This window comes from Chishuiella sp. (genome assembly GCF_032109125.1).
Taxonomy (GTDB): Bacteria; Bacteroidota; Bacteroidia; order Flavobacteriales; family Weeksellaceae; genus Empedobacter.
In genome coordinates, this window is the sequence record NZ_DAMCLZ010000010.1 from 44,994 (window position 1) to 102,664 (window position 57,671).

Annotated in this window: 54 protein-coding genes (1 of these 54 only partly in view); 16 read left to right on the forward strand and 38 right to left on the reverse strand. The window is 27.9% G+C overall.

All coding sequences use genetic code 11. The features are described from left to right. A partial coding sequence (locus RT575_RS11010; protein WP_313580842.1) for a hypothetical protein occupies positions 1-937 on the reverse strand: 937 nt, incomplete at its 3' end. A gap of 322 nt (positions 938-1,259) precedes the next feature. Here RT575_RS11010 and RT575_RS11015 point away from each other — a divergent pair. After that, a complete protein-coding gene (locus tag RT575_RS11015; RefSeq protein ID WP_313580844.1) occupies positions 1,260-2,975 on the forward strand; it encodes a tetratricopeptide repeat protein in 1,716 nt (571 codons plus the stop codon). A 140-nt stretch (positions 2,976-3,115) separates the two neighbouring features. Here RT575_RS11015 and murB read toward each other — a convergent pair whose 3' ends face one another. Together murB and RT575_RS11025 are read right to left on the reverse strand one after the other, a co-directional pair. Then, a complete protein-coding gene (murB, locus tag RT575_RS11020) occupies positions 3,116-4,135 on the reverse strand; it encodes a UDP-N-acetylmuramate dehydrogenase (RefSeq protein WP_313580846.1) in 1,020 nt (339 codons plus the stop codon). Between the two features lie 19 nt (positions 4,136-4,154). Then, a complete protein-coding gene (locus tag RT575_RS11025; protein ID WP_313386653.1) occupies positions 4,155-5,357 on the reverse strand; it encodes a pyridoxal phosphate-dependent aminotransferase in 1,203 nt (400 codons plus the stop codon). Between the two features lie 100 nt (positions 5,358-5,457). Here RT575_RS11025 and RT575_RS11030 point away from each other — a divergent pair, with 100 nt between their 5' ends. The 3 genes from RT575_RS11030 to RT575_RS11040 all read left to right on the forward strand — a co-directional run bounded on the left by RT575_RS11030 (position 5,458) and on the right by RT575_RS11040 (position 6,558). Then, a complete protein-coding gene (locus tag RT575_RS11030; protein ID WP_313386652.1) occupies positions 5,458-5,817 on the forward strand; it encodes a YtxH domain-containing protein in 360 nt (119 codons plus the stop codon). A gap of 80 nt (positions 5,818-5,897) precedes the next feature. Continuing rightward, entirely contained in the window at positions 5,898-6,242 is a 345-nt protein-coding gene (locus tag RT575_RS11035) for a phage holin family protein (protein WP_313386651.1), read from the forward strand. Continuing rightward, complete coding sequence (locus RT575_RS11040; protein WP_313386650.1) at positions 6,232-6,558, forward strand: hypothetical protein; 327 nt, start codon at positions 6,232-6,234, stop codon at positions 6,556-6,558. Before RT575_RS11035 ends, RT575_RS11040 begins: the two co-directional genes overlap by 11 nt. 40 nt (positions 6,559-6,598) lie before the next feature. On the opposite strand, the gene RT575_RS11045 is transcribed toward RT575_RS11040, so the two are convergent. From RT575_RS11045 to RT575_RS11055, 3 genes are read right to left on the reverse strand one after another with little or no spacing between them, the layout of a single operon-like run. Next, positions 6,599-7,006 carry an SRPBCC domain-containing protein gene (locus RT575_RS11045; protein ID WP_313580849.1) on the reverse strand — a complete coding sequence of 136 codons (408 nt, stop codon included), beginning with the start codon at positions 7,004-7,006 and terminating at the stop codon, positions 6,599-6,601. Between the two features lie 20 nt (positions 7,007-7,026). Next, on the reverse strand, positions 7,027-7,782 hold the full coding sequence (yaaA, locus tag RT575_RS11050) for a peroxide stress protein YaaA (RefSeq protein WP_313580850.1): 756 nt from the start codon (positions 7,780-7,782) through the stop codon (positions 7,027-7,029). A gap of 17 nt (positions 7,783-7,799) precedes the next feature. Further along, the gene (locus tag RT575_RS11055; RefSeq protein ID WP_313580851.1) at positions 7,800-8,420 is read right to left on the reverse strand and encodes an L-threonylcarbamoyladenylate synthase; all 621 of its coding nucleotides are present in this window, start codon (positions 8,418-8,420) and stop codon (positions 7,800-7,802) included. Positions 8,421-8,618: 198 nt separating this feature from the next. Here RT575_RS11055 and RT575_RS11060 point away from each other — a divergent pair, with 198 nt between their 5' ends. Beyond that, positions 8,619-8,948 carry a hypothetical protein gene (locus RT575_RS11060; protein WP_313580853.1) on the forward strand — a complete coding sequence of 110 codons (330 nt, stop codon included), beginning with the start codon at positions 8,619-8,621 and terminating at the stop codon, positions 8,946-8,948. Positions 8,949-9,028: 80 nt separating this feature from the next. Here RT575_RS11060 and murC read toward each other — a convergent pair whose 3' ends face one another. The 7 genes from murC to RT575_RS11095 form a co-directional block, all read right to left on the reverse strand. Continuing rightward, positions 9,029-10,381: a Mur ligase family protein gene (murC, locus tag RT575_RS11065; RefSeq protein WP_313386645.1), complete on the reverse strand. Its 1,353-nt coding sequence runs from the start codon at positions 10,379-10,381 to the stop codon at positions 9,029-9,031. 21 nt (positions 10,382-10,402) lie between these two features. Next, positions 10,403-11,287, reverse strand: a complete 885-nt coding sequence (locus RT575_RS11070; RefSeq protein WP_313580855.1) for a lysophospholipid acyltransferase family protein — start codon at positions 11,285-11,287, stop codon at positions 10,403-10,405. Between the two features lie 18 nt (positions 11,288-11,305). Beyond that, on the reverse strand, positions 11,306-11,950 hold the full coding sequence (locus RT575_RS11075; protein ID WP_313386643.1) for a CoA pyrophosphatase: 645 nt from the start codon (positions 11,948-11,950) through the stop codon (positions 11,306-11,308). A gap of 284 nt (positions 11,951-12,234) precedes the next feature. Further along, on the reverse strand, positions 12,235-12,801 hold the full coding sequence (locus RT575_RS11080; protein ID WP_313386642.1) for a phosphatase PAP2 family protein: 567 nt from the start codon (positions 12,799-12,801) through the stop codon (positions 12,235-12,237). Between the two features lie 8 nt (positions 12,802-12,809). Then, positions 12,810-13,382, reverse strand: a complete 573-nt coding sequence (locus RT575_RS11085; RefSeq protein WP_313580857.1) for a twin-arginine translocase TatA/TatE family subunit — start codon at positions 13,380-13,382, stop codon at positions 12,810-12,812. A gap of 91 nt (positions 13,383-13,473) precedes the next feature. Next, the gene (secD, locus tag RT575_RS11090; RefSeq protein ID WP_313580859.1) at positions 13,474-16,392 is read right to left on the reverse strand and encodes a protein translocase subunit SecD; all 2,919 of its coding nucleotides are present in this window, start codon (positions 16,390-16,392) and stop codon (positions 13,474-13,476) included. A gap of 144 nt (positions 16,393-16,536) precedes the next feature. Then, positions 16,537-17,391, reverse strand: a complete 855-nt coding sequence (locus RT575_RS11095; RefSeq protein ID WP_313580861.1) for a DUF6929 family protein — start codon at positions 17,389-17,391, stop codon at positions 16,537-16,539. 124 nt (positions 17,392-17,515) lie between these two features. Here RT575_RS11095 and RT575_RS11100 point away from each other — a divergent pair, with 124 nt between their 5' ends. The 6 genes from RT575_RS11100 to RT575_RS11125 all read left to right on the forward strand — a co-directional run bounded on the left by RT575_RS11100 (position 17,516) and on the right by RT575_RS11125 (position 23,591). Then, positions 17,516-18,736, forward strand: a complete 1,221-nt coding sequence (locus RT575_RS11100; protein ID WP_313580863.1) for an MFS transporter — start codon at positions 17,516-17,518, stop codon at positions 18,734-18,736. A 39-nt stretch (positions 18,737-18,775) separates the two neighbouring features. After that, positions 18,776-19,342 (forward strand): cob(I)yrinic acid a,c-diamide adenosyltransferase, encoded by a 567-nt coding sequence (locus RT575_RS11105; RefSeq protein ID WP_313386637.1) that lies wholly within the window; start codon positions 18,776-18,778, stop codon positions 19,340-19,342. Continuing rightward, positions 19,335-19,970 carry a thiamine diphosphokinase gene (locus tag RT575_RS11110; RefSeq protein ID WP_313580865.1) on the forward strand — a complete coding sequence of 212 codons (636 nt, stop codon included), beginning with the start codon at positions 19,335-19,337 and terminating at the stop codon, positions 19,968-19,970. Before RT575_RS11105 ends, RT575_RS11110 begins: the two co-directional genes overlap by 8 nt. A 47-nt stretch (positions 19,971-20,017) precedes the next feature. Continuing rightward, a complete protein-coding gene (locus tag RT575_RS11115) occupies positions 20,018-20,752 on the forward strand; it encodes an SIMPL domain-containing protein (protein WP_313580867.1) in 735 nt (244 codons plus the stop codon). A 38-nt stretch (positions 20,753-20,790) separates the two neighbouring features. Further along, positions 20,791-21,657: a DUF808 domain-containing protein gene (locus tag RT575_RS11120; RefSeq protein WP_313386634.1), complete on the forward strand. Its 867-nt coding sequence runs from the start codon at positions 20,791-20,793 to the stop codon at positions 21,655-21,657. Between the two features lie 206 nt (positions 21,658-21,863). Then, complete coding sequence (locus tag RT575_RS11125; RefSeq protein WP_313580869.1) at positions 21,864-23,591, forward strand: T9SS type A sorting domain-containing protein; 1,728 nt, start codon at positions 21,864-21,866, stop codon at positions 23,589-23,591. Positions 23,592-23,745: 154 nt separating this feature from the next. Here the strand turns inward: RT575_RS11125 and efp are convergent, their stop codons facing one another. The 7 genes from efp to RT575_RS11160 all read right to left on the reverse strand — a co-directional run bounded on the left by efp (position 23,746) and on the right by RT575_RS11160 (position 31,095). Then, complete coding sequence (gene efp / locus RT575_RS11130; RefSeq protein ID WP_019973560.1) at positions 23,746-24,312, reverse strand: elongation factor P; 567 nt, start codon at positions 24,310-24,312, stop codon at positions 23,746-23,748. Positions 24,313-24,341: 29 nt separating this feature from the next. Then, entirely contained in the window at positions 24,342-25,127 is a 786-nt protein-coding gene (lpxA, locus tag RT575_RS11135) for an acyl-ACP--UDP-N-acetylglucosamine O-acyltransferase (RefSeq protein ID WP_313580943.1), read from the reverse strand. Between the two features lie 19 nt (positions 25,128-25,146). Then, a complete protein-coding gene (locus tag RT575_RS11140) occupies positions 25,147-26,535 on the reverse strand; it encodes a bifunctional UDP-3-O-[3-hydroxymyristoyl] N-acetylglucosamine deacetylase/3-hydroxyacyl-ACP dehydratase (RefSeq protein WP_313386632.1) in 1,389 nt (462 codons plus the stop codon). A 6-nt stretch (positions 26,536-26,541) separates the two neighbouring features. After that, a complete protein-coding gene (gene lpxD / locus RT575_RS11145; protein ID WP_313580871.1) occupies positions 26,542-27,567 on the reverse strand; it encodes a UDP-3-O-(3-hydroxymyristoyl)glucosamine N-acyltransferase in 1,026 nt (341 codons plus the stop codon). Between the two features lie 88 nt (positions 27,568-27,655). Then, the gene (locus RT575_RS11150; RefSeq protein WP_313580873.1) at positions 27,656-28,870 is read right to left on the reverse strand and encodes an HD domain-containing protein; all 1,215 of its coding nucleotides are present in this window, start codon (positions 28,868-28,870) and stop codon (positions 27,656-27,658) included. Positions 28,871-28,999: 129 nt separating this feature from the next. Then, on the reverse strand, positions 29,000-29,521 hold the full coding sequence (locus RT575_RS11155) for an ankyrin repeat domain-containing protein (protein WP_313580875.1): 522 nt from the start codon (positions 29,519-29,521) through the stop codon (positions 29,000-29,002). A gap of 62 nt (positions 29,522-29,583) precedes the next feature. Continuing rightward, a complete protein-coding gene (locus RT575_RS11160; RefSeq protein ID WP_313580876.1) occupies positions 29,584-31,095 on the reverse strand; it encodes a catalase in 1,512 nt (503 codons plus the stop codon). 398 nt (positions 31,096-31,493) lie between these two features. Here RT575_RS11160 and RT575_RS11165 point away from each other — a divergent pair, with 398 nt between their 5' ends. Genes RT575_RS11165 through RT575_RS11180 form a run of 4 tightly spaced genes read left to right on the forward strand, consistent with a single transcriptional unit; the run spans position 31,494 to position 35,039 of the window. After that, positions 31,494-33,047 carry a bifunctional response regulator/alkaline phosphatase family protein gene (locus RT575_RS11165; protein ID WP_313580878.1) on the forward strand — a complete coding sequence of 518 codons (1,554 nt, stop codon included), beginning with the start codon at positions 31,494-31,496 and terminating at the stop codon, positions 33,045-33,047. Next, the gene (gene tsaE, locus RT575_RS11170) at positions 33,048-33,452 is read left to right on the forward strand and encodes a tRNA (adenosine(37)-N6)-threonylcarbamoyltransferase complex ATPase subunit type 1 TsaE (protein ID WP_313374237.1); all 405 of its coding nucleotides are present in this window, start codon (positions 33,048-33,050) and stop codon (positions 33,450-33,452) included. A 4-nt stretch (positions 33,453-33,456) separates the two neighbouring features. After that, positions 33,457-34,662 (forward strand): alanine dehydrogenase, encoded by a 1,206-nt coding sequence (locus RT575_RS11175; protein ID WP_313580880.1) that lies wholly within the window; start codon positions 33,457-33,459, stop codon positions 34,660-34,662. 17 nt (positions 34,663-34,679) lie between these two features. Beyond that, entirely contained in the window at positions 34,680-35,039 is a 360-nt protein-coding gene (locus tag RT575_RS11180) for a hypothetical protein (RefSeq protein WP_313386625.1), read from the forward strand. 51 nt (positions 35,040-35,090) lie between these two features. Here the strand turns inward: RT575_RS11180 and RT575_RS11185 are convergent, their stop codons facing one another. The 8 genes from RT575_RS11185 to cas8a1 all read right to left on the reverse strand — a co-directional run bounded on the left by RT575_RS11185 (position 35,091) and on the right by cas8a1 (position 46,196). Next, positions 35,091-35,603 carry a hypothetical protein gene (locus tag RT575_RS11185; protein WP_313580882.1) on the reverse strand — a complete coding sequence of 171 codons (513 nt, stop codon included), beginning with the start codon at positions 35,601-35,603 and terminating at the stop codon, positions 35,091-35,093. A gap of 7 nt (positions 35,604-35,610) precedes the next feature. Next, on the reverse strand, positions 35,611-36,027 hold the full coding sequence (locus tag RT575_RS11190) for a hypothetical protein (protein WP_313386623.1): 417 nt from the start codon (positions 36,025-36,027) through the stop codon (positions 35,611-35,613). Positions 36,028-36,041: 14 nt separating this feature from the next. Then, positions 36,042-37,211 (reverse strand): sigma-54 dependent transcriptional regulator, encoded by a 1,170-nt coding sequence (locus RT575_RS11195; RefSeq protein ID WP_313386622.1) that lies wholly within the window; start codon positions 37,209-37,211, stop codon positions 36,042-36,044. Between the two features lie 95 nt (positions 37,212-37,306). After that, positions 37,307-38,947: an AMP-binding protein gene (locus RT575_RS11200; RefSeq protein WP_313386621.1), complete on the reverse strand. Its 1,641-nt coding sequence runs from the start codon at positions 38,945-38,947 to the stop codon at positions 37,307-37,309. 132 nt (positions 38,948-39,079) lie between these two features. Further along, on the reverse strand, positions 39,080-40,852 hold the full coding sequence (locus RT575_RS11205) for a long-chain fatty acid--CoA ligase (protein WP_313580885.1): 1,773 nt from the start codon (positions 40,850-40,852) through the stop codon (positions 39,080-39,082). A gap of 98 nt (positions 40,853-40,950) precedes the next feature. Continuing rightward, the gene (locus RT575_RS11210; RefSeq protein WP_313580886.1) at positions 40,951-42,717 is read right to left on the reverse strand and encodes a long-chain fatty acid--CoA ligase; all 1,767 of its coding nucleotides are present in this window, start codon (positions 42,715-42,717) and stop codon (positions 40,951-40,953) included. A 68-nt stretch (positions 42,718-42,785) separates the two neighbouring features. Beyond that, complete coding sequence (locus RT575_RS11215; protein WP_313580888.1) at positions 42,786-43,316, reverse strand: YqiA/YcfP family alpha/beta fold hydrolase; 531 nt, start codon at positions 43,314-43,316, stop codon at positions 42,786-42,788. A 12-nt stretch (positions 43,317-43,328) separates the two neighbouring features. After that, a complete protein-coding gene (gene cas8a1, locus RT575_RS11220; RefSeq protein ID WP_313580890.1) occupies positions 43,329-46,196 on the reverse strand; it encodes a type I-B CRISPR-associated protein Cas8b1/Cst1 in 2,868 nt (955 codons plus the stop codon). 119 nt (positions 46,197-46,315) lie between these two features. Between cas8a1 and RT575_RS11225 the strand changes: the two genes are divergently transcribed. Then, positions 46,316-47,260 (forward strand): 3',5'-cyclic-nucleotide phosphodiesterase, encoded by a 945-nt coding sequence (locus RT575_RS11225; RefSeq protein ID WP_313580892.1) that lies wholly within the window; start codon positions 46,316-46,318, stop codon positions 47,258-47,260. A 248-nt stretch (positions 47,261-47,508) separates the two neighbouring features. On the opposite strand, the gene RT575_RS11230 is transcribed toward RT575_RS11225, so the two are convergent. From RT575_RS11230 to RT575_RS11275, 10 genes are all read right to left on the reverse strand, one after another. Then, positions 47,509-48,321 carry a purine-nucleoside phosphorylase gene (locus RT575_RS11230; protein ID WP_313374225.1) on the reverse strand — a complete coding sequence of 271 codons (813 nt, stop codon included), beginning with the start codon at positions 48,319-48,321 and terminating at the stop codon, positions 47,509-47,511. After that, on the reverse strand, positions 48,305-49,345 hold the full coding sequence (gene lpxK / locus RT575_RS11235; protein WP_313580894.1) for a tetraacyldisaccharide 4'-kinase: 1,041 nt from the start codon (positions 49,343-49,345) through the stop codon (positions 48,305-48,307). The genes RT575_RS11230 and lpxK overlap by 17 nt, the downstream gene beginning before the upstream one ends. 123 nt (positions 49,346-49,468) lie before the next feature. Next, the gene (locus tag RT575_RS11240; RefSeq protein WP_313374220.1) at positions 49,469-50,164 is read right to left on the reverse strand and encodes an ABC transporter ATP-binding protein; all 696 of its coding nucleotides are present in this window, start codon (positions 50,162-50,164) and stop codon (positions 49,469-49,471) included. Continuing rightward, a complete protein-coding gene (locus RT575_RS11245) occupies positions 50,158-51,504 on the reverse strand; it encodes a DUF3526 domain-containing protein (RefSeq protein ID WP_313580896.1) in 1,347 nt (448 codons plus the stop codon). The genes RT575_RS11240 and RT575_RS11245 overlap by 7 nt, the downstream gene beginning before the upstream one ends. A gap of 1 nt (position 51,505) precedes the next feature. After that, complete coding sequence (locus tag RT575_RS11250) at positions 51,506-52,945, reverse strand: DUF3526 domain-containing protein (RefSeq protein WP_313580898.1); 1,440 nt, start codon at positions 52,943-52,945, stop codon at positions 51,506-51,508. A gap of 3 nt (positions 52,946-52,948) precedes the next feature. Next, positions 52,949-55,204, reverse strand: coding sequence for a TonB-dependent siderophore receptor (locus tag RT575_RS11255; RefSeq protein ID WP_313580900.1), 2,256 nt, complete (start codon positions 55,202-55,204; stop codon positions 52,949-52,951). Between the two features lie 199 nt (positions 55,205-55,403). Next, a complete protein-coding gene (locus RT575_RS11260; protein WP_313580902.1) occupies positions 55,404-55,751 on the reverse strand; it encodes a hypothetical protein in 348 nt (115 codons plus the stop codon). A 273-nt stretch (positions 55,752-56,024) separates the two neighbouring features. Further along, positions 56,025-56,648: a DUF4230 domain-containing protein gene (locus RT575_RS11265; protein WP_313580903.1), complete on the reverse strand. Its 624-nt coding sequence runs from the start codon at positions 56,646-56,648 to the stop codon at positions 56,025-56,027. After that, on the reverse strand, positions 56,641-57,192 hold the full coding sequence (locus RT575_RS11270; protein WP_313580905.1) for a thioredoxin family protein: 552 nt from the start codon (positions 57,190-57,192) through the stop codon (positions 56,641-56,643). Before RT575_RS11270 ends, RT575_RS11265 begins: the two co-directional genes overlap by 8 nt. A gap of 35 nt (positions 57,193-57,227) precedes the next feature. After that, on the reverse strand, positions 57,228-57,671 hold the end of the coding sequence (locus tag RT575_RS11275; protein ID WP_313580907.1) for a M14 family zinc carboxypeptidase. The gene runs 714 nt beyond the window's last position; 444 of the gene's 1,158 nt are visible here — the last part of the coding sequence; the start codon falls outside the window, past its right edge; the stop codon is at positions 57,228-57,230.

The window sequence follows — 57,671 nt, forward strand, 5'->3', positions numbered from 1 at the left end:
AATAAGAAGAACTATTTCCACTCACACTAGAATTGACTAAACTTACTGAAGAAGATGAAGATGAAGAAGAATAAATTCCGCCTCCATTACTAGAAGATCTATTTCCACTCACACTAGAATTGACTAAACTTACTGAAGAAGAAGAAGAAGAAGAAAAAATTCCGCCTCCAGAATAAGAAGAACTATTTCCACTCACACTAGAATTGACTAAACTTACTGAAGAAGAAGAAGAAGAAAAAATTCCGCCTCCATTACTAGAAGAAGAAATTCCATTAATTAAAATTTTAGAATCTCTTGCATTTCCTCCTTTTATTGTAAACCCATCTATACTAAGCTCTATTTTAGAACTACTAACAGCTACAATTACGTGGTAAGCATTTTCCGTATTATTTTTTATTTCTAGTGTTTTTCCACTACCACTTATTATATCATCTCCGTTAAAATCGCCACTTAATATCGTTCCATTAGGTGCTTCATTTTTTCCATCTGGTATTATTCGCTTATCATCTAATGTTTTTATGTTATTATCGGGATCAAAACCTCCGTATAATTTTACATTATTTACCATCAGAAATGTATTATCTTTATCTTTATCTTTCCCATAATTTACTCCATCTTCTGGTGAGTATAAAGGATGATAAGTTCCTTTGGATACATATATTTTCAGTGGATTACTACTAGTCCAAGCATTTTTCTTGTTTTCATCGTTTGCCCATAAAAGTGCATCTGCCAATTCGCCTATGGCATTGTCCCAAGATGATCCATCTTGTTTTCCTGAACCTCCTTTCTTTACGTAAAGTATATTTTTGCTGTCTGGAGTAATAGTTATTGATACATTATTGGTTAATTGATTAAAAATTTTATTTTCATCATTTACCATTGCATTAAGTAGATTTACAATAAATAAAAAGCAAAAAAATAGGTATATTTTTCTCATGTGAATAATTGTTTCTTAAAATTTTGTGTAGAGTAAAGAATAATACAAAAGTAATTTTCATTTTTTTTTAAAAAGAATTTTAAAGGGGGACAAAAAAGGGACAAATAAAATTAGCAACATTTGTAAAAAACAATTAAAATATTGAAAATTAAAATTTTAAACTTATAAAAAACGGAAAAAATAAAAGCAAACTTATCATTTTCATTTTTTAATTATGGAAAATGAGATAAGTAAAAAACATATTGATCAAAATTTGTTAATTTTACATACTCTATACTACCATTAACAATTTTTATTTTTTAGAATATTCAGGACATAAATAATGAATATAAATAGAGTTTTAAAATCAATCTTTTTAGGTATAATCATACTTTTTCCTTTTTTTGTTTTTTCAATGGATCACAAAGATATTAATGAAAAAAATACCTTAATCCATCAAATGAGAAATGGTAATCTCTCTTTTGATGAACGATTAAATATTATCGAAAAAAAAATAATCGAGAATAAAACCATTCCATTATATAAAGCCATATATACAACATTACAAGCAGATATAATCGTAGAAAAAGAAGATAAATCGAGTAACAAAGCAGAAAATTTATATAAAAATGCTTTTCTTTTACTTTCTGAAAATAAAAACTCTCCTGAATACATTTGGATATTAAGCAGATATGCTTGGTACAATTATCACTACACTAGAGATGTAAATAAGATATTCAAATTGTTCCTAGAACTTGAAAATTTAGTGCAGAGGACTGATGAAAAATATATTCTTGAACCTTATGAAACCTATAAAATTATAGGTTATTATCTCAGTACAATAAAAATATATGACTCTTCTAATTTCTATTTAAAAAAAGTGAATAGATATAGTAATGTTAATCATGCAGAAATTTATGATAATATAGGTATGAATTATTATAGATTAAATGATATAAAAAATGCCGAATATTATTTTCAACTTGGAATAAAAGATGCAATTAAAAATAATAATTCTATAAGATATGCTAAGATTTTAGGTAATCTGTCTGAAATATACATACAAAAAAAAGAATATCAGAAAGCTAAAAATAATTTGGACAAAGCTTATGTTATTACAAAAAAAGAAAATAATATAAATTACTTAATCTTATATTATAAAAGATTGTCTTTATATTATGATAAAATTGGTGATATAGATCTTGCAATAAAAAATATAGATTTGGCTTTGCAAATAGCACAAAGTAGAGATTATTTTATTGCAGATGAATACAAGTTTTTAAACGAAAAATATAGATTACTCCTAAAATTGGGAAACAATAAAAATGAGGAATATAACGTCTTAAAAAAATTAAAGGAAATAGAAACCAAATTAGTTGATAAAGACTCTGATGATAATATTAATTTAATAAATTATAATTACGAAAAGAAGAGTTTAAATGAAGAAATAAAACTAAAAGATGATTTAATTAAGAAAAATAAAACCATTTCTATCTTTATTTTTTCAGCTGTTATTCTTTTGTTTTTATTAGCTTTTTTATTTTATAGAAACCGTAAGCTAGAGAATGAAAATACAATTAATAGAATACAAAATTTGACATTACAACTACAATTAGATAAAGAAAAATTAAATGAAAAATTACTACAAAGTAATCAAGATATAGAATCATACATTTCCTTTTTAAATGAAAAAAACGAACAAATTTCTTTGTTAAAAAAGCAAGCTTCAAAAACGTATAAAAAATCTATTTTCGATTCTGATAAAATAAACTCTGAAATAGATAAAATACTAGAATTTCACTTGATGACAGAAGAGAATTGGAATAGTTTTAAAATTGAATTTATAAAAAAATATCCCAATTATTTTTCTAAACTAAATAATAGTTTTAAAAACCTTACAGAATCTAATCTAAGAGTTATTTTATTAGCCAAAATAGGATTGAATAACGACATGTCTGCTAATTTACTTGGAGTAAGTTACGATGCTATTAAAAAAGCAAAACAAAGAATTAAGAAAAAATATAACCTGACGCATTTTGAAGATATTTTAACTGATTAGTTATTTTGTCTTCTGCAAAACCGATTGACGAGAAAATCCTTTTTCCCTAGAAAAAGATTGGAACAAAAAGCGGGTCCCGAAGGGTTTGCCAAAAATAAAAAATGAGCCTTTAATTTTTATAAAAGCTCATTTTTTAATTATTATTGTATAATGTTTACTTCTCTAGTAAGTGTAACAGCATATTTTGATTGAACATCATCAATTATCTGTTGAGATAAATCGTAAATCTCTTTTCCTGTCGCATTTCCATAATTTACAAGAACTAATGCTTGTTTATCATGAACACCTGCATCACCAAAACGTTTACCTTTCCAACCTGCATTTTCTATTAACCAACCAGCTGCTAATTTTACACCAGAGTCGGTTTTATAATAAGAAATATCAGGATTATTTTTGATAATTTCATCAAATTCAGCATCAGTAATGACTGGATTTTTGAAAAAACTTCCCGAATTTCCTATTTGAGATGGATCAGGTAATTTACTTTCTCTAATTCTAATAACTGCTGCACTGATATCTTGTATTGTTGGAGAAATAACTTGTTCTTGTTCTAGTTCGCTTTTTATTGCACCATAATCAATGTGCAGAACATGATTATTCTTTGTTAATTTAAAAGTAACACCAACTAAAACATATTGACCTTTTAGTTCATTTTTGAAAATAGATTCTCTGTAACCAAAATTACAATCTTCATTCTTAAATATTCTCTCTTTTCCAGTATCTAAATCAAGCGTTTGTACTTCTGTAATATAATCCTTTACTTCTACTCCATAAGCTCCAATATTTTGCATAGGAGCTGTACCAACATTACCTGGAATTAGAGATAAATTTTCCAATCCTCCAAAATCTTGCATTAAAGTCCATTGAACAAACTGATGCCAATTTTCACTTCCTTGAGCATGTACATAAACATATTCCTCATCTTCATTTAAAATATCAATCCCTTTCAGATTCAATTTTAATACAATTCCTGAAAAATCATTTACAAAAAGCATATTACTTCCTCCACCAATAAAAAGTATTGGTAGATTATTTTCTCTTCTAAAAGATAAAATATTTTTTAAATCTTGTAATGTAGAAACTTCTGCAAAATATTTTGCTTTCGCTTCAATTCCAAAAGTATTGTATAACTTTAATGAATAATTTTCTCTTATATCCATTTATATTAATCTATATGTATTATTTTATTGTTCCTGGGTATTGTTCCAAAGCAGTTTTTAAAATTTCTACAGAACGTATCAAATCTTCTTCTTTTAAAACATAAGCTAATCTTACTTCTTGTTTTCCTAACTCGTGGTTCGAATAAAAACCTTCTCCTGGTGCTAACATTACCGTTTCTCCATTATCACTAAATGATTCTAATAACCACACAGCAAATTTTTCAGCATTATCGACTGGCAATTTTATCATACAATAAAAAGCTCCTTTCGGATTTGGACAAATAACACCTGGAATTGTTTTAAGACCTTCAACCAAGATATTTCGTCTTTTTAAATATTCTGCTCGACAATCTTCAAAATATGTTCCAACATTTTGATGTGCCAAAGTAGCTATATGTTGAGATATTTCTACTGGACTTAAACGAGCTTGAGCAAAAAGCATTGCAGCATTTAAAAATTGTTTATTTCTTGAAACTAATGAACCTGAACGTGCTCCACATAATGAGAAACGTTTAGATTCAGAATCTATGACTATAGCATTATTTTCTAATTCAGGAAAACTTAAAATAGAAGTAAATTCTTCTTCTGTATATAAATATTCAGCATAAACTTCATCCGCGATTAAATAAATATCATGTTTTAAAACTAAGTCTTTTAATTGAATCAATTCTTCTTTAGAATAAACATATCCTGTAGGATTACCAGGATTACAAATTAAGATAGCTCTTGTTTTATCTGTTATTTTTTTAGCGAATTCTTCTATAGATGGCAATGCAAAATTATTTTCTATTGCTGAAGATATAGGAACAATATTTACATCGTTTTCACAAGTAAATCCATTATAATTTGCATAAAATGGTTCTGGTATAATTATTTCATCTCCAGGATTAGCAATAATTCCAAATATAAATAATAACGCTTCAGATCCTCCTAAAGTTGCTATAAAATTTTCAGGTGTAAGATTTTCTATTCCTCTATTTGTATAATAATTTGCCAATGCTTTTCTATACTCTAACGTTCCTTCTGAATGAGTATAAGATATAATAGTAGAATTAAAATTCTTCAATCCATCTAAAACAGCTTTTGGAGATTCTATGTCTGGTTGACCAATATTTAAATGATAAACTTTTGTACCTCTTTCTTTTGCCTTGTCTGCATAAGGAACTAATTTTCTTATTGGTGACGCTGGCATGCTTTTAGACTTTTCTGATAATATTAACATTTATTGTAGTTTTTTAAAAATGATTTTTATTCTTTGGTATTGTTTTTGTAAATTTATAAGTGTAAATATATATACGTTTAATCTCAAAAAAAACTTTATTATGAGTAAATTGAATAATGCAACTAAATTATTAGCAGGTTTAGCAATCGGAACAGCAATTGGAGCTGTAGTTGGTTTATTATATGCACCAGAATCTGGAGCAGAAACAAGAAAAAAATTAAGAAAAGAAGCTGACAAATTAAAAAAAGAATTAGACAAATATGCTAATGACTTTTCTGAAAAAGCTAAAAAATCTAAAAAAGAATTAGAAGCTAAATTAGAAGAAATTAAATATAAATTAGCTGAACAAAAAGATGAATTTATTGCTAAAGCGAAAGAATCTGGTAAAGAATTGAAATCTAAAGCAGACAAAGCAAAAGATGAGTTAAAAGATGAATTTGAAGAAAATGTAGGTGTTTAATTAAAACCTATATTAAAACAAATTAAATAAATTTATTTGATAAAATATATCTAAATTTATAACCTATAATAAACCATCCAATGTTTAAAGAACTTAAAAATTATATTAATAATAGAATTTCCTTAGCGAAATATGATTTAGTAGATTCATTGAGTAGTATGCTCGCAAGTGGCATTTACGTTTTAATTTTATCTGTTTTTACTTTATTTCTATTATTATTAGGAAGTTTAGCTTTAGGTTTTATTTTAGGAAATTATTTTAATGATACTGGTTTAGGATTTTTAAGTGTTACAGGAATCCATTTATGTATAATGGTTCTTTGTATATTATTTAAAAAGAATATCAAGCTTTTTTTAACTAATATAGCAGTTGAAAATGCTATGGAAGCAATGAACAACCAAGATGATGAAGAAAATGAAGAATAAAAAAGATAATTCTAGAATTAAAACTTTAGAAGATTTAAGATTAGCAAAACGCAAACTTAGATTAGAAATGAAACTTTCTGAAAATAAACATGAAAATTCATTTGTAAATAGAGCTGTTGATTTTGTATCTAATCTAAGATCTGATTCTCAATTCGCTACATCAAAGGTTGAAAATACCTTAAATTGGTTTGGTAATAAAGCTTCTAAAAAGTATCCTATGAATGGATTATCAAAAATTCTTATTTCTGGGTTAATTATGGTAGCTGTACCAATCATTACAAATAAAATACAAGAATATATTGAAGATAAATTCTAGAATAAAAAAATAGCCAGTAAATAAATTTACTGGCTATTTTTTATTGTATATATTTTTTTATTAATTGCATCATATTAATCCAATTGTTTTCTGATTGTGATCGATCAAATTCATCTGAAAAATTTCTTCCCTCTATTGTTAAGTAAGTAAAATTACCTGAAGGTTTTAAACTAAAAGTTACATCTATCTCCTTTTCAGAATTTTGTTTTCTTAGACCAAAAGATAAGCGTTCATTTATATAAGCAGATTTTATATTTACTTCATCTACTATTATTTCTTCGTGATGTATCGATTCTATTAAAACTGTTTTTCCAGATTCAATTGATCCTGAAACAATCTTTTTTATATTCTCAAAACATTGATTAAATGTTTCAACATCAGTTAAAACTTGCCATATTTTTTCAGCAGAACTATCTATTGAAATATTTAGCACAACTGCATCATTCATTTATTTATATTTTATTAAAATTATCTTGTAAAAATTAATTTATCATCTGTTGATAAATTAGCATCAAAACGATAATCATCTATATCGTATGATTTTACTTCATCTAAGGTTTGAACATTATTTTCTGCACAAAAACGAGCCATAGAACCACGTGCATGTTTAAAATACATCATGATTTTTTTTAGTTCTCCATTTTTGTAATCCTGAAATTCTACATCTATAATTGGAGCTTTTAATGTTTTTTTATCCAATACTTTGATATACTCATTACTTGCTAAATTCAAGATAAATTCATCTTTTTTTAATTTTGAATTAAAAAAAGGTGTAAGAATTTCCTTCCAAAATCCATATAAATTTTTAGAACCATTTACATCTAATTTTGACCCCATTTCTAAACGATATAGCATTACTTTGTCAGTTGGACGTAATAAACCATATAATCCAGAAAGTAAGAATACATTTTTATCTAAATAATCTAACGATTTATCTTCTAATGTTTCAGCACCTAATCCTTTATAAACTTCGCCTTTAAAAGCTAATGCAGCAGGAATTGCCTGTTTTGTAGAAGGTTTAACTGTCCAAGATTGATTTCTCTCAACATTCATATCAGCAATATCTTTTGATATTTTCATCAGTTTTTCTAAATCTGATGAAGACATCTCCTTCATGACATTCATAATTTCTTGAGAATGATCTAAAAACTGGGGAGAAGTAGCTTTCCATTTCGCTTCAGTTTCTAAATTCATCATCTTAGCTGGTGAAAGTAATATTTTCATTTTTTCTTTTTTTAAAATTATAGATAATCTTCTATATCTCCTTTACCTTGTCGAAGCACATCTACCCCATCAGTCATATCTACAACTGTAGAAGCTATATTATCTCCATAACCACTATCAACTACAGCATCAACTAATTTTTCCCATTTCTCAAAAATTAATTCAGGATCAGTTGTGTATTCAATAATTTCGTCTTCATCATAAATTGACGTTGATGCAATTGGATTACCCAATTTTTCTACAATTGCACGAGGAACTAAATGATCTGGAACACGAATACCAACTGTCTTTTTACCTTTATAAGCAATTGGTAAATTTCTTGAAGCATTCATAATAAATGTAAATGGACCAGGTAAAGCCCTTTTTAATATTTTAAATGTTCCATTATCAATAGGTAAAGTATATTGAGACAAATGGCTTAAATCATTACATACAATTGAAAATTTAGCTTTATCAAGTTTTATTCCTTTAAAACGTGCCAATTTTTCCATTGCCTTTAGATTTGTTATATCACAACCAATCCCATAAACTGTATCAGATGGATAAATAACCAAACCTCCATTTTGTAATATCTTGACAACTTGTTCAATTGCTTTTTCTTGTGGATTTTCGGGATGAATTCTGATATACTCTGCCATAACAATGTCTTTTTCCAAAGATACGAAATAGACTTTAAATTAAATGTGAACAGTTTATTATAGTTTCTAATTACAGAATTGATTAAATTTATTCTACTGAAGAATAAATAATAGTTTTTAGTAAAATTTTATGATTTAAAACTCATTTTTTTGCATGAAAATTGTGTAAATTAAACTTATTAATTTAAAATGAACAAAATGAAAAAATTATTATTCACATTATTTTTAGTGCTAGGATTAGGATATACTTATGCGCAACAAAATCCAACTAAAACTACTGAAACAAAAAAAGAAGCAGTAAAGAAAAAAGTTGATAAAAAGACTACTAAAGCTGAAAATACAGCAGACAATAAAATAAAAAAAGCTGAAAAAAAAGCTGATAAGGCTGAAAAAAAAGTAAATACTACAACTAATTCAGTTCCTTTAAAAAAGGATGGAACCCCTGATAAAAGATATAAGTCTACAACAAAACATGTAAAAAAAGACGGAACTCCTGATAAAAGATATAAAGAAAATCAAACGAAATAATTGTTGATTTTTGAATAAAAAAGCACAATGAATAAATTTATTCATTGTGCTTTTTTTATGTTTTATGAGATGTCTTTGATTTAAGCTTTAAATAACTCGTTTAAATTAACTCCTCCAAAGTTACCTGAACTCATCATTAAAAATACTTTATCCTTTTTATCTAAAGATTCTATGTAAGACTGTAACTGTTCTCCATTCGTAAAAACTAAAATAGAATCGTCATCAAATGCTTTCTTAATATCTTCTGGAGATATCATTGGCATTCTTTTAATCTCTAAAGCTTCTGGACTATACATTACAATTTTAATATCAGCTTTATTTAAAGCTCCTTTATACTGAACTAAAAATTCTGGATTAAGAGATGAATAAGTATGTATTTCTAAACATCCAACTACTGTTTTATCTGCATACTGTTCCTTTACAGCATTAGTAACAGATGTAACTTTACTTGGTGCATGAGCAAAATCTTTATATGCTACAAAGTCATTTGTCTTATTGATTAATTCTAATCGTTTTGATGCTCCTTTAAAAGATTGAATTGCTTCATTAAAATCATCATCCATCACTCCAAGTTGTTTACAAATAGCTCTCGCTCCTTCTAAATTCATTAGATTATGATTTCCAAAAACTTCAAGAGGAATCGGTCCATCTTCAGTTTCTATAAAAGTAATACCATTGTCTATAAAATGTTCTGGTAAATGATAAGGAAATTTTTTTATAGCCTTTTCTGTTTCATCAACAATTTTTACAACTTCTTCATCTGTTTCGTTATAAATAAGTGCTCCTCCATTTACAATAGAATCAACAAATTTTGAAAATTGAGAAGTATAATCTTCAAAAGTTGGAAAAACATTAATATGGTCCCAAGCAATTCCTGATATTAATGCAATATTTGGTTGATAAAGTAAGAATTTTGAGCGACGATCTAGAGCAGATGATAGATATTCATCTCCTTCCATAATCATAAACTCATTATCATCTGTGAGTTTAACCATAACATCAAAACCATCTAATTGAGCACCAACCATATAATCAACATCAATATTATGGTAATGAAGAACATGTAATATCATTGATGTAATTGTAGTTTTTCCATGAGAACCACCAATTACAACTCTTGTTTTATCTTTCGACTGTTCATATAAATATTCTGGATAAGAATATATCTTAAGACCTAACTCTTGAGCACGTAACATTTCTGGATTATCAGCATGAGCGTGCATACCTAAAATAACAGCATCTATATCCTCTGTAATTTTTTCTGGGAACCATCCCATCTCTTGAGGTAAAATACCTCTTTGATTTAATCTAGTTTTTGATGGCTCAAAAATAGCATCATCAGAACCTGTTACTTGATATCCTTTTTCGTGCAAAGCAATTGCTAAATTGTGCATTGCACTTCCTCCAATTGCAATAAAATGAACTTTTTTCATTATATTATTGAGTAATATTTTTTAGTCTTTATTATTTTCTTCGTCGTATCCCATTTCATCGAAATCATCAAATTCTTCATCATCTTCATTAAGATAATCATCCAAAGAGATTTCACTATTTTCTGCAAGAATTTCTTCCATAGGACGAACACGATTAAATTCTGGTGCTTGTTCTATAGAATTCATTATTTTTTGCATAATATCATCATTAGAATCATTTTCATAATCGATATCTAATGGTTCCTTAAATGTAAGTGTTGCATTAATTCCTCGTTTTTTTATACGTAATCCTTTTTTATCAAAAGCACGACGAAAACCATCTATTACAACAGGAATTACAATTGGTTTATTTTTTTTAATAAGATGTGCAGTTCCTCTACGTCCTGGTGCAAAAGCTGTTGTAGTACCTTGTGGAAAGGTTACTACCCAACCACTCTGCAAAGCTATATCTATATTATTTATTTCGTTTAAATCAACTTTTCTATTTACGTTTTGTCCTTTCGCTCTCCACGTTCTTTTTACGGTTACAGCACCTGTATAAGCAAACAATTTTGTAAGAAGATTATCTTTCATTGTTTCTTCTGCAGCAACATAATAAAAATCAATTTTAGGATTCAATAAATAAATTGGATTTTTTATAGTATCTATAAATCCATTTTTTACACTACAGAAAACATGATACATAGCAAATACATCAGCAAAATAAGTTTGATGATTTGATACGAACAACACATTTTGTTTTGGTAAATGAACTAAGTTTTTAGTTCCTGTAACTTTTAATTTATTAAAGCCATTATATCTATTATAAGTAAATGAACCTAATAAGAAAATTAAAGTTCTTTTCAGGAAGTATAAATGTCCAAATGAATCGCGAAATGCATTCTTTTTTTTAGATTTTTGAGACACGTTTTTCTTTTTTTATGGTTACAAATTTAATACGATTTTCAAATAATCTTTAAATTCTTCTAAAATCATTGCTGTTGCTCCCCAAAGATATTCTTCATCTCCGATATTATAACCAGGAATTTCTACTGTTTGTCCAGAAAATTCACGTTCAAAAACTTCGAAATCTGCATTAAGGAATGCTTCAAGATCAATTGGAGCTATATATTCTACTTCTCTTTCCTCTGGTGCAAAATTTGGTTCTCCATGGTAAACACCGATATAAGGATAAACAAGGAAATTACTTGGTGGAATATAAATTTCACTTAACTGTTTTATAACTTCAATATTTTCATATTCTGCTCCTAATTCTTCAACTGTTTCTCTTATTGCTGTTTCATCAAAACTAATGTCCTGCTCTTCAAATTGTCCTCCGGGTAATGAGAATTGATGAGAATGTGTTCCATCATAATCAACACGCATTGTTATAGGAAACTCTATTTCACCAAACTCGTTCTGATACAATAATATCATTACAGAAGCTTGTTTAGGATTTGTTCTTTTTATATATTCTATATCATATTTTTGTCGATATGGGGGAGATAATTTTTCGTGTGATTCCCATCCAGTAAGTGGTTCTACACTTTCTGACAATAAATATTTAAGTTCTTCTAAATCTAAATACAATGTTTAATAATTTTAAAAAGGTAATAATGAGTTTTTTCTATGTTTGTAACCAAAGTTACGGATTTTCTATATAAGAATGAAAAATGAAAATCTATATCTATTAAGATAAATATAAATAAATATTGAAAATAAATTCAATAAGATATTTTATAATTGTAAATCAATCGTTTATTATATTTAGTTAATTTGCAAAAGTGATTGTAATGGAAAGCACGGCACGAAGTGTTTGCCCAAAATAAAATAGAGATGAATAAAAAATTATTCATCTCTACTATTGATTTATCTTAAGTATATTTTTTTTCTAAATAATAATAGAGTTTGATAAATAAATAAGAAAAAAATATTCCTATTAATGTTCCAAAAAAGATATCACCAGTAAAATGTACACCTACATATACACGACTATATGCTATGAGTAATGCCCACAAAATAAGGACATAAATTAACCATTTGTAATTTTTTCTGAGGATATAACCTATAAATATTGCTAATGCGATATGATTGGATGCATGAGCAGATGTAAAACCAAATCTTCCTCGACCTTCACAATCTATTGGTCTAAAAAGTCCTTGTATATCTGGATTATAACATGGTCTTAATCGTTGAAAATGATTTTTTATAATATTGGTAAACTGATCAGCACAAGCAATCATCAATGCAATACAAATACCAGCGATTAATGTTTTTTTCCAACCAAGTTTAAAATATAATAAAACTAAGAAAAAGACATATAGTGGTATCCATGTTTTTTTATTTGTAACACTTAACCAAAACCAATCCCATTGAGTATTTCCTAAATTATTAAAAAATAGAAAAAAATGAGCATCCCAATTAAAGTAATCTTGAATCATAAAAATAATTACCTACTTACAGAACCTCCTAATCCCAAAGCTTCATCTACAGAATTATTATGCTCCTTTGGAGCTTCATCTACAGAATTATTATGCTCCTTTGGAGCCTCATCTACTTGTTGTTTTAATTCTTCTTTTGGTTGTTCTACTATTTCTTCAATATTAACTACATTTACATCCTCCACAGGAACTACTGTTTCTGCTACTGGAATTGTATCAATAGTTTGAGGTTGTTCATGAATTATTTCATCAATCTCATTTACTGGATTACGAACTTCATCAAAAGATTTTTGAAAATCATCCATTGGATTCACTTTTTGAAATGAATTCTTAATATCATCCATTGGATTTAAATCCTTTATCGATTTCTGAATATCTTTTACAGGATTCACGTCCTCTACAGGGTTCATGATTTCTTGTTTTATATCTTCTGAAGCTTCTTTAAGTTTACGTACTGCACTTCCTAATCCTCTTGCTATTTCAGGGATTTTATCTGGTCCAAAAAGGACAACGGCTACGACCAAAATTATTACAATTTCCTCGAAGTCTAAAAACGCTGGGTATATTACTAAACTATTCACGAAACAAATGTACAAAATATGAAATGAGATAAAATAAAAAAACCATCAAATTTCTCTGATGGTTTTCTTAAAATTTATTTAAAATATGTTATTATTTGTTCATTTGTCCTTTTTTCGTAAAATCATACAATAAAGGAGAAGCTACAAAAATAGATGAAAATGTACCGATAATGATACCTACTAATTTTGCAAACATAAACCCTTTGATTGATTCTCCACCAAAAGCAAAGATGATTAATACAATAAGGAAAGTAGATAATGATGTATTAATTGTACGAGATAATGTTTCTGAAGTAGAAATATTAATAATATCATACAAATTATGATTTTTCTCTACAGTTAAGTTTTCACGAATACGATCTAAGATAATAATCGAGTCATTCATAGAATAACCAATTACTGTAAGAATCGCAGCTATGAAGGCTTGATCAATCTCCATGTTGAAAGGTAAAATTCCTTTGAAGAAAGAGAAAACTCCTAATACAATGATAACATCGTGTGCTAATGCAATAATTGTTGATAAAGAGAATTGCCAACGTTTGAACATAACGATTAAGTAGAAGAAAATTGCTACTAAAGCTAATGATACTGCAATGTAAGAAGCTCTTGTTGTATCATCTGCAATTGTAGGACCTACTTTTGCTGATGACATAAGACCGATAGTTGCATTATCTTCTGAGAAATCTTTTTCAGACATTTTAGCTGGTAAATAAGGTTTTAAACCAGTGTATAATTTGTCTTTGATCTCATCATCTACGCTTGTACCATCTTCATCAGCTTTATATGCTGTTGTAATTTTAACTTGATTTTGACCTCCATAAGTTTTAACTTGAGGAATCAATTTTTCACCATCATATAGAAAAACATCTCCTAAACTTTCTGCTATTTCTTGTGCATCTACATTTTTATCAAAACGAACTGTATAAGTGCGTCCTCCTTGAAATTCGATACCCATATCAAATCCTTTAGTAAAAATAGAAATTAAAGCTGCAATTGTTAAAACAATAGAAATGATATAAGATATTTTTCTAGTTTTTAATAAATCTACATGGATATTTTGTAACCAATGAGCTGTAAAGCTTGTGTAAAAAGGAACTGATTTTCCTTTTGCTAATCTACCTTCTACGAAATATCTTGTAATAAAAATAGATGTAAATGTAGAAGTAAAAATACCAATCATAAATGTTGTAGCAAAACCAACAACAGGACCTTTACCAAAGAAAAACAAGATTAATGCTGTGATAAATGATGTTGAGTTAGCATCTATAATTGCAGAGAATGCTCCTTTCCAAGAGTAAGCAAAATCTACTGCATGACGTAGAGATTTTCCTTTTCTAATTTCTTCTTTTACCCTTTCGTAAATAAGAATATTAGCATCCATACCAGTAACTAACGTTAAGATAATACCTGCGATACCTGGTAAAGATAATGTCGCTTTTAAAGAAACTAAGAATCCTAATAAGAATAATAAGTTAATGATTAATGCAACGTTAGCATAAATACCTGCACGGCTGTAATAGAAAACCATCCAAATTAATACTAATGCAAATGCACAACCAAACGCAATTAAAGAACTATTAATAGCTTCTTGACCTAATGATGGTCCAACAACTTCAGCAGAAACTATTTTTGAAGATGCTGGTAAAGAACCTGCTTGTAAAATGTTTGCTAAATCTTTTGCTTCTTCTAAAGTAAAACTACCAGAAATTTGAGAGTTACCTCCAGTAATTTGATTTTTGATATTTGGTGCAGAATAGACCATGTTATCTAAAACAATTGCAACACCTTGTCCATTACGATCAGTTGCAGAAGGTTTTAATTCATCAGTAATACGAGCCCATTCTTGTGCTCCTACTTGATTCATTTGCATAGAAACTACAGGTTCATTTGTAAGAGATCCTGCGCTACGTTCAGCAGATGCAGAAACAACTTTATCACCTGTAATTAATGGTTCTTGTGTTCCATTTTTACCTTTTAAAACATAAAATTCTAATAATTTAGAAGCGTCTTTTGAATTAACAGCTATTCTACCTAAATCCATTGGCTTATTAGCCCAAGAATATTTATAATTTCTTATGTTAGATGGTAAGTTTGGTACAAAAGTTTTGTCTTGTAAAACTCTATTTACGACAGCAGTATCTTTTACATCAACAACAAAAGTCGCGTTAGAACCTATTGGTTGCATAACTTCTCCTAATGTTTTTATAACCTGACCTTTTTGATTTTTAATGTTATATTTTTCAGTATTAACTCCTGCAAAATATGACATAACAGTAGGATCTTGACGAACAACTTGTAAAAACTCTAATTTAGCTGTAGATTGTAATAATTTCTTTACACGGTCAGTATCAGATACACCTGGTAATTCTACTAAAATTCTACCATCACCTTTATCTCCTAAACGTTGAATTACTGGTTCTACAACACCAAATTGATTAATACGAGAACTTATGACATCGTATGCTGTAGCAACTTTAGCTTCTATATCTTTACGAATAACTGCTTTAACTTGATCATCAGAAGCGTTATAAGCAATTTTATCAGCATTATTTTTATTTCCAAATAAATCTGCTGCTGCATATTTAGTACCTCCTTTTATTTTATCAAATTCTTGAAAAAATAATTCCACATAAGGTACATTTCCATTCGTTTTTTGAGCTTTATCTGTTGAATCTAAAGCTGTAGTTAACATTGGATTTTTACTGTTTGCAGCTAAATTTTCGATTAAATCTCTTTCAGAAACTTGTAAAATTACGTTTATACCTCCTTTTAAATCTAATCCTAAATTGATTTCATTGTTTTTGGCATAATTATAATCATATTTTATAATTCCTAAATCTAATGGATGTTGAGCAATACTATCCAAAATTCTTGGTTCGTCTTCTGGCTTACTCGCTAATCGAGCCGCCTCATGCTCTACTTTAGTTGTGTACCAAGTATAACTTAGTTGTCTGATACACAAGAGACTTAAAATAATTGCAAATGCTGCAATGAGCCATCTTCCTCGCATAATGTTTAATTGATAAATAAATTTTGACGGACAAATATAACAGTCTTAAGATTACTTTCACAATTTTTAAGACAGATTATATAAAAATCCTTAGTTATAATAGTTAAATTGTTATCTAAAAAATATACTTATTAGGTATTTTTATTACTTTTTATTCATAATATAATCATAGTTATAAATACTTGATGTTTTAGTATCATCATCATTATCTTCACATAAATACAATGAATATTTATTATTCATTTTTTTTAATAATGCTAATCCTTCAATCTTTTTATCATCAGATATTTTTTCCCAATGAATCAATTTCATTTTATCTAAATCTATCTCTCCAATAATAGAACCTTTTATTTCTCCATCAAATTGAGTTGTACTGCTAGATTCTACTGTTGCTGTAAATAAGACTTTATTATTCTTTATTAAAATTGCATCCGAAAAAGTAGTTAATTCATTATTTAATTTTGGTAATTGAATCGGAAAAAATTCTATTTTTTTATTTTGAAGATCATTAATTTTTCCATGAATCTTAAAAATTCCATTGATTTGCGACTTTCCATTACCCCTATTAAATAAATAAGTAAATCTTTTACTAGCAATGACTCCTTCAATATTAAAATCTTTTTCAGAAAGATTAGAAACTTTTAAAAATTCATTGTATAATTCTTTATATGATAAATTTTCAACTTTTTTTGATTTTATATTATAAGCTATTAAATCAAATCTATTTTTTTTAGATCCAGAACCTAAAATATATATATCATTACCATATTTTGTAATTGATTCAAAATCGGGCTTATCTTTTTTATTAATTTTATCAAAAGAAATTTCTGGATTCAAATCAATTCTATCTACACTATTATTTTTTAAATTATAGATGTATAAATTTGAGTCATTATCAGCTATAGCATAAACTTCATTCTTATGAACAACTAATCCAGAGGCTGCTCCTAATCCATTTATTAGAAAAACAAACTTTAAAAAAATATTATAAAATAGCATCAATTTTTTGTTATAAAATTTAATGGGTTCAAAAGTAATTAAAGAATATCACAAACCTAGATTAATAAATGATTTTTTATCAAAAAAGATTTATAAATTCGCAAAAAATTACGCTCGTAAAAATATGAAAAAAATACTGAAAATATATATTGATGCTTATAGTGGTCTTTCTCAAGAATCTTGGATGCTAGCAATTGTTATGCTACTAAATAGAATGGGTTCAATGGTTCTTCCTTTTTTAGGTATTTATATGATTTCTGAGCTAGGTTTTACTTTGGAAAATTCAGGAATTGTTCTTAGTTGTTTCGGAATTGGATCTGTAATTGGATCTTGGTTCGGTGGATGGATAACAGATAAAATTGGAAATTTTAAAGTGCAAGCATTAAGTTTATTTATTAGTGCACCTATGTTTTTAACTTTACCTTTGTTTAAAACAGTTGAGTCTTTTGCTATTATTATGCTTGTTCTTAGTATTGTAAGTGAAATGTTCCGTCCTGCAAATTCTGTAGCTATAACTAGATATGCAAGAAAGGAAAATATCACAAGAGCATTTTCTTTAAATAGAATGGCCCTTAATTTAGGGTTTTCAATTGGTCCATCTATGGGAGGTTTCTTATCTACTTACTCATATAACTTACTTTTTTATTGTAATGCAGCAACAGCTCTTATAGCTGGAATTGTTTTTGTCTTTTTTTTCAAAGGAAGAAAAGAAAGAAACTCTTCTGATAATTCAGAAAATAACCAAGAGAAAGAAGTTATAAAAGAACGAAATGCATACACAGATGTTCCATTTTTAATTTTTAATATTTTCTGTATTTTATTTTCAGTTGCATTTTTTCAAATTTTAAATACTCTTCCTCTTTTTTATAAAGAAGTAGTCCATTTAACTCAATCCGAAATTGGTTTATTAATGGGATTTAGTGGAATATTAATAGTCGTTTTTGAAATGTTATTAATTCATTATACTGAAAAAAAATTTAATATTACTCAATTATTAGTTTTTGGTTCATTTATCACAGCTATAAGTTATTCTATATTTATTTTTAATCACACCTTAGCATTTTTATATCTTGCAATAGGAATGATGTCTATTGGAGAAATGCTTGTACTTCCACTTATGTCTACTGTAACTGCATTTCGATCAGAGAAAAATAATAAAGGGGCTTATATGGGATTAAATGGAATGTCAGTTTCTTTTGCATTTATAATATCTCCATTTCTAGGCACACATATAGCTACTTCTTTTGGTTTTAATACTTTATGGATGATTACTAGTATTATATTAATTATTGTTGCAATTGGCTATCATTTTTTTACCAAAGCACTTTTACCAAAAAATCTTTAAGTTTTTCTTATCTTCGAGAAATATAATTAGAATTATAACATGAAAGTATATACAAAAACTGGAGACAACGGTACAACTGGATTATATGGTGGTAACAGAGTTTCTAAAAATAGTCTAAAAATAGAATCTTATGGTACAGTTGATGAACTTAACTCTTATTTAGGTTTAATCCGTTCTTATAAGATTAATCCAGCATTAGAAGAAGAAATTATTATTATCCAAAAAGATTTATTTAATCTAGGAGCTGAATTAGCAACTCCTGTAGAAAAATTATATTTAGCTAATGGAGAGCCTCGAATTCCTAAAATGATTTCTAATGAAGATATCGAACAGTTAGAAAATTGGATTGATGACATGGAAGAACAATTAGAAAAATTATCTCATTTTATCTTACCAGGAGGAAATAAAGCTGCTTCTCATGCTCACATAGCAAGATGTATTTGCAGAAGAGCAGAACGATTAGTTGTTGGATTAAAAGAAGTTGAAGAAGTACGTATTGAACTATTTCAGTACTTGAATCGCCTTTCTGATTATTTATTTGTTTTAGGCCGTAAAATTGCTAAAGATAATAATCATGAGGAAATAAAATGGATTCCAGGTGAATAGTAATAAAGTACTTTTATTTTTAAATGGAGAAATTCCTGATATTTTACCGAATACAGAAATCTATGATATGATCTTTTGTACAGATGGAGCATTAAATTATTTAGATAAATTAAATATAAAACCAAATATTGTTTCTGGGGATTTTGATTCTATCAATACAAATAAAATTTCTGATGATATAGAAATTATTGCAACACCAAATCAAGAAGATACTGATTTTGCAAAAGCATTAGATATTATTATTGATAAAGGTTTTGAAAGTGTAGATGTATTTGGAGCAAGCGGTAAACAACAAGATCATTTTTTAGGCAATTTAAATGCTGCTTTTCGTTTTAAGAATAAATTGAAAATAGTTTTCTATGATAATTATAGTACCTATTTTTTTGCAGAAAAAGAAACTCTATTAGAAGGTTATTTTGGAAGAACAATTTCATTATTACCTTTTTCTGAATGTAAAAATATCACAACGAAAGGATTAGAGTTTTCTTTAAAAAATGAGGATTTAAATTTACTTTCTCGTATTGGCACTAGAAATAGAGCAATAGACGATCACGTAGAAATTAAATTTACAGAAGGAAATTTAATCATTTTTATAATAAATCAAGAGTTTCCTATTTTATTAGCATAAAAAATTAAAACCATTTTTAATAAATCAATTCTAAAACAACTTATTATATGAACAAGGCATCAATTATAGTAGCCTCAATACTATCTGTTGCAGTAGTAATTGCAACAATTATTATAGGTAATGATTATAAATATAAATTCAAGGTGAATGAATCCATTAATATAACTGGAAATGCATTAAAAGATTTTAATGCTGATTTAGTTAAATGGAGAGCGACTTATAGTAGAAATAATTTTGATTTAAAAAGTGCTTCAGAACAATTAAAAGATGATCAAGGAGTTGTAAAAAACTTTTTAATTTCTCAAGGAATAAAATCAAATGAAATTGTATTTGAAGCAGTAAATATTTCTAAAGATATAAGATATGGGACTGATCCTAATGGAAATTCCATTTCTCAATTTAATGGTTATATTTTATCTCAAGATGTTACAATTGAATCTAAAGATTTAGATAAAATAGAAAAAGCTTCAAGAGAAATTTCTAATTTAATTAGTCAAGGAATTGAGCTTAATTCATCTAATCCAAATTATTATTATTCAAAACTTGAAGATTTAAAACTTGAATTAATTGCACAAGCATCTGAAAATGCAAAACAAAGAGCAGAAAATATAGCTACAAAATCAGGGAGTAAACTAGGTCATTTACAAAAAGCTGATCTTGGAATTTTTCAAATCACTGGTAAAAATGATAATGAAGATTACTCTTATGGAGGAGCATTTAATACAACTTCTAGACAAAAAACAGCTCAAATAACAGTGAAAGCTAGTTTTAGCACTAACTAAAAACTATAAACAACTATTTATTAAATTGATATAATTTTATGGCTTCAGGAATTTTTGCAATACTAGATGATATTGCAGCATTAATGGATGATGTAGCAGTAACAAGTAAAGTTGCAGCAAGTAAAACAGCAGGAATTTTAGGTGATGATTTAGCTGTAAATGCAGAAAAAGCTACAGGTTTTTTATCTTCAAGAGAAATACCTGTCTTATGGGCAATTACAAAAGGATCATTTATTAATAAATTAATTATTGTCCCTATTGTATTAGTACTAAATCATTTCTTACCAGAAGTAATAAAATATATTTTAATACTTGGAGGTTTTTACCTAGCTTTTGAAGGTGTCGAAAAAATTCTTCATTATGTATTACATTCTTCAAAAAAAGGACATGAAGTTATAGAAAAACATGAAGAAGAAGAAAATAAATCTGTTTCTGAAAAAGCAAAAGTAAAATCTGCTATTATAACAGATTTTATACTTTCTATAGAAATTGTAATTATTGCTTTGAGTACTGTTCTGAATGAGCCAATGCTTACACAAGCAATAACTGTTGCTATTATTGCAATTTTAGCTACAATTGGTGTTTATGGAATAGTTGCACTTATTGTACGAATGGATGATGCTGGTTACAAGTTAATTAATGTATCTAAAAACAAAGGAATGATTTCTAAATTAGGTCATTTATTAGTTAAGGCTCTACCCTATGTAATAAAATCCTTAGGAGTAATTGGAACAATAGCATTAGTACTTGTATCTGGAGGTATTTTTGTTCATAATATTGACTATATTCATCATCATTTACCTAATATTCCTTCTATTATTAGCGAAGCCATGATAGGACTTATAGCAGGGACAGTAGCTGTAGCTATTATTAATCTTACAAAAAAAGTTTTAGGAAAAAAATAAATAATTTATAGGGTTTTAGGAAAATTCCAAAAAGGTCAGATAGTTAAATATTTAACTATCTGACCTTTTTTTATTCATATAAATAACTGATTTAAAACAAATAGTACTACTAATTTAAAAAAAACAAGATTTAAATCATTTAAAAAATTATTAGAAAGAGATAAAGATTAGTAGATTTGTATTCTAATTTAGACTAATTAAAAATAATGAAACAATTTTTTATACCTTTTCTTTTAATATCTACTCTTTTGAATGCACAAAAATTTGAAGAAGTACAAACCAATATCTCAAATTATGGTTATGGTTCTCTAAATATTGGAGACTTTAACAATGATGGATTTCAAGATTTACTGATATGTGGTGATAATACATATTCACAAACACAATGTGATATCTATAAAAATGACAATGGAATATTTACACATTTCCAAAAATTACCTCAATCTACATATTTAGGAGATTTAAGGTTTGTGAACTTAAGAAATGATGATACTCTAGATATCATTTTAACAGGTCAAAACAGAGAAAATATAAGAGAATATAAAACATATCAGTACCAATTTAAAAATAATAATTATGAATTAATAAATTCAAGAGATGGTGGTAAAATCTATTCAAGTTTTGCATATGCCGACTTTGACCACGATGGCCAATTAGATCTTTTTTTAAATGGAATCGAAAATTCTACTCATGATGAAATTGGAAAATATTTACTCCACTTTCTAAAAAATAATAAAGGTGAATTAACATATTCAGAATTATTAGGTGGAAGTCAAAATGGAGACTTTGTTATCTCTGATTTTAATAATGACGGTTTATTAGACATAGCTATTTTTGGTATTAATGGAGAAAATGAATCCGAAGAAGAATATGGTGCTTTTTTCAATATTTATTTAAATAATAATGGTACTCTAGAGTTAAGTGAAGAAAAATATGGAATGCTAAATGGTTCTATACAATCTGCCGATTTTAACGGTGATGGTTTTCAAGACATTGTAATCACTGGTTTAGGAAAAAATGCTAATGATTCCCCTACTACATTATATTTAGAAAATGATGGATATGGTAAATTCATCGAACATGATTTAGGAAAAGGTGTACAAACATTTAGTTCTGTAAAATCAATGGATATTGGAGATTTAAATAATGATGGATATTACGATATTCTAATGATTGGTGAAGATGAGGAAGGTGAATATTCATCAAAAATATTTACATATAATCCCCAGTCAAAAGATTTTTCATTAGAAGAAAATACTGGTTTAGGCGTATTTTCTATCTCCACAAGTCTACGATTATTTGATTATAATAACGATAATCATTTAGATCTTGTTGTCGTAAGTGGAGATGAATTATATGAACCTAAAACATCTTTATATAAAAATATATCAACAGAAACTAATAATGCTCCTACCCCTCCTACAAGTTTAAAAGTAAATACATCAGATGATAAAGCTATATTTTCTTGGAATGGTGCAACAGATGATAAAACACCTATTAATAGCTTACAATATGAATTAAGTATTGGATCAGAAAAAGGTAAGTCTGACATTTTGAAATATATTGTAACGACTAATAATTGGTTTATAAATAAAGATTTTCTACCAAAAAATTTCTACTGGTCAGTTAAATCTATTGATGCATCAAGAGTATATTCAAAAAAATCAGACGAACAATCAGTAGATAATTTATCTACAAATGATATAACAATCAAAGATTTAAAAATTTATCCTAATCCTACACGTGATTTTATAAATATTCAATCAACAAAAACAATTAAAAACATGAACATTTACAACCTATCAGGTCAAAAAGTTATGTCTCAGTCAAATTCAAAAACTGTTAATGTACATTCTTTAAATAGAGGAATATATATTGTAGAAATAACATTAGAAGATGGCCAAACAGTAAAAACAAAATTAATTAAACAATAAATTTAATCTCTTTTCTTAATATTTTTGCAACTTAATGAAGCACAGAATCTAATTGAAAGATTCTGTGTTTTTTATTTTAAATTATTCTTAAAATATTAAAATAAAAAAGCTCCCTAAATTAGAGAGCTTAATATTATTATATTAAATAGAGAAATTATTCTTTTATACGTTCAACGTAAGAACCATCTTCTGTATTAATTTTTACTTTATCTCCTTCATTAATGAATAAAGGTACTCTAATTTCTGCCCCAGTTTCTGTTGTAGCAGGTTTAGTAGCATTTGTAGCTGTATCTCCTTTTAAACCTGGTTCAGTATATGTAATTTCCATAATTACAGTATTTGGTAATTCTGCTGCCAAAGCAGTTTCATCTGAAGCACGGAATAAAATTTTAATTTCGTCACCAGCTTTCATAAACTGAGCATTGTCAATTAAATCTTTATTTAAATAAACTTGAGAGAAATCATCATTGTTCATAAAATGGAAACCATTATCATCCTCATATAAATATTGATAATTTCGTGTTTCAACACGAACTTCTTCAATTTTATGACCAGCAGAAAACGTATTGTCTAATACTTTTCCGTTTGTTAAAGATTTTAATTTTGTACGAACGAAAGCAGGACCTTTACCTGGCTTAACATGTAAAAATTCGATAATTTTGTATGTATCATTATTAAATACAATACATAAACCTTTTCTAATATCAGCAGTTGTTGCCATTTTATATTTTCTTTATTTATATTATTTAATTAAACTCCAGAGCTATATCCTTTCATAATACCTCTATCACTTGTATTGATAAAATCTAAAATAACTTCGCGATAATGAGAATCAGGAAATTTCTCTAATATTTGTTCAACAGCTTGAGACACATTATTTTTTTGTTGATATAAAATTCTATATATCCCTTGAATTTCAAAAATTTCTTCAGAAGTAAAACCTTTTCTTCTTAAACCTATTGCATTTACACCTGCGTAAGAAACTGGATTCTTAGCCGCTTTAACATAAGGAGGAACATCTTTTCTGATTTGCGTAGCTCCAGCAATAAATGCATGTTCTCCAATTTTAGTAAATTGATGTACAGCACTATAACCACCAATAAAAGCATTATCTCCAACTTCTATATGTCCTGCAAGTCCAACTGAATTAACGATAACAACATTATCTCCAATAACACAATCATGTGCTATATGAGCTGTAGCCATAATCAAACAGTTTTTTCCAACTTTGGTGAAACCTAATGCACTTGTACCTCTGTTAACCGTAACACATTCTCTTATAGTTGTATTATCTCCTATGTATGTTAAAGTTTTTTCTCCTTCGTATTTTAAATCTTGAGGTTCACCAGAAATAACGGTACCAGGATAAATTTTACAATTTTTTCCAATACGCGCACCTGACATAATAGTTACATTTGGTCCTATCCAAGTTCCTTCTCCAATCTCAACATCTTCATAAATTGAAGAAAAAGGACTAATAGTAACATTCTCTCCTATAATTGCAGATGGATGAACATATGCCATCGGATGATTCATAACTTCCATTTCTTTTTTATTATTCTTTTGTAATAACTGCCATCATTTCTGCTTCAACAGCAATTTGATTATTTACATATCCAATTCCTTGCATATGAACAATACCTCTTCTGATAGGTTCTACTAATTCTAATTTAAATACAAGTGTATCTCCAGGGATAATTTTGCGTTTAAATTTAGCATTTTCAATCTTCATGAAATATGTTGAATAATCCTGAGGATTATCTAATTCTCCTAAAATCAGTAAACCTCCTAATTGAGCCATTGCTTCAATTTGTAATACTCCTGGCATAACAGGCTCTTTTGGAAAATGACCTACAAAGAATGGTTCATTCATTGTAACATTTTTAACCCCAACTAATCCTGTTGATGTTTTTGAAATTACTTTATCTATCAACAAAAAAGGAGGACGATGTGGTAATAATTTCATGATATCATTAATATCATATACAGGATCAACACTTAAATCAAATTCTGGAACCTTATTACGTTGAGCCAACTTTATTTGCTTACTTAATTTTTTTGCAAAATTAGTATTAGTATGATGACCAGGTTTAGTTGCTATAATTTTAGCCTTTAACTTTTTACCAACTAATGCTAAATCACCAACAACATCTAATAATTTATGACGAGCAGCTTCATTAGGATAATGTAATGTCAAATGATCTAAAATACCATTTGGACGTATAGATACATCTTCTCTATTAAATGCTTTACATAATTTTTCTTTTGTTTCTGGAGTGATTTCTTTATCTACATAAACTATTGCATTGTCAAGATCTCCACCTTTTACTAAACCAGCTTCTAATAATTGTTCTAATTCATGTAAAAAACAAAAGGTTCTTGCCTGAGAAATTTCATTTTTGAAATTTTTCATCGAAGATAAAGTAGCATTTTGTGTTCCTAAAACTTTAGTACCAAAATCCACCATTGCAGTAACTTGATATTCATCAGATGGAATTGCCGTTATTTCTGATCCAGTTTCTGGATCAACATAAGTAACAATTTCTTTTATTCTGAAGTATTCTCTATCTTTATCTTGTTCTACAATTCCTGCTTTTTCAATAGCCTCTACAAAAAACTTAGAAGAACCATCCATAATTGGAGGCTCAGCATTATCTATCTCAATGTAGCAATTATCTATATCCATTCCTACCAAAGCTGCTAAAACATGCTCTGTAGTAAGAATTTTAACGCCTTTTTTTTCTAAAGTAGTTCCTCTAGCAGTACTTACAACATATTGTGCGTCAGCTTCTACCTGAGGTTGCCCTTCTAAATCTGTTCTTACAAAAATAAATCCTGTATCAGGATCTGCAGGTTTGAATGTTAAAGTCACATCTTTCCCTGTATGTAAACCTACACCTTTTAAAACGGCTTCATTTGCTAAAGTTTTTTGCTTATCAGACATTAACTTTTATTTTTGTTTGATTTCTTTTTCTAAATTTTCTATTCGTTTCACTATTTCTGGAAACTTTCTAAAGTATACATACGATTTTCTAAAACTTGATGCTTCCATTGCTGGTGAACCATACAACTGTGTTTTACTTTCTATATCATTATTTATACCACTCTGAGCTTGTATTTGGACATAATCACCTATTGTTAAATGTCCTACAATACCAACTTGACCTCCAATCATACAATTACGCCCAATTTTTGTTGAACCAGCAATACCTGATTGAGAAGCAATTACAGTATTTTCTCCAACTTGTACATTATGAGCAATCTGGATTTGATTATCTAATTTCACTCCTTTTCTAATAATAGTAGATCCCATTGTTGCTCTATCAATAGTTGAACCTGAGCCTATTTCCACATTATCTTCAATTACAACATTCCCTATCTGAGGAATTTTTTCAAAAGAACCATCAGCGGTTGGTGCAAAACCAAACCCATCAGAACCTATGACAACATTTGAATGAATAATACAATTTTTTCCTATTTTAGAATCTTCATAAACTTGTACACCAGAAAATAAAATAGTATTGTCTTCTATTATAACATTATCTCCTATTGTTACACTAGGATATATTTTTACATTATTTCCTAATATAACATTTTTCCCAATATAAGAAAAACTTCCAACATATACATTTTCTCCCAATGTAGCAGATGTGTCTATCTTTGATAACTCTTCAATCCCTATTTTATTATTCTTTACAGAATTATAATATTGTAATAATTGTGTAAAAGCGTGATAAGCATCTTCTACAACTATTAAAGTAGAAGATATAGAATCTGTTGCTACAAAATCCTTGCTAACAATAACAATTGATGCGCGAGTTGTATAAATGAAATGCTCATATTTCGGATTTGCTAAAAACGAAATAGACCCTTCTTCTCCTTCTTCTATTTTCGACAAAGTCGAAACTTCTACATTTTCATCCCCTTTTATAGTACCTTGCAACAATTGCGCAATTTCTGTAGCTTTAAATTTCATAGTCTGCAAAACTAATAATTATTCTTAAATTTTTAAAATGAATATTTAAGTTATTTATTTTTATTATCAAAGATTATAAATGAATAATTTAAATACTATGATAATGTATTTTTATAATTTCTTTTTGTAAAAATTGCGTTAATAAACTTTTCCCAGAATTCGAAATTTCTTTGACAGAACCATTTTTAAACAAAATTTTTATAGGACTTTTATTCTTGTCATAAGGAACAACTTTTATTGTTGTTTGCTCTACAAAATAGCTAGCGTCATCTATTAGATATTCTTTTTTTACACGATCTCTTTCTTTTAAAAATTCGTTATCAGATATTTTTTCTTCTAGAAGATAAGATTTAGGTAAAACTCTCTGTATAATATTTTTAGACAATTTACTTAAAATAAAATCGTCATGAAATTGCCACTCTTTAATTGCTGATAGAACATCTGAATCGTCAAGAAAAGTAAAAATTTCTAATCCTTTTTTTGTAGAAATTCCTTCTTGATTTTCTTGTAAAAAATAATTTAATGCTGACGTTGCAAAAAGTTTTTCTCCTTTTTTTGTTAATTCTTTTGCTCTACGCAAAACACTAATTAAAAAATTTTCTGCTGTAAATGATTTTTTATGCATATAAACCTGCGTATACATAAACATTCTAGCCATTAAAAATTTCTCTACAGACGGAATTCCTTTTGCTTCAATTACTAATTCATTATTGGAAACATTCATCATAGAAATTATTCTTTCTGGATTTATACTTCCTTCTACAACTCCAGAATAAAAACTATCTCTTTTAAGATAATCCATTCTATCGCAATCTAATTGACTTGAAACCAGTTGAGTTAAAAATTTTTTTGAATAATTACCTTTAAAAATTTCTATTGCTAAAGTTAATTCTCCATTAAAAAAGATATTCAATTCTTCCATTAGACGAAGTGATATCTGTTCGTGATTAGAATTTTTTATAATTGAATGCTCTAATGAGTGAGAAAAAGGACCATGTCCTAAATCATGTAGTAATATAGCAATAAGAACTCCATTTTCTTCCTCTAATGTAATTTCAACATCTTTTCTTTTTAAAATGTTAAGTGCTTTTTGCATTAAGTGCATACAACCTAAAGCATGAAGAAATCTAGAATGTTTAGCTCCAGGATATACTGTTTCAGTTAATCCTGTCTGTGAAATCCTGCGTAATCTCTGAAAATAAGGATGTTGAATAATTTGATAAATTAATTCATTAGGTATTGTTATAAAACCATGAACTGGATCATTTATTATCTTTAACTTATTTTTGTTTAATGAATTCAAACGCTATATTTTGTAACAAAGATATAAAATATAGCTATTTAATGTATAAAAATCACTAAATAGATTGTAATTATATCATAAATTTTCATTAAACAATATAATTACAATTAAATAAGATGAATAAAAAAATTATTTATTTGTTAAATAACTTATCATTTCATTATTTTCTTGAAGTTTTGCATGATCTAACGCTGTTTTTCCACTTGAATCTTTTATTGATAAATCAGCTCCAGCAGAAATTATTCTTTTCGCAACATCATTTCTTCCAAAAGTAACTGCAAAAATAAGTGATGTAGCTCCGTTAAAGTTAACTTCATTTACATTTGCTTTATTGTCTAATAATAGATTAATCATCTCTAAATTACCTTTAAATGAAGCTCCCATCATTGCATTATTACCCGATAAATCTTGAGCATCAGGATTTGCTCCTTTTTCTAAAAGTTTCTTTGCTACTTCTATATTTCCATTGTATACAGCTAAAATTAATGGCGTAAAACCTTTAGAATCTTTCAGATTTATATCTTCTCCTCTATCAATTAATTGTTCTGTTAAAGGTAAATTATTTGTTCTTACTGCAGAAAATAAATCTTGAGCTATAACAAAGTTTCCTATTATAAATAGGAATAAAAATTTTATAATTATATTTTTCATTTTACTATTTTCTATCAATTAAACTAGGAGCAAAAGTTCATTTGCTCCAAAAATTTTATATGTTATAAATATTGTTTTATATCACTTAAGGATGTATTTGTCGATTTTAATAAACGATTTCCATATTCTTTATTTGCTTGGTAAAAATGAGCAATCATCTTATGAACTATTACTTTATTTTTCACACTATTTAAAGCTCCTGATAAATTCTTTATTAAATTATCTTTATCTTTTTTAGAAAATGATTCATACAATTCTCCAGCTTGTTTAAAGTTATTTTCTTTATCAATTACATGCTGTGTTGTAACTGTACCAGCTGGAAAAACTGATTTAGAATATTTAAACTTACTGTTATCAACAACGTTTGGTAAGTTAGTTGATGGTTGATAATTTACATCTCCTTCTTGTTTTCTAATTGACATATATCCATCCTGATTATATGTTTTCACTTCATTGATTGGTGAATTCACTGGTATTTGTTGAAAATTTCCTGATAAACGATGACGTTGTGTATCAAAATATGAGAATAAACGTCCTTGCAATAATTTATCTTCAGAAGCTTCTATACCTGGAATTAATGTAGCTGGAGAAAAAGCAGATTGTTCTACTTGTTGAAAATAATTAGTTGGATTTTGGTTCAATGTCATTGTTCCAACTTTTATAAATTTTGCTACAGATTCTGGCCAAATTTTAGTAACATCTACTGGATTAAAATCTAAATGATCAAAATCTTCTTTTTTCAACATTTGTACATACAAATCCCATTTTGGATAATTCCCTTTTTCTATTTCATTATGTAAATCTAACGTCGCATGTTCTATTTGAGTCGCTTGAATTTGATTCGCCTCCTCTTGCGTCAAATTTTTTATTTGTTGTTGAGGAATCCACTTGTACTTCACATAAGTTACTTCTCCTTTATTGTTTACCCATTTATAAGCATGTACTCCATTTCCTTCCATTTGACGAAAATTAGCTGGTATTCCATAATCTGAAAATAACCATGTTAACATGTGTGTAGATTCTGGTAAATTGGAAAAGAAATCAAATACACGATTTGGATCTGATGCACCGTTTGTTAGTGGAGATGGTTTAAAAGCATGAACCATATCTGGGAATTTTATTGCATCGCGAATAAAGAATACTGGTAAATTATTACCTACTAAATCATAATTTCCTTGCTCCGTATAAAATTTAACTGCAAAACCTCTTGGATCACGGTATGTTTCTGGAGAACCTTGCTGATGTGTTACTGTAGAAAAACGAACAAATAGAGGTGTTTTTTTTCCTGCAGAAGATAAAAAATCAGCCATTGTAACATCAGAAAAATCAGAAGTAGCAATAAATTCACCAAAAGCTCCTGCTCCCCTAGCATGTACAACTCTTTCTGGAATTCTTTCTCTATCAAAAGCCGCAAGCTTCTCTATTAAATGAATATCTTCAAGTAATACTTGTCCATTATTACCAATTGTTTTGGAATTTTGATTATCTCCAACTGGAGATCCTGTGTTTGTAGTTAATTGTTGTGAAAAACCTACTGTAGAAAGAAAAACTAACCCTAAAACTCTTTTTTTCATTGTATTAATATTTAATTTTTATTACTTGTAAATAATTTTCAGCAAAACTAAATGTCTACAAACTATAAATCAAATCTATAAAATCTATGTTTTATAAGATTTTTTTATAGATTTTAATTATCAATTAGTTATAATTAAATTTAACAACACATCATATTTTATTATTTTATAATAGATTTTAATTATTAGCTTTATAGTAAATAATTTGCAAAATCAATAATTAGAATAGATTAATTATTATCTATCTATTTAAAAATATGGTCTTTCTGTATAAAAGTGTGAATACAATTTAATATTTTAGTCTAATGTTTAACATACAATTTTGATTTTAACATTTACTATATCTCTATATTTGGTACAATTCTTTCAATAGAATTTTAAAATAAAAATTTAGACAAATGGCAATAAAAATATTATGGATTGATGATGAAATAGATTTATTAAAACCTCATCAATTATTTTTAGATAAAAAAGGATATGAAACAACAATGATAAATAATGCTACAGATGCATTAGAAATTATTGAAAACGAAAATTTTGCCGCTGTACTTATTGATGAAAATATGCCTGGTCTTAGTGGATTAGAGGCATTACCTAAAATAAAAGAATTACGTCCTAATCTCCCTGTAATCATGGTCACTAAAAGTGAAGAGGAACATATTATGGAAGATGCTATTGGATCACACATTGCAGATTATTTAATAAAACCTGTCAATCCAAATCAAATTATCATGAGTTTAAAAAAGATTTTAGACTCTTCTAAAATTATTTCTGAAAAGACTGTAGTTAATTATCAGCAAGAGTTTCGAAATATAACAATGGAGATGATGAATGCTCGAGATTATGAAGATTGGCAAGAAATTTATAAAAAATTAGTTTATTGGGAACTTGAATTAGAAAATATAGAGGATAAAGCACTAAATGAGATTATAGAAAATCAAAAAAGTGAAGCTAATGCTGCTTTTTTCAAATTTATAGAACGTAATTATGAAGATTGGTTACACAATGAAGATGAAAGTCCTGTATTATCACATACAATTTTTAATAAATTAGTACGTCCACAATTAAGTAAAGATGAAAATGTTTTACTTATTTTAGTTGATAATTTAAGGTACGATCAATGGAAAGTTATTGAACCTATTTTTAATCGCTATTATAATTCTCAAAACGAAAATTTATACTATAGTATATTACCTTCTGCAACGCAATATGCACGAAATGCGTTCTTTTCTGGTCTAATGCCTTTGGAAATTGAAAAAAAATATCCTCAATACTGGTTGAATGATACTGACGAAGGAAATAAAAATATGCATGAAAAAGAACTTTTAGGCGAACAATTAAAACGTTTAGGATTAGGTGATTTATCATATAATTATTTCAAAATATTAAATTCTGATTTTGAGAAAAAAATTGCAGATGATTTCAATAATTATAAAAACAATAACCTAAATGTTATTGTTTATAATTTTATTGATATTTTATCTCATGCTAAAACTGATAATAAAATAGTTGGTGAAATGATTCGTGATGATAAAACATACCGTTCTATTACAAAGCACTGGTTTGAAAATTCATATTTAATGGAAATTGTAAAAAAAGCTGCACAAGATGGTATGAAAATTATTGTTACTACAGATCATGGAACAATATATGTAAAAGAGCCTACAAAAGTAATTGGAGATAAAGAATCTAGTACTAATTTACGTTACAAACTAGGTAAACAATTACAATATGATCCAAAAGATGTTTTAGCTGTCGATCAGCCAGAAAAATTCTTATTACCTAAGGTTAATGTTACATCAAAGTATATCTTTGCAAAAGAAAATTTATTTTTAACATACCCAAAAAATTATAATCATTTCGTAAATTATTATAAGAATACTTATCAGCACGGAGGTATTTCTTTAGAAGAAAATATTATACCAATGATTGTTTTAACACCAAAAAATTAAATGGAATTTATTATTCAAAATTTAGAAGAATTACCAGAAGTTGCAAAGGAAATTAAAAAGCAACTTGTACATAAAATTATAACTTTTGAAGGAGAAATGGGAGCTGGAAAAACTACTTTCATCAAAGAATTAGTAAAATCATTTGGAACAAATGATGAAGTTTCTAGTCCTACTTTTTCTATTGTGAATGAATATGATACTGATGAAGGTAAAGTTTTTCATTTTGATTTTTATCGCCTTAATCATGAAGATGAAGCATTAGATTTTGGAATAGAAGACTATATTTATTCTAATCAATTTTGCTTAATGGAATGGTCAAATAAAATTGCTAACTTTATCCCAGACGAACATCATACTATTTCTATAAAAAATGTAGATGGTATTCGTTATTTAAATTTTGAATAACATTATGGATGGAAAAAATATTTATACGCCTTTTTCTCAAGAAGAATTATTAACTCAAACAGAGCGATTAGAAATTCCTCGAAAAAAAGAACGATTTGATATTGGAATTCCTAAAGAAACAAATAATCAAGAAAAACGAATTTGTCTTTCTCCAGATGCCGTAGAAATTCTTGTAAACAGAGGACATTCTGTTACTATAGAAACTGGCGCTGGAGAAGGTGCAAATTATACTGATAAAGAATACTCGGAAGTTGGAGCTAATATTACTTACAATACTCAAGCTGTTTTTGAAAAACCTGTAGTATTAAAAGTTGGTCCACTAACTTTTGAAGAAATAGAATGGATTAAACCTAATGCTCTCATAATTTCCTCTGTACCAGCAAATACATTAAAAAGAGAATATTTTCTAAAATTAATTCAGAAACGTATTAATGCTGTTGGTTTTGAGTTTATAAGAGATGAGCAAAATCATCTTCCTGTAGTTCGCTTATTAAGTGAAATAGCTGGAACAACAGCTATTCTTGTAGCTAGTGAATTAATGTCTTCTGCTAACGGTGGAAATGGTATTTTAATGGGTGGTGTTACTGGTGTAAGACCTACTGAAGTTGTTATTCTTGGAGCAGGAACTGTTGCAGAAAATGCAACAAGAACTGCTTTAGGACTTGGTGCTTCCGTTCGTGTATTTGATAACTCTCTCACAAGATTAAGACGTTTACAACAAAATATTGGTCAACGTGTTTCTACTTCTACAATAGATCCAAAAGAATTAGGAAAAGCCTTACGAAGATGTGATTTAGCCATTGGTGCTCTTAGAGGTGAATCAAGAACCCCATGTGTAGTTACTGAAAATATGGTATCAAAAATGAAACCTGGAGCAGTTATTATAGATGTAAGTATAGATCAAGGTGGTTGTTTTGAAACTTCAGAAGTCACAACGCATCATGCTCCAATTATTATTAAAAATGATGTAATACATTATGCTGTATCAAATATAACTTCTCGTGTTGCTCGAACATCTACTAAAGCATTGAGTAATTATTTTTTATCTTATCTCTTAGAAATTTCTGAAGAATCTGGGTTTACAAATATGGTACAAACAAATAAAACTGTGAGAAATGGTGTATATTTGTACAAAGGTAGAGTAGTAAAAAAGAATTTATGTGATTGGTTTGATTTACCATTTCACGACATTAATTTATTGATTATATGACGTTCACACAAAGATTTATGAAGTTTTTGTTAGGAGTTGGAATAGGAATGGTTTTCGTTGCAATGGCATTTGGACCAAGAGCCTTTTCTTGTAATTATTTCCCTAACGCAAGAGTTTTAGATGAAGCTTATTCAAAAAAATTGTCTATATCTGATGAAGCACAAGCATTTTTGAATGCTGAAAAATTAGATACTATTTTCTTAAAAAAAGAATTATTTAAAAGAAGTAAAATAGACTTCAGTAAATCTAAAAAAGATCAAGTTCCTTGTAGAGAATATGTAGCGAGCTACGAAAGTAAAGATAATTCTAAAAATTATGACTTTACATTTGATGTTTGTAAAGAAGACTCTAGATTAGTTTCTATTACAAAAAAGTAAAAAATAAAAAAGGTTGTTTTAAAACAACCTTTTTTATTTTTTATAGAATTATTATTTATCTAATTTCAATTTTTGTTGATTTTGTTGCAATTGATATAATTCTATTATGTCTTCTATTGGATAATTAAACCAATCTACTTGTTTTTTTATTTTAGAATTTTTATCTAAATATAAATAAGTAGTAAATTTCATTGGAGCAAATTTTTGTCCATTATAAGAATATTCAGAAAATTCTCCATTAGCAATAATTATAGAATCATTAGAAAACAATTCTTTAACTTCTAACATTTTATTATTCTTATATTCCATTGTTTTGTCATCCCAACGAATAATATCATTCAAAAGATATCTTGGATCAACAACTGCTTCTCCTGAAGATTGTGTAGCATTTTCGTAAATGATACTATCATTGTAATAAGATAACATTTTCTTATAATCTTTCCTTGATGCATAATTTTCGAAAAAATGTTCTGCCAATTCTTGTTTATCTTTCTTTTTATTAAAAGAATTACAACCAATAAATAGAATAGAAAAAATTACAAATAAACTTATATTATATTTCATTTTGTATTTAGTTAGAAATTCTTGTTAAATAATTTTCTCCATTCTCATCTGCTGTTCCATCTTCATTTAGAATCATTATTTCGGTATTATCTGACCAACGAAAAAATTGAAATGGCAATTTCTTTTTAGCATCAATCTCCATTAAAGAACCATCTTCTTTTTTAAATAAATCACCATCATAAGTCTTATTTTTATAGTCTATTGTAAATTTTGTATCTGCTAATTTCAAAACAACTTTATCTCCAAAATATTTTCCTTCAAAAGTCCCTTCATAGACAAGTGCTTCATTAGAAAATAATGATGTTTTTTCTAATGAAACTACATCTTCATGAGAAAGAACATCCGAGCTCTTATCAACTACTTCGTTTTTAGTTTTGCATGAAAATAAAGCAACCGTAATAAACAATATATATAAGTTTCTCATTTTAAGACTTAGTTTTATTTTTTCACAAACTGATCTACATCTTTTTTAGTAACAGGATTATCTCCCAAAATAAGAAGACGTTCTACAACATTTCTTAATTCACGAATATTTCCAGTCCAATCTAATTCTTTTAATGCTTCATAAGCTGATTTATCAAAAGATTTATTAATAGAATTTTCTGAAACAAAATGCTCCACTAAAGCTGGAATATCATCTCTTCTATCATTCAATCCAGGTACATTAATAATAATTACAGCTAAACGATGATACAAATCCTCACGAAATCTACCTTCATTTATTTCTGTTCTTAAATCTTTATTTGTAGCAGCAATAACTCGAACATTAACATCAATTTCTTTTTCTGATCCAACTGGTGAAACTTTTCCTTCTTGTAAAGCACGTAAAACTTTAGCTTGAGCAGAAAGGCTCATATCTCCAATTTCATCTAAGAAAATAGTTCCTTCATTAGCTAATTCAAACTTACCTTGTTTATCTTTCACAGCTCCTGTAAAAGACCCTTTCACATGCCCAAATAATTCACTTTCTATCAATTCAGCCGGAATTGCAGCACAGTTAACTTCTACCAAAGGTTTCACATTACGAGAACTTTTTTCGTGTAAATGATGAGCTACAAGTTCTTTTCCTGTTCCATTTGGACCAAGAATTAAAACTCTTGCATCAGTATCAGCAACTTTATCTATAATGTCTTTAACTTGTGAAATCCCTTCAGATTCACCAATCATTTCATATTTTTTAGCTACTTTATTTTTTAGAGCTTTATTTTCGCTTTTTAATTCTTTGTTTGAAGATATTAAAGACTTTCTATCTAATGCATTTCTTACCGTAGTTAATAACTTATTTAAATCTGGTGGCTTAGAAATAAAATCATAAGCTCCTTTTTTTATTGCATCAACAGCTAAATCAACATCACCATGACCAGTAATCATAACGATTGTTAAATCAGGATTATATGCCATTGCTTCAGACAAAACTTCCATTCCGTCTTTTTTAGGCATTTTTATATCACTTATAATAAGATCGTATTCTTTTTCTTTTATTTTTTCAAGACCTACTAATCCATTTTCTGCCTCATCAACATTCCACTTTGGATTTTCGTCCATTAAAATGCTTTTTAAGACGTTACGTATTGCCTGTTCGTCTTCAATTAATAATATATTTGACATTAGTTAGATTGCTTTATTAAGTTTAATTAAAATAGATTCAAAGATACTTTTTATAATTTATTGAATCGTTTTTTTATCTAAAATATTTAATAAGATTAGGATGTTTTTACTTTCTGTGCAATTTCTAAGCCTAATTCTTTAATTGATATTTCTCTCATCTCCACTTTTCTTACTTTACCAGAAATAGTCATCGGAAATTCACTAACAAATTTCCAATATTTTGGTCTTTTAAAATGCGCAATAGATAAGCAATATTCTTTTAAATCATCTTCTGTTATAGAAACACCATCTTTTGTTTTTACCCAAGCCATAACTTCTTCTCCAAATTTTATACTTGGAACACCTATAACTTGAACATCAGAAATTGATTCATTTTTATATAAAAAATCTTCAATTTCTTTTGGAGAGATATTTTCTCCTCCACGAATTATAATATCTTTAATTCTTCCTGTTATATTAATATACCCTTCAGAATCCATAGTTGCTAAATCACCAGAATGCAACCAATTATTTTCATCAATAACCTTAGCTGTTGCTTCAGGATTATTCCAATATTTTTGCATAACAGAATATCCTCTAGTACAAAACTCCCCTGCAATTCCTCTCGGTACAATGTCTCCCGTAACAGGATCAATAATTTTTAATTCAAGATGATCTTGAACAGTTCCTACAGTTGACACTTGTTTATCTAAAGGAGTTCCAATAATTGTTTGTGTAGAAACAGGAGATGTTTCTGTCATTCCATAACAGATAGAAACTTCAGTCATATTCATTTTTGATTGAACTTTTTTCATGATTTCAATCGGACAAGGAGATCCTGCCATTACACCTGTTCTTAAAGAAGATAAATCAAAACGATCAAAATTGGGTAAGTCTAATTCAGCGATGAACATTGTAGGAACACCGTATAAAGAAGTGCATTTTTCTGTTTCAACTGCATTTAAAGTTAATGAAGGATCAAAACTAGAGGAAGGAATAACCATACAAGCACCATGAGATGTACATGCTAAATTTCCTATTACCATTCCAAAACAGTGATAAAATGGAACAGGAATACATACTCTATCTTTACTTGAATAATTAAGTCTAATACCTATAAAGAAGCCATTATTCAATAAATTATGATGAGTTAAAGTTACTCCTTTAGGAAAACCTGTTGTTCCAGAAGTATATTGAATATTAACTGCGTCATCAAACTGTATTGATTGCTCTACTTGTTGTAATTCTGAAGTTGTTATATCATCTCCTAATTGTAAAAAATTATCCCAATCTTCTTCAAAAATAATAACATGTTCTAATGTTTTTGAATTTGGTTTTACATTATTCAACATTTTTTTATATTCGCTAGTTTTAAATTGAAGCGAAGCAAAAACTGCTGATATTTCTGCTTGTTGTAAAACAAATTCTAATTCACTTTCTCTATAAGCTGGATTTAGATTAACTAAAATAATTCCTACACGAGCGGTAGCATATTGCAAAAGTACCCATTCAGCTCTATTTGGTGCCCAAATACCTACTCTATCACCTTTTTTAAGACCAATTGACAAAAGAGATTTTGCAACCATTCCTGTTTGATGATAAAACTCTGTATAAGTTACTCTATAATTTTGCTCTACACAAACTAAAGCTTCTCTTTGAGGAAATTTAGCAACAGTATTTTTCAAATTCTCACCTATAGTTTCTCCAAGAAGAGGATAATTAGATGCACCACTTGAATATGATAAATTCGAATTCATTCTAAGTAATTATTATATTATAACGTCAAACTTATAAATGATTTTACAATTTATTTATATAAATGTTGATTATTTTAATAAGAACAGAATAGATTTATTATTTTACAACAATAAGCTATAAATATGATAATATTATCCGTAAATTTCTTGATATTGTTTTTTATATTTTTCTAAAATAACTTTGCGTTTATATTTCAGTGTTGGAGTTAATTCTCCTGATTCTATTGATAATTCTGTAGGAATAATTGCAATTTTTTTAATTTGCTCCCAATGTCCAAAATTTATATTTATTCTATTAATTTCATCTTCAATTTTTTCTTTCACTAAATTGTTTTTTTGAAATTCTTCAAATGATAACCCATCAATTCCTTTATTATTATCTTTTGACCATTTTAGTAAATTCTGATAATTTGGAACTACAAATGCACCTGGAAATTTTTCACCTTCACCAACAACTATGAATTGAGAAATAAATGGGGATTCCATCATTTTATTTTCTATTTGCTGAGGAACAACATATTTACCACCAGAAGTTTTAAACATTTCTTTTTTACGATCGATAATTTTTAAATACTTACCATCAATCCATTCTCCAATATCACCAGTATATAACCAACCATTTTTTAAAACCTCAGCTGTTGCTTCTGGATTATTATAATATCCTTTCATTACAATATCACCATGAACTAATATTTCTCCATCATCTGCAAGTTTTACCTCAACTCCATTCAGTGGTGGCCCAACTGTTCCTATTTTCTTACCTCTTTTGAAACAATTAACTGCAACAACTGGTGAAGCTTCTGTTAATCCATAACCTTCGTAAATTGGTATTTCGGCAGCTAAAAAAGTTCTAACTATTTTCTCTTGAATTCCTGCACTACCTGTTACAATTGCTATTAATTCTCCTCCTAAACCTTCATACCAACGCTGTAGAATTAATTTACGAGCAACGGCTAATTTTAATTTATAAATGAATGATAATTTATTTTCATCCAAATCATATTGCTCGCCTATTCTTACAGCCCAATGAAAAAGTTTATTTTTAAATCCTGATAAATGAGAACCTTTTTCCATAATTTTCTCGTACACTTTCTCAATCACTCGAGGAACAGCCGTCATAATATGAGGCTTAATCTCTTTTAAATTCTCGCCTATTTTATCTGTAGATTCTGCAAAATATATAGAAAGTCCCATATAAATATACAAATACTGTAATGTTCTTTCGTAGGCATGACAAGCTGGTAAAAAAGTTAATGCTCTGTGATAAGGTTCTAATGGCGTAGAATATTCACAAGCAACAACATCACTTATCACATTTTTATGAGTCAACATAACTCCTTTTGGATTTCCTGTTGTTCCTGAAGTATAGATAAGCATCGCTAAATCTTCGTTAGTCACTTTAGCTGAACACTCATCGATTTTTGTTTGAGATATAGACTGTCCTCTATCAATTAAAATTTGCCAATTTTGAACATTATCATACTTGTTAATAGAAAATAAATATTCTAATGTTGGAAGCTTATCTCTTAAGGCATCCAAACGGGTATATAAATCTATATTACTTACAAAACATAATTTTATAGATGCATCATTAAAAATATATTGATAATCGTTATCTGAAATATTAGGATAGATGGCTACCATTACACCTCCTATTTGCTGTACAGCAAAATCGATCATATTCCATTCAACACGATTTTCTGAAATTAATGCGACTTTATCTCCAGCTTTTACTCCACAAGCTATTAATCCTTTAGATATTTCATTGACATGATCTAAAAAAACTTTGGTTGTAATTCCTTGCCATTCACCATTAGTTTTTGAAACAAACATTGGTAAATCTGGATAAATTTCTAATTGTCTTTTTGCTAAATCAAAAAGTCGAAGTGAACTATTAGGATGCATTATTAATTTATATGATTTATGGTAGATAACTAAAAGTTATTTTAAAAATTGTAATAATAATATAATTCCCTCATTTATTAAAAAATGAGGGATTACAATTAATTATAAATATCTTCGATTTGTTGTTTATATTTTTCTAAAATGATTTTCCTTTTCATTTTAAGAGTTGGAGTTAATTCTCCTGTTTCTATTGTAAATTCATTTGGTAGAATTGCAAATTTCTTTATTTTTTCCCAATTCCCGAAATTTACGTTCAATCTATTCAATTCAATTTCAATTAAATCTTTTACCTTAGGATGAATTAAAAATTCTTCTTTTGGTAAATTTACTATTGAAGATTCATTATTTTTTGCCCAATCTAAGCAATTATCATAAGAAGGAATTATTAGTGCCGAAGGGAATTTTCTACCTTCACCAACAACCATGATTTGTTCAATTAAATCAGATTCTGAAATTGTTTTTTCAATTTGCTGAGGAACAATATATTTACCTCCTGATGTTTTAAACATTTCTTTTTTGCGATCAATAATTTTAAGAAATTTATTATCAACCCATTCTCCAATATCGCCTGTATGTAACCAACCATCTTTAAGAACTTCTGCAGTTGCTTCGGGATTTTTATAATAACCTTTCATTATGTTTTTTCCTTTAGCTAAAATCTCTCCATCCTCGGCTAATTTAACTTCAATACCAACTAATGGGATGCCTACAGAACCGATATTCATTCCTCTTTTAATACAATTCACAGAAATACATGGTCCAGCTTCAGTTAATCCATATCCTTCATAAATTGGAATTCCAGCGGCTAAATACAATTTTAACAATCGTTTTTGTAAAGTTGCACTACCAGAAGCAATTCCTTTTACCTGTCCTCCCATCGCATCTTTCCACTTCGAAAAAATTAACTTTCTAGCAATAGATAATTGTATTTTATACCAAGTAGATAATTTTGTTTGATCTAAATCATAATTTTCACCTAAAGAAATTGCCCAATAAAATAATTTTCTTTTTATACCTTTTAGTTCATCCCCCTTAGACATTATTCTATCATATACTTTTTCTAAAACACGAGGAACAGCAGAAAATATTTGAGGTTTTATTTCCTTCATATCCATACCTATAGTATCCATAGATTGTGCAAAATAAATAGGTAATCCCATCAAGATATATACATAATGAAAAACTCTTTCGTAAGCATGACAAGCAGGTAGAAAGGACAATGCTCTATCTCTTGCCTGAACAGGAAAAGAATATTCTGAACTAAATACATCTGCTAACATATTCTCGTGTGTAAGCATTACTCCTTTTGGATTTCCTGTTGTTCCTGAAGTATAAATTAAAGTTGCAAGATCTGTTGTTTTTACATTATCTTTAATTTGTTGTAGAATTTCATCAGAAATATCTAAACCTTTAGAGATTAATTCTACCCAATTCGGAATATGAGAATATGTATTAAACGTATAAACCTTCTCTACGGTATTCAATTTATTATTAATTCCTAATAAACGTTGATAAAGAAAATCATTACTAACAAAACAAAGTTTTACCTCAGCATCATTAAGAATAAATTCATAATCGTTATCAGAAATATTAGGATAAATAGCTACAACTACAGCACCTACTTGCTGTATTGCAAAATCAATTAGATTCCATTCTAATCTATTTTCACTGATTAAAGCTACTTTATCATTTGGTTTAATACCATAAGCAATTAAACCTTTAGAAATATTATTTACCCGTTGTATGAAATCTGTTGTAGAAATACCTATCCATTTATTATTCTCCTTAAAATTAAATATATTTATCCCTGGAGTATTTTTTTCTTGAAAACTAGGTAAATCAAATATTCTTTGTGGTTTTGTCATAATCTTATGAATAAGATTACAAATTTCGTGTATTTCTTTGAAAAAAAATAATTATTGAATTTGAAAAACTATATCAATAATAGTAAAGATTCAAAATTATCAAATCGATGATTATCTTCAACCTCTATAATATCTATTTGATTTATAAAAGATTTCTGTTGAATTTCAAAGAACTTTTTTAATTTATAGGCATCTAAAACCTTATCTTTCATTCCCAAAAACACTTTTGTATTTACAAAAATATTCATAGGGACTAAATATGAGTTTAATTGAGATGGAAAATCATCTAAGAATTTGAAAGTAATATCTATTAAAGGATTCAATAGAATAAGTTGGCTTGATTTTCCGTTTTCCAATAGTTTTTTTTGTAATTGCCATGCAAAATTTCCACCAGTAGAACTTCCTATTAAAACAAGATTTTTTATCTCACCTTTTAATAAATTATATGAATTTTGGATAATCTCAAATATATTATCTTCAACTTTCCATTCAACACAAATTGCTGTAGGAAAATTTTTGGTTATTGCTCTAAATTTTTTAGAATTCTTTGAGCTATAAAGACCATGAATGTAAACTATTTGCCGATTATCCAAATCCATAATTAAAAATTTTTATTTTTCTAAATCAAATCCCCAATCAATTCCTTTCATTGTTGCAGGAACACCTTCTTTCATCCATTTAGGAGCAGGTTTATCCTTTAAAAAATGATCAAAAAATTGTTGTTGACGTCTTTGTATATCATTTTTATTTGCTCTGTTTTTCAAATTATGATCATCTCCATTATAATTTAATAACCAAGCTGGTTTACCTAAACGTCTCAATGCCATAAACATTTCAATTCCTTGATACCAAGGAACAGCTCCGTCTTCATCATTATGCATTATAACAACTGGTGTTTCGACCTTTGGCATATTGAACAATGGTGAATTTTCGATGTATAATTCTGGAGCATCCCATAATGTTTTTCCTATTCTACTTTGTGTTTGTTCGTATTGGAATTGTCTACTCATTCCTGTTCCCCAACGAATACCACCATAAGCCGAAGTCATATTAACAACAGGAGCTCCTGTCCATGCTGCAGCATACATATTTGTTGCAGTAATTAAATGTGCTACTTGATATCCTCCCCAACTTTGTCCTTGTATTGCAATTTTTTTACCATTAATCCAAGAATTTTTCTTCAAAGCATCTACTCCTGAGTTAATATAATCTTCAGCAGATTTACCTGGATGACCAATTGTATAAGAAATATCTGGAGTAAAAACGATATAATCATTACTTACAAAAAATGTATGATTAATACGAGATGGTGTTGGTGCTGGAGCTTGATAACGATTTAAATTATCGGATAATTTTTCATAAAAATAAACAATAACTGGGTACTTTTTATTTGGATCAAAATTTTCTGGTTTATATACAACTCCTGTCGCATCTTTTCCAGAATAAGTTTTCCAATTTACTAATTCTCCTTTTCCCCAAGAATACTCTTTTTGTTGTGGATTGATTGATGAAATCTTCTTCTCATCTACAAAATTAGTTGTTACATAAACATCAGGTGAATTTTGAAAAGATTCTTTTGTATAGATATATTCATCTGCATTTAATGCTTTTGCTGAATTCTGAGTTCCCCAAGTATCAGACATTATAACATATTCAGGATTTTTAGACTTTGCTATAATTGTTTTATAAATTCCTGATTGTTTATTTTGGTTATTAAATGCTCCCAAGAAAATTGGAATTTCTCTGTTCAATGTTTTTATATCTTCATTCTGTTGTTTAAGACTAAATGTTATTTTGTTTTTTCTACCAAAACCATTTGTTACATTTTCAGGTTTGTTGTTTCCTTCTAAATCAAACTCCCAAATATCGTAGCGATCTTTGATTAAAACAGTATTATCGTTATCAGTAAAATAAGCAATTCCATAAGCTGAAGCTAATGTTGGAGAATCATTTTCTTCATCATAAAATTTGACTTTCAACTTTTTATTTAAAACTTTGGTTTCTTTAGTCAATATATTATAGCTTGACCACAAAGCAGTTTCTTCGTTAAAATAAACAATATATTTACCATTAGGTGAAGTTTCTACATCGCCAGCAAGTCCTTTAACTAAAAGTTGTCTTTCTCCTGTTTTTATATTAATAATGTAATAATCTTTTCTTCTTGTTGCGTCCCATGTAGAAGAAAGTCTATATAAATTATCAGAAATTCCTAAAGCATAATCAGAATCACCCTCATTAAGAATTTTCACAACATTCATATCAAAATTTGCTAACTGAGTAAATTTTTGAGATTTTAAATCCAAAACAGCTAAATAAGATCTTTTGTTTTCTCTCTCAACATTCTTCAATTGCTGAGGTTGAATAAAATCATCTTTATAAGTCCAGATATCAACCTTAGCATGATCATCTGCAATCAATGTAGTATCTTTTTCTGCAAGTTTTGGAGCCGTTCCAAAAAATAAGAAATTTTCATTTTTACTAAATTTCGGTTGTTCATTTTCAGATACAAACCAATCTTTTCTCAATCCTACAAGATCAGTTTTTTTCACATCTTGTTGAGACGGGATTGCTGAATAATATAAAAAATAATTTTTATTTTCCTTTTTCTCGTCATCTGTAGAACCTACAAAAGCTAATTTATTCGCAGAATCATCAAATGCAAATTGTTTGAACTCTCCTATCGTATCAACTAATTGTTTTTGAATAAAATTGGATGTATTAACTATAAAAACACCATATTTAGTCTTATCTAATGAATCTTTTTTCTCTGGTTTAGTTGAGAAAATTAATTGTTTCCCATTTTCACTAAACTCATAATTCATTACATTTTTAAATGATTTTTTTTGACCAGAAATCAAATTTCTTAAAACCAATTCCAAAGGTTTATCTTTTTTATCTTTTTTCCCTTTAGATGAAGATTTTTGTGCTATTTTAGTTGTATCAGATTTATCTTTTTTAACTTCTTCTTTTTCTAGTAAATAAGCTAAAAAAGAGCCTCCCTTTTTAGGTACTTTGAATGACTTAATATTTGGTAATTTTTCAACTTTATTTGTTGTAAGATTTAAAATACCAATAGAATCTTTTGCAATTTCATTCTCTTTCTTCTTTTTAATTCTAACTAATTTTAAATCTTTGTAGAATGGTCTAATTTTGAAAATAGCAAATTTAGAATCCGAAGTAAATGTTCCTTGCTCTCCTCGGTGGAAATTAAAATTTTTATCTGTTTTTAATCCATAAAAATTTAATGAATTATCACTTTCCTGTGCATCAACTTGGTAAGCAACCCAATTGCCATTATTAGACAATTCTTTCATCCCAATTGCTTGCCATTCATCAAAAACAGTTAAATCTAAAGGTTTTTTTTGAGCTTCAACATTTGTAGAAAACATGGCAAGCGCAAGTGCGTAAGTTGCTTTGTTTGTAAGTAATTGTAGAGCGTAATTTTTTAATTTTTTCTTTCTTGTTAAATTTAAATTCATCCGAAGTGATCTCTATGTGTTAATTATATCTTCGTGAAATTAATAAAGATTTTAGAAAGAAGTAACATAATTGTCCTTAAAAAAGTAAATCAATTGTATTTTTGTAAAAATTTATACACATGAAAAAATACTTATTCAATATATGTTTTGGGCTTTCTATAGCCTCTTTTGCTCAGAATTTAGAAATTATTCCATTGGGCGTTTATGGAGGAAGTAATGAAAGTAACCTTTCTTCATACCTTATCGCCGAAGAAAATACAAACAATTACTTAGCATTAGATGCTGGAACAATTTATAGTGGAATAAACAAAGCTATTGAAAAAGGTACATTCAAGGATAAAACATTAGAAAATGTTTTGAAAGAAAATATTAAAGGATATTTTATTTCTCATGGTCATATGGATCATTTGGCTGGAATGGTAATCAATTCTCCAGAGGATTCTCAGAAACCAATTTATGCAATAACAGAAACAATCGATGTATTAAAAAATAAATACTTTACAAATACTGCTTGGGCAAATTTTGGTAATGAAGGTGAAAGTCCTATCTTGAATAAATACCAATATAACTATGCAAAAATAGCAGAAACTTTTCCTATACAAAATACAAATTTAACTGGAACAGTTTACGAATTAAGCCATGTTAATCCTCTAAAAAGTTCAGCTATACTAATTGAGAACAATAAAAATGCTGTTCTTTACTTTGGTGATACAGGAGCTGATCGAGTTGAAAAATCGGATAAGTTGAGCAAAATATGGACTGAAGTTGCTCCTAAAATAAAATCTGGGAAATTAAAAACATTGATGCTTGAAGTTTCATTTCCTAACTCGCAATCAGAAAAATTCTTATTTGGACATTTAACTCCTCAGTTAATGAATGAAGAAATGGGAAAATTAGCTCAATTGGTTGGTGAAAAGAATCTAAAAAAAATTACAATTATTGTTACTCATATAAAACCTAAAGGAGATTATGAGCAAAAAATAAAAGATGAATTGTTAAGCAATAATCCATATTCTATCAATTATATTTTCCCTAAACAAGGAGAACGAATTATATTGAAATAAAACAAAGTGTTTATAAAATTCTATTTAATAAAAATAAGTATTTGGTATTTGCAATAGCGATAGTAATGAAAATCCTTTTTTGATTGATTAAATTTCAAATTAACGATGCAATTAATCAAAAAAGATTGTAATGGATAGCGCGACCGAAGGGATTGCCCAACTATTAATAAAAAATAAATATAATTCTTGTAAAAAATAAAAGCCAACTAAAAATAGTTGGCTTTTTATATGAATTGAAGTTTAAAAAATTAGCAATTTTCTAAAACATTTTTTACAACTCTAATTACATTAGGCATTGCGCTATTTGCAGCATTTAATACATCTTCGTGAGAAACATCAAAAGAAATTTCTGGTCCTCCTAAATCTGTAATAATTGATAAACAAAATACTCTCATATCCATGTGTCTTGCTACAATAACTTCTGGTACTGTACTCATACCAACTGCATCACCACCAATAAAACGAACTAATCCATATTCTGATGGCGTTTCGAATGTTGGTCCTTGTAAACTTACATAAACACCTTGATGAACTAATATATCATTCGCTTGAGCAAAATCAATAGCTTGGTTCAACATTTCTTTGTCATACGCTTTTGACATATCAACAAAACGAGGTCCTAATTCGTCAATATTTTTTCCTCTTAATGGATGTTCTGGCATCATATTGATATGATCTCTCACCAACATAATATCTCCTACATTGAAGCTAGGATTTACACCTCCTGATGCATTAGATAAAATTACTTTTTTGATTCCTAATCCGTTAAAAACTCTCATAGGGAAAGTAACTTCTTCCATAGAATAACCTTCGTAGTAATGAAAACGACCAGCCATCATAAGAACTTTTTTACCTAAAATAGTTCCGTATACTAAATGACCTTTGTGCCCTTCTACAGTTACTTGTGGAAAGTTTGGAATATCTTTATAACTTATAACAAGTTTGTTTTCTACTTCATCTTCTAATTTTCCTAAACCAGAACCTAAAACAATTACAAATTCTGGTTGATCTGGTAACAAATTATTGATATACTTTGCAGCCTCATTAATTCTGTCCAACATACTCTAAAATAGTTTGATTAAATTTATCTTTATCATTAAATTCGATACTGATTGGAATGTAGTACAAATCATCTTTTAAGAACGATTCTTCATTTAGTCTCATAAAATCTTTCTCAGTTGTAAGAATAATTTTATTGAATAATTTTCTACCTTCTGTATCTTCGTATCGTTTGTAAATATACTCTATTTCCGATTGATCAAAATTATGATGATCGGAATACTCTAAATGTAAAACATTTGCAAAATTTTCTTTCACAAAGTCTACTAAATTGGATGAATTTGCAATACCTGTAACAAGTACTATATTCAAATTTCTCCAACTTGATTTTTCTATCTGATCTAATTTTCCAATTAGCTTATTATCATAAATAACTTTTGAGAAAAATAATTGCTGATGAGATTTTAATTTTATTTTTTTATTTATCTCATTATATTTTTCTGCAGGAATACTATCTGGACATTTAGTTACAATAACTATATCAGCTCTATTCACTCCACTTCTACTCTCACGTAAATTACCTGCAGGCAAAAGAAAATCTTTGTAATATAAATTATTGTAATCTGTCAACATAATATTAAGACCAGGTTTTATTGATCGATGTTGATAAGCATCATCCAACAAAATAGTCTCTGCATTATAATGTTTTATTAATTTTTGAGCTCCAAAAACTCTATCTTCACAAACGGCAATTAAAATTTTATTCTTGAAACGTTGAAAAAATTGCATTGGTTCATCACCAATATCAAAAACTTTTGTAGAATAATTAGCTATTAAAAAACCTTTTGTTTTTCTACCATATCCTCTACTTAATGTACTTACCAATTTTTGATCTTTCAATAAATCTATTAAGTACATAATATGTGGTGATTTACCTGTTCCACCAACAGATAGATTACCGACATTTATAATTGGTATATCAAATTTCACAGAACGGTTGATTCCTATGTTAAATAACATATTTCTGACCGAAGTACCAATCCAATATAAACCAGAAAAAGGAAGTAAAAGTCTACGCCAATTCATTTTGTTTAAATATTAGGCGAAATTAACACTTTAAGTTTTATTCTAAAAAAATAAATTGTTTTTAACTATTTCTAAAATCTAAAAACCTACTCTAAAAGAATAGGTTTTCAGTACTATAGTGAATTAAATTGTTTTTAAATAAATTTCTTGTAGCTCTTCTGCAGTAAAAGTTTTTGATGGTAAATTCTGAATTAACTGACCTTGTTTCATAATTCCAATATTTGTAGCCACACTTACTGCATTAAAAATATCATGTGTTGCCATAAAAACTGTTCTTCCCTCTCTTCCGAACTGACGAACCAATTCTGTGAAATCTGCTGTTGCAATAGGATCTAAACCACTTGTAGGTTCATCTAATAAAAGTACTTTTGCATCTTTTGCTAAAGCAATTGCTATTCCTACTTTCTGACGCATTCCTTTCGAATATCCTCCCAATGGTTTATGATGAGCAATTTCTTGTAAACCTGTTCTATTTAAAAACGAAACTAATTCTTCTTTATCATAATTAAAACCAGCTATTTTAGAAAAAAAATCTAAATTTTCTATTCCTGTTAAATTGGGATAAAGCAAAACTGTTTCTGGAATATAGGCCAAATGCTTTTTTATCTCTTGTGGATTTTTGGTAACAGAAATATCATTAATAAAAGCATCGCCTGATGTTGGTTTTATTAACCCCAATAACATATTAATCGTTGTACTTTTCCCTGCACCATTTTGTCCTAATAAAGCAAAAATTTCTCCTTTATTCACTTCTAAATTTAATGATTCTAAAGCTATGAAATCATTGTACTTTTTATGTAAATTAATTGTTTTTAGCATAGTTTTTTATATTTGTTTTGCGAAAGAATAAGTAATAAAAAGATGATTAATAAATAAGGTAAAAAGACTTTTACTAAGTTTATTTTTTGATTGTCTTGAAAAGATTTTATGATTTGTTTATCCCAATTTATAGCATCTGCATTTTGACCAGAAAAAATATATGGATAAAAATATAATCGCTTTTCTTCATGAAAATCTTGAAGAGCTTTTCCGTAAGCCAAATTATTCTGCAAATTCGTTTCTGCGAATTGTGTTTCTATTAATTGTGTATGAATAGGTGGAAAGAAATAACCTAAATATTCAGTTACTTTATTCCTTTGATTGATTTTATCTATATAATTGTTTGAAGAATTTGTTGCTTCAAAATCTCCCATTTGTTGCATTGCATAGTACCAAGTCCAAGTGAAAGAATCATTTTCATCTATTGTATATTTTTTAAACTGGGGATAAATCTTATAAAATTTATTCATTGTAGGTTGTTTTGGTTCATCCCATTTACTATGAAATCCTTCTCTTTGGGCCATAACAGCCTCTAATGATTCTTGTGTAGGATAAATTTTTTGTATAAGCATATTACAGCTCATTGATACAATAAAATTTATTCCTATCCAAACGATTAAAAGAATCAGTGCATTTTGGGCAGATGTTTTTCTAAATAAAATTATCCATCGGCATAGCATAAACCAGAAAACAATATATAACCAACCTGAAATAATAAATAAAAAATAATTAACTGTAAAAGGTATTGTTATCCAATAAGTAGCAATCAATAATAGAGTAAAATAAATAGTACTCACCGATATAAAACGAATAAACAACTTATAATCAATTATTTTTCCTAAATTACCACTTTGAACAGAAAGTAATTTCCATGTTCCATTTTCCTCTTCTTCGGATAATATATTATAGCAAAACGCGATAATAATTAGTGGAAAAATAAGAACCAAAACAAAACTAAAATCAAGATTTCCTGTAGCTACATTAGCTGGATTATAAAAATCTGAATCATATCTTTGTTCTTCTAAGTTTCGTATTGTTACACCATGTATAGAAGGATTTAAATCTCTCATTCCAATAGAAAGAGCGGCTAATTTTGGCGTGTTATTAATAAAATTAAATTTTATATAGTATAGTATTAATCCTAAATCATCTTTATTATACTTTACATTTTTTTCTATACTCTCCTTCTGAAAGTGCTCACTTTTAATAATAATATCTTCATTCTTTTCTAAGAATTTTTTTCCTGTATAAATTGACATTAATCCTACTAGAAATAAGAATAATAATCCAAATAAATAAGCTTTATTTCGATAAAATTGTTTAATTAAATACTGTTTCATCTTAAACTAATTTTAAATTTTCACTACTTATTTCTACTATTACAATACAGAATACACTCCAAAATAAAATTGCTACAATTGGAATCCATTCTGCTGTTATTCCTTTTGTAAATGATGCATATTTATAATCAAAATCTGGTAAACTTTTCCAATTATCTTGTGAAATAATTGCAGGTGGACCTCCTTTATCTGGTTTTATATTACTAATGTGTTCTATTTGTAAGTCATTCATTTTTTGTGCAAGAACGTATCGATATTCTTCTGCTTGTTTCTGAAATTCTTCGTAGGCAAAAAAATCAGTTCCTGATGCTAGCATAGAAAAATTTTTAACTGCTATTAATGGATTAATAAAAGACGATATATCTACAAGCAACAATTGTTTATGATACATTTGTTGAAGTGCATTTTGATGCTTATTGTAAATAGTGGAACTTATTCGCTCTCCTTCTTTCATGACAAAACCACTATAATTAATAGGTAGTTCATTTACATCGCTTACTTTATAATGAGATAAAAGAGAATCTTTAATATTTTTAAAATAAGGATCATCTGGATTATGGCTATCTCCTATTTGTAAAATATCTTTTTCTAATTCTGTTTCAAATGCAATACGAGATGGAGTTGGATAAATATTTTGACCTATAAACTGAATCCCTTTTGGTAAAAAAATAACCATCATCAGCCAACAACCAATTAAACTTGTTAAAGCAAAAGAAGAATTTTTGCTTCTTGCTGATATTGTAACCGTTATACAACAAATAAAAAAATAATATAAAGCATAAGCAACTAAAATAGATACTAATCTTAACAAACTATCTTGCCAAATCGAAAAATCTGAAAATAATATAACAAACACAATTAAGGGAAAAATAGGAAGTAAAAAAAGTAATGAAAATTGCCAAATACCTATAATTTTCCCCCATAGAATGGCTCTCCCTGAAGCCCCTTGAACACTTAATAGTTTTAATATTGCATTTTCTCTTTCTTGAACGATTAATCCAAAACCTAAAAATAAAATAACTAAAGGAACAATACACTGTAAAATAAAAGCACTTGTAAATGAACCAAAACGAACTAAAACACCAGTACTTCCAGCTTCTGAAAGATTGGCTGTATTTTGTTTATGAGCTTCTAGAAATATTACATTACCGAGGTAACTATCTAAGCCATTATCAAAAATACTTACTGGATGGCTCATTCTAAATACTAAATAACCATAATGAGCCATTCTGTGTGGATGTTTCGCTGGTCTATTTTCCCATTGTTGCCTTACTTCTTTTCTATATTCATCTACTTGACTTTTATTTTCTTTGTATTTCATAAATCCAATACCAAGGCTAAGTGTACAGAATAGTAATAGAGTTATAATAATTAATAAATTTTGTTTACTTTTTATTAAGTCTCTTCTTGTTTTTGTAATAATATGATTTAAAACTCTCATATTCTAAAATTTATAAGTAACTGTCATTAAAAAATTTCTTGGTGCACCTGGAAATAGTCTTAAATAATTTTGTGCACCTGTCCAATATGTTTTATTCGTAAGATTATTCATGTTAAGAGCAAATTGTAACTTAGATTTTAATGGTGCATAATATAATGCAGCATCCAAAGTTGCATAAGCAGGAACTTCAAAACTTCTTGTAAACCATGGTACTTTTGAACTTTGGTACAACATTCCCATTCCAACTCCAAAATTTTTAAGAGACTTTACTTTAGTAAAATTGTAGCGCGTCCATATATTAAAAGAATTTTTGGATGTATTCTCTTTTCGTTTTCCTATAAGTGATTCATCTGTATCTTTTAAAATTATAGCATCTATATAACTATAACCACCGTAAACATGCCATTCTGGAAAAATATATCCTGTAAATTCAGCTTCAAATCCTCTACTTCTATCTTCACCTCTTTGTATTAATTCATCTGGTTCAGCAGGATTATTTGCATTAACTATAATATTTTTTTGTTTTATTTCATAAATAGCCATGCTAAATGAAAGATTTTTAAAAATCTTACCTTTAATTCCAAATTCTTTCAAATCGGATGTTAATGGTTTAAACTTAGCTGCAGATTCTGCTCCTGTAAAATTACCTGTATTAGGCATTAAAGTAACAGTATTAGATTGTGGCTGATATCCTGTTAAATAAGTTCCATAAATATTTATATGATTAGTAAGGCTATAAGTTATTCCCAATCTATATAACATTTTTGAATTATTAAATGATGTTTCATTTTCTTGTTTATAATTCGTAATATCCTTGAACCATTCTTGTCTAATCCCAGATAAAATTTTAAACTTCTTCCATGTAAGTAAATATTGTATATATGCAGCATGAGTAACTGTTAAAGCCGATGGTAAAGCTGTTTCTATATTCAATTTATAGTAATCATCTCCTTCATAATTTTTTGCTCCAAGAGTTAAATCAAACGGTGTCACATTTGCTTTTGGAATTACAATTCCATTGTAATCTACAAACTCATATAAATCTGAATTAGAAGGATTATAAGAGGAAGCTACTGAACCATCTTTTAATACAAAACCTCTTGCTGCATTTTGAAACCCTCCTTTTCTTTTTTCCCAAATTTGACTATCATATCCAAGTAGTGTTTGATGTTCTGTTTCCCCTACCTTAAAATTATAATTAAAATAAGCATTCACATTATCTACTTCCCATTTCTGTTTTCTTCTAATAAACTGCATCATAGCAAGACTAGAAACTGGATTATTGTTAATGTCAGGAACAAAAGCATTGGTTGTTCGATGTTCTTGAAGATTTTCTCTCCAATATTGCTTCATGTAAGATGCATTAAAACTAAAATTATTAGAAAATCTATGAGAAAGAGTTCCCATAAGAATCATTTCTTTTGTTTTAAAATAATCATCAGGAGAACCTAAATTCAAACTTCTAGATGTACTATTTAAATTTGTTTTTCCTGCTGCTGCTCCAAATATCGGTTGCCCTCTATCTAAATTACCATGAAGATCATTATAAATCATCTCTACATTAATCGATGTTTTATCATTGGGTGCGAATGTAATCGAAGGAGAAATCAAGGTTCCACTATTATTTACATAATCTCTAAAAGATTTTGCTTTTTGATAAGCTGCATTAAAACGAAACAATAATGTTTTACTTTTGTTTAATGGACCTGTAATGTCTGTAGTAGCTCTATAAGTATCAAAACTACCAGCAGAGAAACTCACTTCATGTCGTGGCTCAACTAGCGGTTTTTTAGTCACCATATTTATAGTTCCTCCTGGATCCACACTAGACATCGTAATACTTGCTGGACCTTTAAAAACTTCGACACGATCTATATTTGCAGTCATTGGTTGCAAAAAATAATACTGTCTTGTTCTTAAACCATTAATTATCTGTCCCTCTTCATTCTGACTTATTCCTCTAATATTATACTGATTATAATAACTTGACGGAGAAACTCCTGTTACATTTTTCATTACATCGCCTAACTGAAATGCTTGTCTATCTGTCATTAATTCTTTGGTAACAGTATTTAATGTCATAGGAATATCAATATTCTTCATTGCTATTTTAGTTGCTGCAAAAGAATAATCTGATGTGTAATTCTTAGACTTTCTACCTACTACCTCAACTGTCTGAATTGCTATAGTTGTAGAATCCTCTTGTACTTCTTGTGCATAAAAAAAGTTTGGAAAAATAATAGGAATAATATATTTCAATCTTTTAATAAAAGATTGATTTGTTTTTATTTTATAATTATTGATGTACATTGAATATAAAAGTATACATGCACTTATCTTAGATAAATGACATATATTAATAAATGAGGTTTTCTATGCCTTTTGACATAAAAATCCATAAAAAATCATTGGTGATTAGATATAATCTACCTTGTACAATACTTTAAAAAATATTATACTACGTAATAATTATAAACGGGGGAGCTCGTGAACTAAAAAAATCGAGTAAACATTGATAAATAATTGCCTTTGGTTGAGGCATTTCTTTTTCAATTTTCAATGTAATTGGAGGAATAAGTGTTAAATCTTGATGAACAAAATCTTGATGCATTTGCATATGAAGCAAACAATGACAGATATCTTCATTATCCCAAGAAACTTCTTCTGAATCTTTACTTTCTTTTACTTTTGTAGTAAGATCTTTATTATGTTGAGAATGTTCTATGCATACACTAATTCCACTAGCATTCATAATGAACATTAGTAACAAAGGAAATAATAATATGATTTTTAGTTTCTCTTTCATAAATCAAGTTGCGAAAATACAATGTTTTTCTACAAAAAAAAATGTGATTCTACTATAATAACATTTATTTGATATTTTTCAGGAAATTTTTCTTCTAGAGAAATAGGAAAATGCAATAGCGATAATACTGGAAATCCTTTTTCCTCAAAAAAAAGATTGAAAGGGATAGCGCGACCCGCAGGGATTGCCCAAATTAAATTTATTAGACATATAACAAAAAACCTCTCATTAATGTTAATGAGAGGTTTTGATGTATTTTTAGATTATATCCTATTAATAATAAATCTTTTTCAGTTCTGGAGCATATTCTGTTTTATCTTCTATTTGCCAACCATAGGTTTTTGCAAGGAAGTATAAATCTCCAAGATTCTGAATTAACTGCTTATGTGCTTCTTGCTTTAGTTGAGTTTTATCGATTGTTTTCTCGACATGCGCAACAGCACGTTTTTTGATTCCGTTTAAATCGTCTTTACTAAATCGATTAAAAACACTTTGGTCCATATCATAAAAACTAACATCTGGATAAACTTTAATTTCTACAGGTGGAATAGATTTTATAATAATCTTTTTATTGACAGAATCTAATTCTATATCCATTTGTTTAAGATCATACGTTGCTTGTGCCTTTGCTTTAACCAAAAGTGTTACTTTTTTATCCGATGAATAAATACTTCCTAAACCAGGTAAAGACTTTTTGGACGTATGATTGTACATATCAGAATACATTTGTTCTGCAACAATCATTTTATTCATTTTATCAATCTGATAAGCAATTACATATGATTGTTCATTGGAATCTTCTTTCTTAAATTTATCTGTTATAATATAAGTCAACATTACTCCAAAAAAGAATGCGAAAAGACCTAATATTACATATTTTAAATTTTTTCTAATCATTTGAATAATTTGGTTTCAGTGGAGTTCCTTTCACAATTTGTGCCAAATCTTCTTCTAAATATGCAGAAACTGGACTTTCTACAATACGTCCTACTTCTTTTTTATTTTTATCATAAACAATTATTGTCGGAACATGAGAAACATTTTTCCCTACATCTTCTCCATTGTTACTTTTCTTTTTATGATTTACAGCAATTAAATGTAATTGTGATGCTGGAAATTTCTCTTGATCTAATATTTTTAATAAACGAGGAACTTCTCGGCGAGAATCTGGACACCAAGTTCCTAAGAAAATTTCTATTGAATAATCTTTTAAATTCTCAATCCCTGTTAATTTATTTTGTTCTATTTCGTAAGAGTTATATTCTTCATCGAACCATTTTTTGAATTCTGGATCCTCTAAAGCTTTGCGATCAAACTCACCAATAAGGATATTTTTTCCGTTTTCTACAACTTTTGTATTATGAGCTACTTTTTGTTGAGCACAATTAAAAAATGAGAAACTGAATGCCAAAAAAATTGTAAATAGATATATTTTTTTCATCGTAAAATTTAGTTTTTATAGTTGTCTTAATGTGTTTAATTTATTATTTGTCCGTTGATTAATTTTATTGAACCAACTTCAAAAGTTGCTATTTGATTAAGCGTTGGATAAAATGAATTTTCTGCTTTATAAATTTGATTATTGGCATCCAATTCCAAATGACCTACAAATTTTCTTAAATCCCCAATTTCTATAATTTTAGCGATTTGTTCTACTTTGTTTGATTTATTATTGTAAATATCCTCAAAATAAATCCCTAAATCAACATGAGAAGATTTATCTCCATTTTGTATTTGTACGTTATGTAAAATAACATCTAAAAAACGTTGTCCATTTTGTGGAATTGATAAATAATCATCAAATGCAAATTCATTTTGTGTAGCCACAGAAAACAAACCCGAAATAATTGCTAAAGCATTGTATTTTCTTGTTTCATTTCTCTGATAATCATTCGGATAATGACCTGCTTCGAACAATAC

Bases quoted from the DNA above. Each gene is read 5' to 3' on its own strand.
- RT575_RS11015 (WP_313580844.1), top strand. From the start codon at position 1,260: ATGAATATAAATAGAGTTTTAAAATCAATCTTTTTAGGTATAATCATA.
- murB (WP_313580846.1), bottom strand. From the start codon at position 4,135: ATGGATATAAGAGAAAATTATTCATTAAAGTTATACAATACTTTTGGA.
- RT575_RS11025 (WP_313386653.1), bottom strand. From the start codon at position 5,357: ATGTTAATATTATCAGAAAAGTCTAAAAGCATGCCAGCGTCACCAATA.
- RT575_RS11030 (WP_313386652.1), top strand. From the start codon at position 5,458: ATGAGTAAATTGAATAATGCAACTAAATTATTAGCAGGTTTAGCAATC.
- RT575_RS11035 (WP_313386651.1), top strand. From the start codon at position 5,898: ATGTTTAAAGAACTTAAAAATTATATTAATAATAGAATTTCCTTAGCG.
- RT575_RS11040 (WP_313386650.1), top strand. From the start codon at position 6,232: ATGAAGAATAAAAAAGATAATTCTAGAATTAAAACTTTAGAAGATTTA.
- RT575_RS11045 (WP_313580849.1), bottom strand. From the start codon at position 7,006: ATGAATGATGCAGTTGTGCTAAATATTTCAATAGATAGTTCTGCTGAA.
- yaaA (WP_313580850.1), bottom strand. From the start codon at position 7,782: ATGAAAATATTACTTTCACCAGCTAAGATGATGAATTTAGAAACTGAA.
- RT575_RS11055 (WP_313580851.1), bottom strand. From the start codon at position 8,420: ATGGCAGAGTATATCAGAATTCATCCCGAAAATCCACAAGAAAAAGCA.
- RT575_RS11060 (WP_313580853.1), top strand. From the start codon at position 8,619: ATGAAAAAATTATTATTCACATTATTTTTAGTGCTAGGATTAGGATAT.
- murC (WP_313386645.1), bottom strand. From the start codon at position 10,381: ATGAAAAAAGTTCATTTTATTGCAATTGGAGGAAGTGCAATGCACAAT.
- RT575_RS11080 (WP_313386642.1), bottom strand. From the start codon at position 12,801: ATGATTCAAGATTACTTTAATTGGGATGCTCATTTTTTTCTATTTTTT.
- secD (WP_313580859.1), bottom strand. From the start codon at position 16,392: ATGCGAGGAAGATGGCTCATTGCAGCATTTGCAATTATTTTAAGTCTC.
- RT575_RS11095 (WP_313580861.1), bottom strand. From the start codon at position 17,391: ATGCTATTTTATAATATTTTTTTAAAGTTTGTTTTTCTAATAAATGGA.
- RT575_RS11100 (WP_313580863.1), top strand. From the start codon at position 17,516: ATGAAAAAAATACTGAAAATATATATTGATGCTTATAGTGGTCTTTCT.
- RT575_RS11105 (WP_313386637.1), top strand. From the start codon at position 18,776: ATGAAAGTATATACAAAAACTGGAGACAACGGTACAACTGGATTATAT.
- RT575_RS11115 (WP_313580867.1), top strand. From the start codon at position 20,018: ATGAACAAGGCATCAATTATAGTAGCCTCAATACTATCTGTTGCAGTA.
- RT575_RS11120 (WP_313386634.1), top strand. From the start codon at position 20,791: ATGGCTTCAGGAATTTTTGCAATACTAGATGATATTGCAGCATTAATG.
- RT575_RS11125 (WP_313580869.1), top strand. From the start codon at position 21,864: ATGAAACAATTTTTTATACCTTTTCTTTTAATATCTACTCTTTTGAAT.
- efp (WP_019973560.1), bottom strand. From the start codon at position 24,312: ATGGCAACAACTGCTGATATTAGAAAAGGTTTATGTATTGTATTTAAT.
- lpxA (WP_313580943.1), bottom strand. From the start codon at position 25,127: ATGAATCATCCGATGGCATATGTTCATCCATCTGCAATTATAGGAGAG.
- RT575_RS11140 (WP_313386632.1), bottom strand. From the start codon at position 26,535: ATGTCTGATAAGCAAAAAACTTTAGCAAATGAAGCCGTTTTAAAAGGT.
- lpxD (WP_313580871.1), bottom strand. From the start codon at position 27,567: ATGAAATTTAAAGCTACAGAAATTGCGCAATTGTTGCAAGGTACTATA.
- RT575_RS11155 (WP_313580875.1), bottom strand. From the start codon at position 29,521: ATGAAAAATATAATTATAAAATTTTTATTCCTATTTATAATAGGAAAC.
- RT575_RS11160 (WP_313580876.1), bottom strand. From the start codon at position 31,095: ATGAAAAAAAGAGTTTTAGGGTTAGTTTTTCTTTCTACAGTAGGTTTT.
- RT575_RS11165 (WP_313580878.1), top strand. From the start codon at position 31,494: ATGGCAATAAAAATATTATGGATTGATGATGAAATAGATTTATTAAAA.
- tsaE (WP_313374237.1), top strand. From the start codon at position 33,048: ATGGAATTTATTATTCAAAATTTAGAAGAATTACCAGAAGTTGCAAAG.
- RT575_RS11175 (WP_313580880.1), top strand. From the start codon at position 33,457: ATGGATGGAAAAAATATTTATACGCCTTTTTCTCAAGAAGAATTATTA.
- RT575_RS11180 (WP_313386625.1), top strand. From the start codon at position 34,680: ATGAAGTTTTTGTTAGGAGTTGGAATAGGAATGGTTTTCGTTGCAATG.
- RT575_RS11185 (WP_313580882.1), bottom strand. From the start codon at position 35,603: ATGAAATATAATATAAGTTTATTTGTAATTTTTTCTATTCTATTTATT.
- RT575_RS11190 (WP_313386623.1), bottom strand. From the start codon at position 36,027: ATGAGAAACTTATATATATTGTTTATTACGGTTGCTTTATTTTCATGC.
- RT575_RS11195 (WP_313386622.1), bottom strand. From the start codon at position 37,211: ATGTCAAATATATTATTAATTGAAGACGAACAGGCAATACGTAACGTC.
- RT575_RS11200 (WP_313386621.1), bottom strand. From the start codon at position 38,947: ATGAATTCGAATTTATCATATTCAAGTGGTGCATCTAATTATCCTCTT.
- RT575_RS11205 (WP_313580885.1), bottom strand. From the start codon at position 40,852: ATGCATCCTAATAGTTCACTTCGACTTTTTGATTTAGCAAAAAGACAA.
- RT575_RS11210 (WP_313580886.1), bottom strand. From the start codon at position 42,717: ATGACAAAACCACAAAGAATATTTGATTTACCTAGTTTTCAAGAAAAA.
- RT575_RS11215 (WP_313580888.1), bottom strand. From the start codon at position 43,316: ATGGATTTGGATAATCGGCAAATAGTTTACATTCATGGTCTTTATAGC.
- cas8a1 (WP_313580890.1), bottom strand. From the start codon at position 46,196: ATGAATTTAAATTTAACAAGAAAGAAAAAATTAAAAAATTACGCTCTA.
- RT575_RS11225 (WP_313580892.1), top strand. From the start codon at position 46,316: ATGAAAAAATACTTATTCAATATATGTTTTGGGCTTTCTATAGCCTCT.
- RT575_RS11230 (WP_313374225.1), bottom strand. From the start codon at position 48,321: ATGTTGGACAGAATTAATGAGGCTGCAAAGTATATCAATAATTTGTTA.
- lpxK (WP_313580894.1), bottom strand. From the start codon at position 49,345: ATGAATTGGCGTAGACTTTTACTTCCTTTTTCTGGTTTATATTGGATT.
- RT575_RS11240 (WP_313374220.1), bottom strand. From the start codon at position 50,164: ATGCTAAAAACAATTAATTTACATAAAAAGTACAATGATTTCATAGCT.
- RT575_RS11245 (WP_313580896.1), bottom strand. From the start codon at position 51,504: ATGAAACAGTATTTAATTAAACAATTTTATCGAAATAAAGCTTATTTA.
- RT575_RS11250 (WP_313580898.1), bottom strand. From the start codon at position 52,945: ATGAGAGTTTTAAATCATATTATTACAAAAACAAGAAGAGACTTAATA.
- RT575_RS11260 (WP_313580902.1), bottom strand. From the start codon at position 55,751: ATGAAAGAGAAACTAAAAATCATATTATTATTTCCTTTGTTACTAATG.
- RT575_RS11265 (WP_313580903.1), bottom strand. From the start codon at position 56,648: ATGATTAGAAAAAATTTAAAATATGTAATATTAGGTCTTTTCGCATTC.
- RT575_RS11270 (WP_313580905.1), bottom strand. From the start codon at position 57,192: ATGAAAAAAATATATCTATTTACAATTTTTTTGGCATTCAGTTTCTCA.